Annotated in this window: 57 protein-coding genes (2 of these 57 running past the window's edge); 16 read left to right on the top strand and 41 right to left on the bottom strand. The window is 69.3% G+C overall.

Annotated features, from left to right (window positions below):
• The 8 genes in view from AC07RM_RS24140 to AC07RM_RS24105 are tightly spaced (at most 45 nt apart) and all read right to left on the bottom strand, a layout consistent with a single transcriptional unit that may run on beyond the window.
• On the bottom strand, positions 1–328 hold the beginning of the coding sequence (locus AC07RM_RS24140) for a histone deacetylase family protein (protein ID WP_495336177.1). It extends 716 nt beyond the left edge of the window; 328 of the gene's 1,044 nt are visible here — the first part of the coding sequence; the start codon lies at positions 326–328; its stop codon lies beyond the left edge, outside the window.
• A gap of 11 nt (positions 329–339) precedes the next feature.
• Positions 340–1,383: an ABC transporter substrate-binding protein gene (locus AC07RM_RS24135; RefSeq protein ID WP_495336176.1), complete on the bottom strand. Its 1,044-nt coding sequence runs from the start codon at positions 1,381–1,383 to the stop codon at positions 340–342.
• Positions 1,384–1,428: 45 nt separating this feature from the next.
• Positions 1,429–2,466, bottom strand: coding sequence for a histone deacetylase family protein (locus AC07RM_RS24130; protein WP_495336175.1), 1,038 nt, complete (start codon positions 2,464–2,466; stop codon positions 1,429–1,431).
• Positions 2,467–2,495: 29 nt separating this feature from the next.
• Positions 2,496–3,248: an SDR family NAD(P)-dependent oxidoreductase gene (locus AC07RM_RS24125; RefSeq protein WP_208508358.1), complete on the bottom strand. Its 753-nt coding sequence runs from the start codon at positions 3,246–3,248 to the stop codon at positions 2,496–2,498.
• Positions 3,245–4,180 (bottom strand): aminotransferase class IV, encoded by a 936-nt coding sequence (locus tag AC07RM_RS24120; RefSeq protein WP_493211189.1) that lies wholly within the window; start codon positions 4,178–4,180, stop codon positions 3,245–3,247. The genes AC07RM_RS24125 and AC07RM_RS24120 overlap by 4 nt, the downstream gene beginning before the upstream one ends.
• Positions 4,177–5,007, bottom strand: a complete 831-nt coding sequence (locus AC07RM_RS24115) for an ABC transporter permease (RefSeq protein ID WP_431513826.1) — start codon at positions 5,005–5,007, stop codon at positions 4,177–4,179. Before AC07RM_RS24115 ends, AC07RM_RS24120 begins: the two co-directional genes overlap by 4 nt.
• Before the next feature lie 19 nt (positions 5,008–5,026).
• Positions 5,027–6,310: an ABC transporter permease gene (locus tag AC07RM_RS24110; protein ID WP_495336174.1), complete on the bottom strand. Its 1,284-nt coding sequence runs from the start codon at positions 6,308–6,310 to the stop codon at positions 5,027–5,029.
• Between the two features lie 11 nt (positions 6,311–6,321).
• Positions 6,322–7,392: an ABC transporter substrate-binding protein gene (locus tag AC07RM_RS24105; RefSeq protein ID WP_495336173.1), complete on the bottom strand. Its 1,071-nt coding sequence runs from the start codon at positions 7,390–7,392 to the stop codon at positions 6,322–6,324.
• Between the two features lie 233 nt (positions 7,393–7,625).
• Between AC07RM_RS24105 and AC07RM_RS24100 the strand changes: the two genes are divergently transcribed.
• Both AC07RM_RS24100 and AC07RM_RS24095 read left to right on the top strand, forming a co-directional pair.
• Positions 7,626–8,501, top strand: a complete 876-nt coding sequence (locus tag AC07RM_RS24100) for a transketolase (protein ID WP_495336172.1) — start codon at positions 7,626–7,628, stop codon at positions 8,499–8,501.
• A 16-nt stretch (positions 8,502–8,517) separates the two neighbouring features.
• Positions 8,518–9,528: a transketolase family protein gene (locus AC07RM_RS24095; RefSeq protein WP_495336171.1), complete on the top strand. Its 1,011-nt coding sequence runs from the start codon at positions 8,518–8,520 to the stop codon at positions 9,526–9,528.
• A 1-nt stretch (position 9,529) separates the two neighbouring features.
• On the opposite strand, the gene AC07RM_RS24090 is transcribed toward AC07RM_RS24095, so the two are convergent.
• The 5 genes from AC07RM_RS24090 to AC07RM_RS24070 all read right to left on the bottom strand — a co-directional run bounded on the left by AC07RM_RS24090 (position 9,530) and on the right by AC07RM_RS24070 (position 11,832).
• Complete coding sequence (locus AC07RM_RS24090; RefSeq protein ID WP_495336170.1) at positions 9,530–10,201, bottom strand: ATPase; 672 nt, start codon at positions 10,199–10,201, stop codon at positions 9,530–9,532.
• Positions 10,201–10,548 (bottom strand): type II toxin-antitoxin system prevent-host-death family antitoxin, encoded by a 348-nt coding sequence (locus tag AC07RM_RS24085; protein WP_495336169.1) that lies wholly within the window; start codon positions 10,546–10,548, stop codon positions 10,201–10,203. The genes AC07RM_RS24090 and AC07RM_RS24085 overlap by 1 nt, the downstream gene beginning before the upstream one ends.
• Positions 10,549–10,638: 90 nt before the next feature.
• Positions 10,639–10,884: a hypothetical protein gene (locus tag AC07RM_RS24080; protein ID WP_208508349.1), complete on the bottom strand. Its 246-nt coding sequence runs from the start codon at positions 10,882–10,884 to the stop codon at positions 10,639–10,641.
• 6 nt (positions 10,885–10,890) lie between these two features.
• Positions 10,891–11,226, bottom strand: a complete 336-nt coding sequence (locus AC07RM_RS24075) for a hypothetical protein (RefSeq protein ID WP_495336168.1) — start codon at positions 11,224–11,226, stop codon at positions 10,891–10,893.
• A gap of 192 nt (positions 11,227–11,418) precedes the next feature.
• On the bottom strand, positions 11,419–11,832 hold the full coding sequence (locus AC07RM_RS24070; protein WP_431513819.1) for a nuclear transport factor 2 family protein: 414 nt from the start codon (positions 11,830–11,832) through the stop codon (positions 11,419–11,421).
• Positions 11,833–11,989: 157 nt separating this feature from the next.
• Here AC07RM_RS24070 and AC07RM_RS24065 point away from each other — a divergent pair, with 157 nt between their 5' ends.
• Complete coding sequence (locus AC07RM_RS24065) at positions 11,990–12,451, top strand: MarR family winged helix-turn-helix transcriptional regulator (protein ID WP_281077207.1); 462 nt, start codon at positions 11,990–11,992, stop codon at positions 12,449–12,451.
• A gap of 18 nt (positions 12,452–12,469) precedes the next feature.
• Here the strand turns inward: AC07RM_RS24065 and AC07RM_RS24060 are convergent, their stop codons facing one another.
• Complete coding sequence (locus AC07RM_RS24060) at positions 12,470–13,102, bottom strand: ATP-dependent DNA ligase (protein ID WP_495336167.1); 633 nt, start codon at positions 13,100–13,102, stop codon at positions 12,470–12,472.
• Positions 13,103–13,402: 300 nt separating this feature from the next.
• On the opposite strand from AC07RM_RS24060, the gene AC07RM_RS24055 reads away from it, so the two are divergent.
• Entirely contained in the window at positions 13,403–14,425 is a 1,023-nt protein-coding gene (locus AC07RM_RS24055; protein ID WP_495336166.1) for a tyrosine-type recombinase/integrase, read from the top strand.
• A 9-nt stretch (positions 14,426–14,434) separates the two neighbouring features.
• Here AC07RM_RS24055 and AC07RM_RS24050 read toward each other — a convergent pair whose 3' ends face one another.
• Complete coding sequence (locus AC07RM_RS24050) at positions 14,435–15,418, bottom strand: helix-turn-helix domain-containing protein (RefSeq protein ID WP_495336165.1); 984 nt, start codon at positions 15,416–15,418, stop codon at positions 14,435–14,437.
• Positions 15,419–15,608: 190 nt separating this feature from the next.
• On the opposite strand from AC07RM_RS24050, the gene AC07RM_RS24045 reads away from it, so the two are divergent.
• The 3 genes from AC07RM_RS24045 to AC07RM_RS24035 all read left to right on the top strand — a co-directional run bounded on the left by AC07RM_RS24045 (position 15,609) and on the right by AC07RM_RS24035 (position 18,820).
• Entirely contained in the window at positions 15,609–16,586 is a 978-nt protein-coding gene (locus AC07RM_RS24045; RefSeq protein ID WP_495336164.1) for a Bug family tripartite tricarboxylate transporter substrate binding protein, read from the top strand.
• Between the two features lie 46 nt (positions 16,587–16,632).
• On the top strand, positions 16,633–17,199 hold the full coding sequence (locus AC07RM_RS24040; RefSeq protein WP_495336163.1) for an NADPH-dependent FMN reductase: 567 nt from the start codon (positions 16,633–16,635) through the stop codon (positions 17,197–17,199).
• Positions 17,200–17,362: 163 nt separating this feature from the next.
• The gene (locus AC07RM_RS24035; RefSeq protein WP_495336162.1) at positions 17,363–18,820 is read left to right on the top strand and encodes a catalase; all 1,458 of its coding nucleotides are present in this window, start codon (positions 17,363–17,365) and stop codon (positions 18,818–18,820) included.
• A 115-nt stretch (positions 18,821–18,935) separates the two neighbouring features.
• On the opposite strand, the gene AC07RM_RS24030 is transcribed toward AC07RM_RS24035, so the two are convergent.
• From AC07RM_RS24030 to AC07RM_RS24015, 4 genes are all read right to left on the bottom strand, one after another.
• Entirely contained in the window at positions 18,936–20,027 is a 1,092-nt protein-coding gene (locus AC07RM_RS24030; RefSeq protein WP_495336161.1) for a hypothetical protein, read from the bottom strand.
• A gap of 109 nt (positions 20,028–20,136) precedes the next feature.
• A complete protein-coding gene (locus AC07RM_RS24025) occupies positions 20,137–20,868 on the bottom strand; it encodes an aspartate/glutamate racemase family protein (protein ID WP_495336160.1) in 732 nt (243 codons plus the stop codon).
• Positions 20,869–20,882: 14 nt separating this feature from the next.
• A complete protein-coding gene (locus AC07RM_RS24020; protein ID WP_495336159.1) occupies positions 20,883–21,788 on the bottom strand; it encodes an amino acid ABC transporter substrate-binding protein in 906 nt (301 codons plus the stop codon).
• 21 nt (positions 21,789–21,809) lie between these two features.
• The gene (locus AC07RM_RS24015) at positions 21,810–22,598 is read right to left on the bottom strand and encodes an aldolase (RefSeq protein ID WP_490876567.1); all 789 of its coding nucleotides are present in this window, start codon (positions 22,596–22,598) and stop codon (positions 21,810–21,812) included.
• 155 nt (positions 22,599–22,753) lie between these two features.
• On the opposite strand from AC07RM_RS24015, the gene AC07RM_RS24010 reads away from it, so the two are divergent.
• A complete protein-coding gene (locus tag AC07RM_RS24010) occupies positions 22,754–23,659 on the top strand; it encodes a LysR family transcriptional regulator (RefSeq protein ID WP_495336158.1) in 906 nt (301 codons plus the stop codon).
• Positions 23,660–23,671: 12 nt separating this feature from the next.
• Here AC07RM_RS24010 and AC07RM_RS24005 read toward each other — a convergent pair whose 3' ends face one another.
• The 9 genes from AC07RM_RS24005 to AC07RM_RS23965 form a co-directional block, all read right to left on the bottom strand.
• Positions 23,672–24,754, bottom strand: a complete 1,083-nt coding sequence (locus tag AC07RM_RS24005) for a M14 family metallopeptidase (protein WP_495336157.1) — start codon at positions 24,752–24,754, stop codon at positions 23,672–23,674.
• Positions 24,755–24,768: 14 nt separating this feature from the next.
• Positions 24,769–25,752 carry a tripartite tricarboxylate transporter substrate-binding protein gene (locus tag AC07RM_RS24000; protein WP_495336156.1) on the bottom strand — a complete coding sequence of 328 codons (984 nt, stop codon included), beginning with the start codon at positions 25,750–25,752 and terminating at the stop codon, positions 24,769–24,771.
• Between the two features lie 109 nt (positions 25,753–25,861).
• The gene (locus AC07RM_RS23995) at positions 25,862–26,881 is read right to left on the bottom strand and encodes a pyridoxal-phosphate dependent enzyme (protein WP_495336155.1); all 1,020 of its coding nucleotides are present in this window, start codon (positions 26,879–26,881) and stop codon (positions 25,862–25,864) included.
• Between the two features lie 4 nt (positions 26,882–26,885).
• On the bottom strand, positions 26,886–27,278 hold the full coding sequence (locus tag AC07RM_RS23990) for a RidA family protein (protein ID WP_495336154.1): 393 nt from the start codon (positions 27,276–27,278) through the stop codon (positions 26,886–26,888).
• 91 nt (positions 27,279–27,369) lie between these two features.
• Complete coding sequence (locus AC07RM_RS23985; RefSeq protein WP_495336153.1) at positions 27,370–27,984, bottom strand: SCO family protein; 615 nt, start codon at positions 27,982–27,984, stop codon at positions 27,370–27,372.
• Positions 27,981–29,528 carry a PepSY domain-containing protein gene (locus AC07RM_RS23980; RefSeq protein WP_495336152.1) on the bottom strand — a complete coding sequence of 516 codons (1,548 nt, stop codon included), beginning with the start codon at positions 29,526–29,528 and terminating at the stop codon, positions 27,981–27,983. The genes AC07RM_RS23985 and AC07RM_RS23980 overlap by 4 nt, the downstream gene beginning before the upstream one ends.
• A 13-nt stretch (positions 29,529–29,541) precedes the next feature.
• On the bottom strand, positions 29,542–31,728 hold the full coding sequence (locus tag AC07RM_RS23975; RefSeq protein ID WP_495336221.1) for a TonB-dependent receptor: 2,187 nt from the start codon (positions 31,726–31,728) through the stop codon (positions 29,542–29,544).
• A gap of 155 nt (positions 31,729–31,883) precedes the next feature.
• Positions 31,884–32,246 carry a DUF2946 family protein gene (locus AC07RM_RS23970; protein ID WP_495336151.1) on the bottom strand — a complete coding sequence of 121 codons (363 nt, stop codon included), beginning with the start codon at positions 32,244–32,246 and terminating at the stop codon, positions 31,884–31,886.
• Between the two features lie 60 nt (positions 32,247–32,306).
• A complete protein-coding gene (locus AC07RM_RS23965) occupies positions 32,307–32,972 on the bottom strand; it encodes a GntR family transcriptional regulator (protein WP_495336150.1) in 666 nt (221 codons plus the stop codon).
• Between the two features lie 93 nt (positions 32,973–33,065).
• Here AC07RM_RS23965 and AC07RM_RS23960 point away from each other — a divergent pair, with 93 nt between their 5' ends.
• Positions 33,066–35,429 carry a molybdopterin-containing oxidoreductase family protein gene (locus tag AC07RM_RS23960; RefSeq protein ID WP_495336149.1) on the top strand — a complete coding sequence of 788 codons (2,364 nt, stop codon included), beginning with the start codon at positions 33,066–33,068 and terminating at the stop codon, positions 35,427–35,429.
• 71 nt (positions 35,430–35,500) lie between these two features.
• Complete coding sequence (locus tag AC07RM_RS23955; protein ID WP_495336148.1) at positions 35,501–36,427, top strand: PDR/VanB family oxidoreductase; 927 nt, start codon at positions 35,501–35,503, stop codon at positions 36,425–36,427.
• Positions 36,428–36,472: 45 nt separating this feature from the next.
• On the opposite strand, the gene AC07RM_RS23950 is transcribed toward AC07RM_RS23955, so the two are convergent.
• The 9 genes from AC07RM_RS23950 to AC07RM_RS23910 form a co-directional block, all read right to left on the bottom strand.
• Positions 36,473–36,799 (bottom strand): hypothetical protein, encoded by a 327-nt coding sequence (locus AC07RM_RS23950; RefSeq protein ID WP_057590090.1) that lies wholly within the window; start codon positions 36,797–36,799, stop codon positions 36,473–36,475.
• Positions 36,796–37,488 carry an orotate phosphoribosyltransferase gene (locus AC07RM_RS23945; RefSeq protein WP_495336147.1) on the bottom strand — a complete coding sequence of 231 codons (693 nt, stop codon included), beginning with the start codon at positions 37,486–37,488 and terminating at the stop codon, positions 36,796–36,798. Before AC07RM_RS23945 ends, AC07RM_RS23950 begins: the two co-directional genes overlap by 4 nt.
• Positions 37,489–37,505: 17 nt before the next feature.
• Positions 37,506–38,411 carry a helix-turn-helix domain-containing protein gene (locus AC07RM_RS23940; protein ID WP_093345550.1) on the bottom strand — a complete coding sequence of 302 codons (906 nt, stop codon included), beginning with the start codon at positions 38,409–38,411 and terminating at the stop codon, positions 37,506–37,508.
• A gap of 89 nt (positions 38,412–38,500) precedes the next feature.
• Complete coding sequence (gene pyrC / locus AC07RM_RS23935; RefSeq protein ID WP_495336146.1) at positions 38,501–39,571, bottom strand: dihydroorotase; 1,071 nt, start codon at positions 39,569–39,571, stop codon at positions 38,501–38,503.
• Positions 39,572–39,579: 8 nt separating this feature from the next.
• Complete coding sequence (locus AC07RM_RS23930; RefSeq protein WP_495336145.1) at positions 39,580–40,836, bottom strand: hydantoinase/carbamoylase family amidase; 1,257 nt, start codon at positions 40,834–40,836, stop codon at positions 39,580–39,582.
• Between the two features lie 15 nt (positions 40,837–40,851).
• Entirely contained in the window at positions 40,852–41,802 is a 951-nt protein-coding gene (locus AC07RM_RS23925) for a dihydroorotate dehydrogenase (protein WP_495336144.1), read from the bottom strand.
• The gene (locus AC07RM_RS23920; protein WP_495336143.1) at positions 41,795–42,706 is read right to left on the bottom strand and encodes a dihydroorotate dehydrogenase electron transfer subunit; all 912 of its coding nucleotides are present in this window, start codon (positions 42,704–42,706) and stop codon (positions 41,795–41,797) included. Before AC07RM_RS23920 ends, AC07RM_RS23925 begins: the two co-directional genes overlap by 8 nt.
• Positions 42,703–43,944, bottom strand: a complete 1,242-nt coding sequence (locus AC07RM_RS23915; RefSeq protein ID WP_495336142.1) for an MFS transporter — start codon at positions 43,942–43,944, stop codon at positions 42,703–42,705. The genes AC07RM_RS23920 and AC07RM_RS23915 overlap by 4 nt, the downstream gene beginning before the upstream one ends.
• Positions 43,945–44,156: 212 nt before the next feature.
• Entirely contained in the window at positions 44,157–45,215 is a 1,059-nt protein-coding gene (locus AC07RM_RS23910) for a porin (RefSeq protein WP_495336141.1), read from the bottom strand.
• A gap of 395 nt (positions 45,216–45,610) precedes the next feature.
• Between AC07RM_RS23910 and AC07RM_RS23905 the strand changes: the two genes are divergently transcribed.
• From AC07RM_RS23905 to AC07RM_RS23895, 3 genes are read left to right on the top strand one after another with little or no spacing between them, the layout of a single operon-like run.
• The gene (locus AC07RM_RS23905; protein ID WP_495336140.1) at positions 45,611–46,084 is read left to right on the top strand and encodes a (2Fe-2S)-binding protein; all 474 of its coding nucleotides are present in this window, start codon (positions 45,611–45,613) and stop codon (positions 46,082–46,084) included.
• Between the two features lies 1 nt (position 46,085).
• Complete coding sequence (locus AC07RM_RS23900; protein WP_495336139.1) at positions 46,086–48,272, top strand: xanthine dehydrogenase family protein molybdopterin-binding subunit; 2,187 nt, start codon at positions 46,086–46,088, stop codon at positions 48,270–48,272.
• 32 nt (positions 48,273–48,304) lie between these two features.
• Entirely contained in the window at positions 48,305–48,709 is a 405-nt protein-coding gene (locus AC07RM_RS23895; RefSeq protein ID WP_495336138.1) for a c-type cytochrome, read from the top strand.
• On the opposite strand, the gene AC07RM_RS23890 is transcribed toward AC07RM_RS23895, so the two are convergent.
• A complete protein-coding gene (locus AC07RM_RS23890) occupies positions 48,710–49,612 on the bottom strand; it encodes a LysR family transcriptional regulator (RefSeq protein WP_495336137.1) in 903 nt (300 codons plus the stop codon).
• Between the two features lie 110 nt (positions 49,613–49,722).
• Between AC07RM_RS23890 and AC07RM_RS23885 the strand changes: the two genes are divergently transcribed.
• On the top strand, positions 49,723–50,463 hold the full coding sequence (locus tag AC07RM_RS23885) for an SDR family NAD(P)-dependent oxidoreductase (RefSeq protein ID WP_495336136.1): 741 nt from the start codon (positions 49,723–49,725) through the stop codon (positions 50,461–50,463).
• On the opposite strand, the gene AC07RM_RS23880 is transcribed toward AC07RM_RS23885, so the two are convergent.
• Positions 50,460–51,314 carry a LysR family transcriptional regulator gene (locus AC07RM_RS23880; protein WP_495336135.1) on the bottom strand — a complete coding sequence of 285 codons (855 nt, stop codon included), beginning with the start codon at positions 51,312–51,314 and terminating at the stop codon, positions 50,460–50,462. The genes AC07RM_RS23885 and AC07RM_RS23880 overlap by 4 nt on opposite strands.
• A 109-nt stretch (positions 51,315–51,423) precedes the next feature.
• On the opposite strand from AC07RM_RS23880, the gene AC07RM_RS23875 reads away from it, so the two are divergent.
• The gene (locus AC07RM_RS23875) at positions 51,424–52,428 is read left to right on the top strand and encodes a zinc-dependent alcohol dehydrogenase family protein (RefSeq protein WP_495336134.1); all 1,005 of its coding nucleotides are present in this window, start codon (positions 51,424–51,426) and stop codon (positions 52,426–52,428) included.
• A gap of 16 nt (positions 52,429–52,444) precedes the next feature.
• Here the strand turns inward: AC07RM_RS23875 and AC07RM_RS23870 are convergent, their stop codons facing one another.
• Positions 52,445–52,738 carry a hypothetical protein gene (locus AC07RM_RS23870; protein WP_495336133.1) on the bottom strand — a complete coding sequence of 98 codons (294 nt, stop codon included), beginning with the start codon at positions 52,736–52,738 and terminating at the stop codon, positions 52,445–52,447.
• A 188-nt stretch (positions 52,739–52,926) separates the two neighbouring features.
• Here AC07RM_RS23870 and AC07RM_RS23865 point away from each other — a divergent pair, with 188 nt between their 5' ends.
• On the top strand, positions 52,927–53,892 hold the full coding sequence (locus tag AC07RM_RS23865; RefSeq protein WP_495336132.1) for a GlxA family transcriptional regulator: 966 nt from the start codon (positions 52,927–52,929) through the stop codon (positions 53,890–53,892).
• 19 nt (positions 53,893–53,911) lie between these two features.
• Here the strand turns inward: AC07RM_RS23865 and AC07RM_RS23860 are convergent, their stop codons facing one another.
• On the bottom strand, positions 53,912–54,660 hold the 3' portion of the coding sequence (locus AC07RM_RS23860; protein WP_495336131.1) for an efflux transporter outer membrane subunit. The gene runs 718 nt beyond the window's last position; only the last 749 of its 1,467 coding nucleotides appear in the window; its start codon lies beyond the right edge, outside the window — the gene reads right to left on this strand; it ends in the stop codon at positions 53,912–53,914.

Below are 54,660 nucleotides of genomic sequence, written 5' to 3'. Positions count from 1 at the left end.
GATAACCCTCGCCGTGGCGCCGCATCGCGAACACGTTGGCATGCACCTCGGCCGAAGCACCCGACAGCGTCGACCACTCGGCATGCGCCGTGGCCAGGAAGTCGAGGTAGCGCGCCTCGTGCACGCGCGCCAGCGGCGCCAGTCCGTGCGAGACCGTGCTGTCCTGCACAGTGAAGCCCGCCTCGCCGAGCGCGGCGTGCATCGCGTCGACACGCTCGGGCACGTCGCGCGATGTGCGCCATCCACCGCGCGCGCCCAGCAGCCCCGGGCGGTGCAGCGCATGCAGCGGCGTGTGCAGGATTTGCAACCCGCTGGCGTTATCCGCCATCGCCGTGCCGTTCAGTTCGACACCCACTTCGCGAAGCGCTGCTGCAGCTCGTCGAGATGGTCGGCCCAGAAGGCGGTGTTCTGCAGCAGCGGCTGGTCGATGTTCTGCGGCGCGTTGGGCAGTTTGTCGAGCACGGCCTTCGAGAGCAGGGCCTGCGCCTTCGGATTGGCCGGGCCGTAGGGGATGGTCTCGGCGAACAGCTTCTGCTGCGCCGGCGCACTCATGTAGTCGATCAGCGCGAGCGCCTTGGCCTTGTTCGGGCTGCCCTTCACCACCACCCAGTCGGTCGGCCCGTAGACCTGGTTCTTCCACACCATCGCGAGCGAGCGGCCCTCCTTGTTCGCGGCGTCGATGCGGCCGTTGTAGGCCGAGGCCATCACCACCGCGCCCGAGGCCAGCCATTCGATCGGCTGCGCGCCGGCCTCCCACCATTGCACGTCCTTCTTGATCTGGTCGAGCTTGGCGAAGGCGCGGTCCTGGCCGGCCTTGGTCGCCAGCAGCTTGTAGACCTCGGTGGCCGGCACGCCGTCGGCCATCAGCGCGATCTCGAGCGTCTGCTTGGCCTGCTTGCGCAGCGCGCGCTTGCCGGGCCAGCGCCTGGTGTCCCAGAAATCGGCCCACGATTTGGGGCCATCGGGCAGCCGCTTGCTGTCGTAGCTGAGCACCTTGGCCCACAGCATGGCCGGCACGCCGCAGGGATTCATCAGCTCCCTGGGCAGGTCGCGCGTGGCGGGCGCCGCGCTGGCCCAGTCGATCTTCTCGAGCAGGCCCGAGTCGCAGCCGACCACCACGTCCTCCTCGTCCATCTGCACCAGGTCCCAGATCACGTTGCCGGACTCGACCATGGCCTTGACCTTGGTGAGGCCGACCACGTTGCTGTCCTCCACCAGCTTCTCGGACTTCGCGGCGGCATAGGGTTGCCAGTAGGCCTTGCGGAAGGACTCCTGCAGCGCGCCGCCGACGCTCACGACGGTCAGGTCGCGCGCAAAGGTCCACGGGGCGGCGAAGGCGAGGCCGGCCAGGACGAGGCCGCGCAGGGAAAGCGAAAGGTTCATGGGAACTCCGGGAGAAAGGAACGGGGAGGAAAGAGAGAAACGGGCTCAGGCGCGCAGGCCGCCCGTGAAGCCGTCGAGGAAGTGCACGAGGTTGGCGCCGATGTGGTCGCAGTCGTAGCCGCCCTCCTGCACCATCACGCTCGGCATGCCGAGCCGGCCCAGGCGCTCGCCGATGCGGCGGAAGCCCTCGGTCGTGACCTTGAGGCCCTTGAACGGGTCGTGCTCGTGCGCATCGAGGCCCAGCGAGATCACCAGCGCGTCGGGGCTGTAGGCCGCGAGGCGGCGGCAGGCATGCTCGAGCGCCACCAGGTAGGCGTCGTCGCCGGTCTCCGCCGGCAGCGGCAGGTTCAGGTTGTAGCCCAGGCCCGCGCCGGCGCCGCGCTCCTGCGCGTAGCCGCAGAAGTAAGGGTGGTAGTTCGTCGGGTCGCGGTGCAGCGAGACGAAATAGACGTCGGAGCGTTCGTAGAAGATGCCCTGCGTGCCGTTGCCGTGGTGCACGTCGATGTCGATCACGGCCACGCGGCGGCCATGGCGGCGCAGCAGCTGCGCGGCGATCGCGGCATTGTTGAGGTAGCAGACGCCGCCGCCGCGCTCGCGGTAGGCGTGGTGGCCGGGCGGCCGGCAGATCGCGTAGGCCGCCTTGGCGCCCTGCAGCACGCGCTGCGCGGCATCGGCCGCGAGGTTGGCCGAGGCGAAGGCCGCGGCGGCCGTGCCCGGGCCGATCGGCGAGGCCAGGTCCTGCATGTGGTAGCCGGCCTGGCCGACCACGCGCTCGGGGTAGCCGTGTTGCAGGCCCGGCACCGCGAACACGTTGGGCACGATCTCGGGCGCGGCGCCCGGGATCTCGGACCAGCGGCGATGGCCGTCCTGCAGAAAGCACAGGTAGTCGGGCGTGTGCACGTCGGCGACCGGGCCCAGGCCATGCTCGGCGGCGACCACGAGTTCGCAGCCGGCCTGCACGGCCGCGTCGCGCAGCTGCTCCGCGCGGTCGATGCGCTCCTGCGCGGGCGTGAAGCGGCCGGTGACGAAGAAGAACGAGGGCTCGTGCTCGCGGTGAATGGGGGTGTAGAGGACGGGAAGCATGGGTGTCTCGCTATCGAAGGGAGGAGCGTTCAGGCGCGCGGTGCGCCGGGCAGCGGCGGCGTGCGGTAGCCGGCGGTTTCGCCGCCATCGACCGTGAGCACCGCGCCGTTGATGAAGCTGGCCTGCGCCGAGAGCAGCCAGCAGACCGTGTCGGCCACCTCGCCGGCCTCGCCGAGCCGGCCGGCGGGAATGCGCCGCGTGAGCGCGGCCAGGCGGTCGGCGTCGGCGATCACGCGCGCCATCATCCGCGTGGCGATCTGGCCCGGGCACACCGCGTTGAAGCGCACGCGCTCGCCGAACTCCAGCGCCAGCGCCTGCGTGAGAGCGATCACGCCGCCCTTCGAGGCGCAGTAGGCCGCGAGCCCCTCCTCGCCGACCTTGCCGGCGATCGAGGCCACGTTGACGACGGCGCCGCGCTGTGACTTCTGCAGGGCCGGCAGCGCCTTCTGGCTGAACAGGAACACCGAGCGCAGGTTGACCGCCATCAGCCGGTCCCAGTCGTCGACGCCCAGCTCGAGGAAGGCGCTGCGCGAACCGGCACCCGCGTTGTTGACCAGCCCGTCGATGACCCCGCCGCCCAGCGCCTCGGCGCGCGCGACGACCTCGGCCACGGCCGCGGGGTCGGACGCATCCGCGGCCGCGAAGTGCGCGCCGGTGTGCTGCGCGAGCGCCTCGCCGGCCGCGGTGTCGCGGCCGGTGAACAGCACCTGTTCGCCGTTGCCCGCCAGTTGCGCGACGATGGCCGCGCCGATGCCGTGGGTGCCTCCGGTGACGACGATCATGCGAGCTCCTTGCCGCCGCGCGCGGCGGCCACGTTCTCGTAGGGCACGGGGGTGTTGCGCGGGTCGTCCGCCGCGCGCTGCCAGTACATGCGCTGCAGCTGCTGCGTCAGCGGACCGACCTCGCCGTTGCCCACGCTGGCCTCGTCGAGCCGGGTCACGGGCATCACGCCGCCGGCGGTGCTGGTGATGAAGATCTCGTCGGCCTCGCGCAGCCGCTGCACGGGGATGTCGGCCAGTTCGCAGCCGATGCCGAGCTGGCGCGCGAGCTCGATCACGGTGCGCCGCGTCATGCCCTCGAACACGTTGCGCCGTGGCGTGAACAGCGCGCCGTCCTTGGCGCCGAAGATGTTGAAGCCCGCGCCCTCGGTCACGTTGCCTTGCGCATCGGGCAGCGCGGCGACCAGCGCGCCGCGGTCGTAGGCTTCGAAGATGCCCATGGTCAGGTCGAGCCAGTGGAAGTTCTTCACGCGCGTGTCGATCGCCGCGCTCGCGATGCGCTGCACCTGGCTGATCACCATCGCGAGCCCCGTGCGTTGTTGCGCCGGCGTGCCGATCCACACGAAGGGCTGCGAGAAAGCATAGAAGCGGTTCTGGCATTCGCGCGGATCGCGCGAGCCCGGCGGCGGCACGCCGCGCGTGCAGGTCATCTGCACATAGGCGTCGCGCAGGCCGCTGAGCGCCACGCATTGCTCGAGGATGTGGCGCATCTCCTTCTTCGAGAGCGGCAGGCTCATGCGCAGCTCGCCCATCGACCACAGGAACCGGTCGATGTGGTCGTCGAGCCGGAAGAAGCGGCCCTGCCAGACGTGGGCCACGTCGTAGGTGGCGTCGGAGCGCACGAAGCCGCGGTCGACGAGGGGGATGCGGGCGTCGCGCAGCGCGACGTACTGGCCGTCGACGTGGGCGACGCCGGCGGAGAAGTCTGGGTTCATGAGGAGCTTCCGGGGTCCTGGGGGCGTTGAACAGGGGCCGCGCGCTGGCTCAGCCAGGCCGACAGCGTGAGCGCCACCGCCGCGACGACCATCAGGAAGGTCGACATGGCGATGATCGAGGGGTCGATGGTGTCGCGGATGCCGTCGAACATCTGGCGCGGCAGCGTGCGCTGGCCAGGACCGCCGATGAAGATGGCGACCACGACCTCGTCGAACGAGGTGATGAACGCGAACAGCGCGCCCGAGACGATGCCCGACATGACAATCGGCACCACCACGGTGAAGAAGGCGCGCACGGGCGAGGCGCCCAGGCTGTAGGCGGCGCGCAGCAGGCCCATGTCGAACTGCTGCAACGTGGCCGTGACCGTGATGACGACGAAGGGCGTCGACAGCACCGCGTGCGCAATGACCAGTCCCGGCAGCGAGGCCGTGAGCCCGATGCGCGAGAACAGGAAGTACATGCCCAGGCCGGTGATCACGGGCGGCACGATCATCGGCGCCATCAGGAAGCCCAGCAGCGTGCGCCGCGCCGGCAGGTTGCGCCGCGCGAAGGCGAAGGCCGCGAGCGTGCCGAGCACGGTGGCGATCAGGGTCGAGCACACGCCGACCACGAGGCTGTTGCGCAGCGAATCGAGCCAGGGGCCGGGCGAGAACACGCGCTGGTACCACTGCGTCGAGAAGCCCGGCAGCGGGTAGGACAGGAAGGAGCCGGCGCTCAGCGAGATCGGCGTCATCGCGAGCAGCGGCAGCAGCAGGAAGCACACCATCAGCGCGCCGTACAGGTAGTGCACGGCGCCGGCGGCGCGGGCGAATTGGCGGTGGGTCATGCGAAGGGGTTCCCGTCTTTCACTTGATGCCCGCAAGCTGCTTCACGCCGAGCGTGGAAGCCGCCACCAGGTACACCGCCATCACGCAGGCCAGCAGCATCAGGCCGAGCGCCGAGGCCATGCCCCAGTTGACGGTGTTGTTGGCGTAGAAGGCGACGAAGTAGCCGAGCATCTGCTCGCGCGCGCTGCCGACCAGCGAGGGCGTGATGTAGTAGCCGGCGGCCACGATGAAGGTCAGCAGGCCGCCGGCCGCCACGCCCGGCAGGCTCAGCGGCAGGTAGACGTGCAGGAAGCCGCGCACCGGGTGCGCGCCGAGCGAGGACGAGGCGCGCATCAGGTGCGGCGGGATGCCCTTGAGGCTGTTGTAGATCGGCAGCACGGCGAAGGGCAGCAGGATGTGCACCATCACGATGTAGAGGCCGGTGGCATTGAAGATCAGCGCGAGCGGCTGGTTCACGGCACCGATGGCCTGCAGCAGCGCATTGACCAGCCCGTTCTCCTGCAGCACCACGATCCAGGCCGTGGTGCGCGCGAGCAGCGAGGTCCAGAAGGGCAGCAGCACCGCCAGCATGATCGCGAAGGCGATCGGCTTCGGCGCCTTCACCAGCAGCGCCGCGAGCGGATAGCCGAGCAGCAGGCAGGCCAGCGTGACCGCGCCCGCGATCGACAGGGTGCGCCAGAGGATGTCGAGGTAGATGCGCTGGTCGGGCTCGGCGCGCACGATGCGGCCCTCGTCGTTCTCCGCCATGTCGAGCGCGGCCAGCAGGTAGCGCCCGGTGTAGGGCGTGGCGGCGCGGCGCAGCGCGCTCCAGTAGGCGGCCTCGCCCCAGCGCGGGTCGACCTCGAGCAGCCAGGTTCTGGCATCGTGTGCGGCGGGCGCGTCGGTGCCGGCGCGGCGCGCAGTCTTCATCACGAGCGTGCGATAGCCGCTGATCTCGTAGTTCATGCGGCGGCCGAGCTCGCCGATGGCGCGCGTGCCCTGGGCCTGCGCCATGTCGGCGGCCAGCGCGGCGAAGGCGGGGTCGCCGGGCAGCGAGCCGGCCGCGGACTTCCAGTCGGCGAGGACTTGCGCGGTGCGCGGCAGCGCCTCGCGCACCTCGGGGTTGTCGACGGCACGGTGGATCATCATCGCCAGCGGCAGCAGGAAGAAGACGGCGCCGTAGATCAGCAGCGGCGCCACCAGCAGCAGCGACACCAGCCGCTGGCGCCGGCCCGCGCGGTGGGTCGAGCGCCGGAGGGCCGCGCCGGCACCCGCCGGCACAGCGGGAACGGCGAGCGAGACGGCGGAGGAACCGGTGGACATCGTCGCGGGCCTCAACGTTGCGACACCCAGCGCGTGAAGCGCTGCAGCAGCTCTTCCTCGTGGTCGACCCAGAAGGCGGTGTCGAGCAGCAGCGCGTTGCGCAGGTTCTGCGGCGAGGTGGGCAGCAACGGGCGCAGCGCCCCGGGCATCGCGGCGGCGGCGCGGGTGTTGGTCACGCCGTAGGGAATGGCCTGCGCGAAGGCGACCTGGCGCTGCGCGTCGAACATCGAGTCGAGCAGCGCGTAGGCCTGCTGGCGGTGCGGGCTGCCCTTGACGACGGTCCAGTAGTCCATGCTGTAGAGCTGGCCGTCCCAGCTGAAGCGGAACTGCTTGCCCTGCTGGTTGGCCGAGGCGATGCGTCCGCTGTAGGCGGCGGTGGCGGCCAGCGTGCCGCTGTCGAGCCATTCGAGCGGCTGCGCGCCCGACTCCCACCAGACGATGGAAGGCCGCAGCTGGTCGAGCTTGGCGAAGGCGCGGTCCTGGCCGGCCCTGGTGGCGAGCACCTTGTAGACATCGGCGGCGGGCACGCCGTCCGCGAGCAGCGCGATCTCCAGCGTCATGCGCGGCTGCTTGCGCAGGCCGCGCTTGCCGGGCCAGCGCCGGGTGTCCCAGAACTCGGCCCAGGTGCGCGGCCCGTTGTCGCCGAACTTGCGGCCGTCGTAGGCCAGCACCTTCGACCAGACGAAGGCGCCCACGCCGCACCTGGCGAAGGCCGCGGGGTTGATGTCCTGCGCCTTCGCGAACTGCTTGCGGTCGATGGGCTCGAGCAGGCCCTGCTCGCAGGCCGAGGCCATCTCGTTCTCGTCCATCTGCACCAGGTCCCAGGTCACGTTGCCGGTCTCGACCATGGCCTTCTGCCGCGCGTAGCCGCCGGGGTAGCTGTCCTCCACCAGCGCGATGCCGCCCTGCTTCCTGAACGGCTCGAAGTAGGCGCTGCGAAACGCTTCCTGCAGGGCGCCGCCGAAGCCGACGACCGTGAGATCGGCCGCCATCGACGCGGTGGCGGCGGCGGCCAGCGCGAGGAGCGCGGCGAGTTTGGAAATGCCTGCGCGACAGCGGGAACGCGCGGATGCAACCGTCATGGACAACCTTCTGGACAGTGGGTGGGAAATCGGACTTTGCAGGTCTCGATCAGTGATGTAGGATATATCCTATATGTTGATTTCGAGCGAGACAAGTCTTTTTTCGCCCGACCCGTTGATGGAAAACCCGATGGAGGACGCAGCCCCGGCACGACGCTCCCGAACCCTTTAGCCCGCCCGCGGCGCATGCCCATGCACGCGGGCTTCTCTCACCCCCTAGCCACGCAATCGATATGCCATTCCCGTCCGAATCACCGCCCGCCCCGCCCGCCCTGTCCGCGGAAGAGCTCCACCGCCTGCGCGAGAAGGCCCGCTTCATCCGCCTCGAAACGATCCGGCTGATCGAGATCGCCAAGGTCGGCCACTACAGCTCGGTGTTCTCCGCCGCCGAGCTGTTCGCCTCGCTCTATTACGACGTGATGGACATCCGCGCCAACGAGCCCCGCTGGCCCGATCGCGACCGCTTCCTCATGGGCAAGGGCCATGCGGCGGTGGGCCTGTTCCCGATCCTCGCGGAGTACGGCTACATCGACCGCGCCACGCTCGACGGCTACACCCGCCTGGGCAATCCGCTGGGCGACCACCCCGACATGCGCAAGGTGCCGGGCATCGACTTCAGCTCGGGCTCGATCGGCCATGCGCTGTCGGCCGGTGCCGGCATGGCCTTCGGCGGCCGTATCGCGAAGCGCGGCTTCGACACCTTCGTGATGCTCGGCGACGGCGAGATGCAGGAGGGCCAGGTCTGGGAGGCGGCGATGTTCGCGGCCCACTACCGGCTCTCGAAGCTCATCGCCATTGTCGACCGCAACGGCTTCCAGCTCGACGGCCGCGTCGACGACGTGATCGGCATCGAGGGCCTGGCCGACAAGTGGCGCGCCTTCGGCTGGGAGACGCACGAGGTCGACGGCCACGACCTCTCGGCCCTCACGCAACTGCTGCGCCGCCTCAAGCAGGACGCGCGGCGCGAGCGGCCCGCCTGCGTGATCGCCCACACGGTGAAGGGCAAGGGCGTGTCGTACATGGAGACCGAGCCCGGCTGGCACCTGGGCTACCTGTCGCCCGACGACGCCGCGCGCGCGATCGAAGAAATCATGCAAACCGAAATCTGACCACGAGGCCCACCCGATGTCCCAACCCCTCTCCCCCGAAAGCTGGCAGTACCGCTCGCTCAACGCCACCACGCCCGGATTGGGCATGCTGTCGGACGCCCTGATCGAACTCGCCGAGGCCGGCCATCCGGTCGTGGCCGGCTCGGCCGACCTGCAGTATTCGAACGGCCTCAACAAGTTCGCGGCCGCCTTTCCCGAGCGCTACATCCAGTTCGGCATCTCCGAACAGAACATGGTGTCGGCCGCCGCCGGCCTCGCGACCACGGGCCAGATGCCGTTCGTGGCGACCTTCGCTTCCTTTCTGGGCCTGCTGTGCTGCGAGCAGATCCGCATGGACGTGGCCTACAGCGCGCTGCCGGTGCGGCTGATCGGCCACCACACGGGCATCTCGCTCGGCTTCTACGGTACCTCGCACCATGCGACCGAGGACATCGGCACCATGCGCTCGATCGCCGGGCTCACGATCATCTCGCCCGCGGACGGCCACCAGCTGAAGGCCGCGATCAAGGCCTCGGTCGACTGGCCCGAACCGATCTATTTCCGGATCGGGCGCGGCCGTGATCCGGAGATCTACGCGGGCGGCATCGACTTCCGCATCGGCAAGGCGATCGCGCACGGCCAGGGCACCGACCTCACGATCATTGCCTGCGGCATGCCGGTCTTCTCCGCGCTCGAGGCGGCCAAGGCGCTGCGCGCCGAGGGGCTGTCGGTCGGCGTGCTCGACATGGCCACGGTGAAGCCGCTGGACCGCGCGGCGGTGCTCGAGGCGGCCGGCCGATCGAAACTGCTGATGACGGTGGAGGAGCACAACGTGCTCGGCGGCCTGGGCGCCGCGGTGGCGGAGGTGCTGTCGGATGTCGGCGGGTCGGTGCGCCTCGTGCGCCACGGCATCCACGATGAGTACAGCCTGATCGCGCCGCCCACGCACCTGTACCGCCACTACATGCTGGATGCCGAGGGCGTGGCCCATGTCGCGCGGCGCGCGATCGCGGGCGAGACGGTTCGGCCCGGCGCGGTGCCTGCCTGAATCAGGCCGTGCTGTCCGGCGACCGAGCCTGCTCGATCGCCGCCTGCACGATGGCCCGCGCCCACGCGGGCGTGGCGGCCAGCGCCGCCGTGTCCTCGGATGCCGGGTGCGTGACCCGGCCACCGAAGACTTCGAGCACCAGCAGGGGATCGTCGATCTCCTCGCCCGGCGCGGCCTCGGCGCTGTTGTCGAACACCTGCAGCCGCGCGAGATGCGGCAGCAGCCGGATCAGGTTGGCGCGCGAGGCCGTCCAGCGCTCGCGGATCTTCGCTTCGGGGATGTCGTGGCCGCCGCGCAGCACGCGGGCGCGCACGCGGCGCAGATGCAGTTCGGGCGAGGCCAGGCCGCAGAAGATCATCGAGACGTCGTGGCTGTGCGCGGCGCGCGCCAGCAGGTCGGGGATGGTGCGGGCGCCCAGCGTGGTCTCGAAGGCGAAGTTGCGGCCGCTCTCGACGGCGGCCGCTAGCCGCGCACGGCCGTGTTCCCAGGCGCGGCCGTTCGCATCGGCGATGTCGATGCCGAGCGCGGCCACCAGCTCGCGCGCGAAGCGGTCGGGGTTGTACCAGTCGAGGCCGTGCTCGGCCAGCATCGCGCCGCCGACCGAGCTCTTGCCGGCGCCATTGACGCCGGCCAGCACGAAGATGAACGGCCGCCGTGCCGCGGCGGTGCCCATCAGAAGCTTTCGCCGGCCCTCGGACGCCGGCGCTGCTTGCCGCGCGCTTCGAACAGGCCGTCGAGCTTGTCAGCGCTGTCCTCTTGCTGCAGCACCGCCAGCCGCGCATCGAAGCGCGCGCCGAGCTCCTCGAGCACATGGGCTTCGCGCGAGCGCAGGGCCTGCAGGTCGGTGGTCAGCTGTTCGTAGGTGGCTGCGTCGAGCAGCACCATTTCGACATTGGCGTGGTTGGTGATCGCCACGCTGCCCGACTGGCGCACCTGGCGCACGACCTCGCCCCAGCGGTTCTTGACCTGCGAGGCGTTCTGACGCGGCAGTTGATCGAGCGGGGGCCAGATGGCAGCCATGGACTTCTCCGAGGGAGGAATCTGGCCATTCTAGCCCTATTGGCTATTTTTGACTGATGGGGCTGTTTTTCGCTCCGATTCGGCTGCCGATCAGTTCTGCGACGACGCCTCCTTGGTCTTGCCGAGACCGCGCAGGTTCATGGCCGCCAGGCACACCTGGAGCGCGATCAGCGCCCAGGCGCTGGAATACACGCCCCAGATGCCCCACAGCACATTGCTCGCGAGGAATACCCAGAACCCCGTGTTGCGCCTGCCCTTCGCATTCGATGCCACCAGCCAGGCGGCGCCGACCGAGGCGACGAAGGCGGGCCATTGCAGCCAGGAGATCCAGTCCATGGGTTATCAGCCGGCGTTCGGCGGCGGCTGGCCCGTAATGGCCGAGCGGCTCTCGATCCACGCCAGGCATTGCTCGCGCAACAGGTCGATCGATGCCAGCGCATTGCGTTGCGGTTCGAAGATCGGCAGCTCGCAATGCCGTTCGCCCTGGCGATGGATCTGCGCGGTGCCCGAGAAGGTGGCGCGCGCGGGCACCGGCGCGAGGCTGTAGTGGAATTCCCATCCCTGGTGCTGCTCGGAATGCGAGAGCGTGTCGCGCCCGATGCAGCTCGATGCGAGCGTCTTCGGCTGCTTCCGGAGAAAGAACGGATGGAGGGACGGTGGCAGAGGCATCGAGGACATGTCGCGTGACGCAGAAGCAGGCGTGGCTGGAATCGGGTCCCGGTGTCACCCGGGTCTGCCGACGAGCGTAGTCAGCGGCCTTCGCCGCGCCTGTCGGAAGAGATGCCGACACGCGCAAGACGGCTGCTCACCGACCGATCGATGCGACTCGCTAAAGCCGGGACTGGTTCCGCTGCGAATGCCTCTTCCTGTTCAGCGACCGGCCTCGGGCTCGCGCAGGTTCCACATCTCGAACACCTGCTCGCGCGCGATCCGTCCGTCGCGCATCTCGAAGTGGTGAACGAGGCGCAGCGCCACGCGCGAGCCGATGGCCACCGGCGCGTTGACCATGCCCGGTCCGACGAGACGCAGGTGGACGAGCATGTCGTCGACCACGCGGTGCTCGGTGGCGAAGCGGTCGAGCGGCGTGATCTCCACCTCCGCCATCGACGGCCACATCGCGAGGTAGTTGGCACGCACGGCATCGCGGCCGACGAAGCGCAGGCCGCGGCCCGGGACCTCGAGCACGATGTCGTCGGTGTAGAGGTCGAGGATGGAGTCGACATCGCGGGCCTCCCCCTGGATATGGCGGTCCACCACCGCCAGGTTGTGTTCGATCGTTTGCAAGCCAAAGCTCCTGATGCAGGTGACGCCTCTGCCGGGGCGCCGTTGAAAGACAGAATGTCTGCCAATTATTGACAAAGGCCCTGTCTTTTCCATCGGCCATTGGCCATAGGCGGGATCGCAGATGGACAGGTGGACTGTCGTTCGAGATACTCGCGCGATGCCACAGGAAAAGCCCTTCACCGACACCCACCAGACCCTGGGTGCCTTGCTGCGCATGCCCTACGAGCGCATGTCCGGATGGCTCTATGCGGAGCTCCGGGAAAGCGGCTTCGACGACATCCGGCCCGCCTTCAGCGCGGTGTTGCGCAACCTGGGGCCCGGCAGTTCGCGCGTGAGCGAGCTCGCGGCGCGCGCCGGCATGACCAAGCAGAGCATGAGCTACCTCGTCGAGCAGATGCAGGGCTGCGGCCTCGTCACGGTCACGCCCGACGCGCAGGACCGCCGGGCCAACACGGTGCAGCTCACCGCGCGCGGCGAGAAGGCGGTGCTGACCGGGATCGTGCTGTCGAAGAGCTACGAGGAGCGGCTGGCCGGACTGCTCGGCGAACGCAAGATCGCACAGCTGCGCTCGATCCTCGAGGAACTGGCCGCCAAGCTCGAGACGACCGACACCCGCTGAAGGCGCCGAGGCATCGGCTCAGGTCGCAATGCGCTCGTGCGGACCCTGTGCGTTCAGTGCCACCCAATCGGCCGAGCGGATGCCAGGCTTGTAGATGCTGGCTCCCCGCTTGGCCATCAGTCCCGCGAAGTCCGCCTGGGCCCTGCCCTGCTGCAGCAATGCGACGGCCTCCGAACGTTCGTAGTGGTGCACTGGTATCACGTTGAGCAAGGGCGTTCCGAGCAGACGCGCGAGTCTTTGCTTGCGTTGCGACAAGGGCTCGTTGGTGAAATCGGTGCCCTGCACCATCAGCAGGTCGAAGACGAAATAGAACACCGGCCTGGCGCCGCGATACCACCCGCGCCGCTTGGCACGTTCGCTGAGCCCCTCGCGGTCGCAGCGGCCTCTGTCGTCGAGCACACAGGCCACGCCATCGAGGATGCAGGGCCCTTCCTTCAACTGGGCCAGGCTCTCCACCACCTCGGGAAACCACCCCGTGGCATCCGAGCCGTCACGCGTCTGCAATTGCACCTTGCCCGATCGCGTGGGCGTGCGGGTCTGCGCCAGCAGGCGGCAACCGCTCAATCGCTGCTCGTAGATCCAGCCCGACTCGCTCAGATCGATGGTGCGCGAGTCGGCCAGCATGGGTGAGAGGGCATTCAGGCTCAGCATGCGCTGGAACTTGCAGCGTCCCCACGAGATGGCCTGTCGGAGGGCATCTCGGCGGCCTCGGGCGATTCTTGAAAACGGCTGCCCGACAAGTTGCCAACGGAAAACGGTAGTGCGATGGGTCGGGTTGCCACAGGTCGGCTAGTGGGAGTCGAAAAGATGTCTCTTTCAGGCCTCTATCAGCAGCAGGATCATGGTCCTGTAAATACACTAACGGCCTACTCTTGATACGACTCTGATTTAAGCCTCCGCCGAAACAAACACCGTTCCTCAACCACAAACCCAGGCCGTTAGCGTATTTTCATGGTCACGCCTTCCCTCTTCGATACCGACCCCATCGGCAGCCCGCATGAAACGGCTTTCCAGGAATGGCTCGCGGCCCGCAGCGCCGCCGGCACCCTGCGAGAGGCCTCGTCGATGGCCGTCTACCGCGACATGTGGAACGGCTTCACCTCGTGGTGCCTGAGCCAGTCGCCGAAGGTGACGCTGGAGTCCCTGTCACCCGCCGACCTCGACGCCTTCAAGGCCGCGCGCTACGGCATCAAGAGCAGCGACCTATCGCTCTCGCCGCGCCATGCGTTGCGGCTGGTGCGCTTGATCGACCACGTGCTGCGGCATCGCTGCGCCATGCACGACCTGCCCCCGAGCACGGCGGCCGCCGACTGGCTGCTGGCCCATCCCGAGATCCGCTATGCCGAAGCGGCCAGTGCCGACCCGCCGCCCGAGTTCCTGTCGGCGTCCGAGGCCAAGCACCTGATCCTCTTTCTCTCGAGTGCCCGCCCGCGCCCCGGTGCCTCGTCGGAAGGTCGCGGCCAGCCGCTGACCTGGCAGCAGTTGCGCAATCACGCGGCCGTCGGCTTGCAGCTCGGTGCCGGCCTCGCGCCAGGCGATGTGCGCGCGCTGGCCATCGATGCCCCCACCACCGCAGGGGGCCGCGTGGCCGATCGCCCCTGGAAGATCGCCGTGCCCGGCAACGGCAACCTGCCGCCGCGCGAAACGCCGATCGCGCCCTGGGCCGCCGAGCTGCTCAAGCACTGGCTGCAGGTCCGCGCCGAACTGGGCATCCCGGGCGAGCAGCTCTTTCCCTCGACGCGCACGGGCAAGCCCTGGGGCAAGGAATCGCACTACCGCTGCGCCCGCGAGCTGCTCACGCAGGCCGGGCTCGACAGCACCGAGGGTGGCTCGTTCCGGCTGCGCCATACCTTCGCGCTGCGCCAGCTTCGCCGCGGCACGTCGGTGGAGCAGGTCGCGCGCTGGCTCGGCCTCGAGGTCGAGGCGATGAACAAGTACACGCGGGTGCTGATCGCCCCGGCCGACGTGGTCTGAGCCGTCGCGTCAGTGCCCGCGGTGACCCGAGCGCGCGGCCTGCCGAGCCGCCTGCGGGCTCAGCCCGAAGTGGCGCTTGAAGGCGGTGCTGAAGTTCGCGGCATGGCCATAACCCACGTCGAGCGCGATCTCGGTCACGCTCTGGTGCCCCTGTTCCAGCAGAACCCGAGCGCGTGCCAGCCGCGCCTTGGCCACGTACTCGAACAGCGAACTGCCATATGCTTGCCGAAAGCCGCGCGCGAGGCGACTCTCGCTGAGCCCGAAACGGCGCGCCAGGCCACGCACATCGAAGACCTCGCCGAGGTGCGTGTCGATGTGCTCCTTGAGCGGCGCCAGCCGCTCGCGCGCCGCGGCCGTGGCGCCATCGACGGGCGCATCGCCAAAGCCGCGCGTCAGAAAGCCATGCAGCAACTCGAAAGCCTTGGCCTCGGCATAGATCCCTCTGAAGCGGTCGCCCGATCCGTCGTCGAGCAGCGCATCGGCGATCTCGTGCTGCGCGGTGCTCAGCGGAAAGCGCAGCAGCTCGAAGCGATCGGGCCGCGCCTGCATGAAAGCGCCGAAAGGCCCATCCAGCGGCAGCTCGAGCAGGCCCAGTTCCTCCGACAGGAAATCGCGCGAACAGCACAGCGTGACCGAGCGCTCGCGCACCTCGCTCGCGAAGAACTCCTCCTTGGCCGCGCCGGGCGGCTGCAGCAGGGTGCTCACGCTCATCGCGCTCACCGTCTGCGCGCCCGTGCTGCCGGGCTGGCCGACCCGGCTTTCGCCCTCGAGCCGGAAATGCAGCTTGATGAAGTCGCCGCTGCGGTAGACCTCGCGGCTTTCTTCCAGGTGCGTGACATGGCCCAGCGACAGATAAAAGCCGGGCCGGAAACACAGGAACTCGCGCCGGCCGCGCGCCGCGCCGGTCGGCGTCACCGTCAGTCCCTGGGTGCGGCCCCAGCGGCGGGTCGACGCGAGGCGATAGGCGGAAGGCAGGCTGAACGGCGTGTCCATCGCTTGGGTCCGTGGGCGGGTTCGAAGAGGCGCCGAGGATACTCCCGCGCCCGAGTTTTCCTGCAGGCGGAACAAAGCTTTCCGCCGGGGGCGCTTCATTGCGCTCGATGGAACACCTAGATTCGCTGGCACTGCGCGCACCCCGCGCTTCAACCAGCCGGCACCCAAGTCCGGCCCACCGGAGACCACCATGCCGACCGCGATCCGCCCCTTCTTCCAACGCGCCGCCTGGACGCTGGCCCTCGGCCTCGCCGCCGCCGCCAGCGCTCTAGCCCAGGACAAGTACCCAAGCAAGCCGATCCGCGTGGTGGTGCCGTTCCCCGCCGGCACCGCGCCCGACGTGATGGCGCGCTACTGGGGCGACCGCATCTCCAAGCAGCTGCAGCAACCCGTGGTGATCGACAACCGCGCCGGCGCCTCCACCATCGTCGGCACGCAGGCCGTCACCACCGCGCCCGCCGACGGCTACACCTTGCTCTATACCGCGAGCGGCACGCTCACCATCAACCCCTTCGTCTACAAGAAGCTGCCCTACCAGCCGCAGGACCTGGTGCCGGTGACGCGCATGCTGTCGATCCCGCTGGTGGTCTCGGTGCCGGTGCAGTCCCCCTACAAGACGCTCGCCGACCTCATCAAGGACGCAAAGGCCCGGCCCGGCGAGGTCAGCTATGCCTCGTACGGCGTGGGCACGGTGCCGCACATGTCGATGGCCTACTTCGCCAACAGCGCCGGCCTCGCGCTCAACCACGTGCCCTACCGCGACGGCGGCCTGACCGACGTGCTCGGCGGCCGCGTCAGCACCGCGTTTTCGCCGATCGCCGACGTGCTGCCCTACATCAAGGCCGGCAAGGTGCGGCCGCTGGCCGTGTCGAGCACGCACCGGCTCGAGTCGCTGCCGCAGGTGCCGACCGTGGCCGAGGCCTTCCCGGGTTTCGAGGGCGACTCGTGGCATGGGGTCTTCGCGGTCAAGGGCACGCCGCAGCCCATCGTCGACCTGCTCGCCAGCCTGTCGCGCCGCATCGCCGAGTCCGACGAGTACCGGCGCTACCTCGGCGAGTTCGGGCTGATTCCCGTCGGCGGTTCTCCGGCAGACTTCACCCAGCTGGTCGGCACCGAGTCGAAGCGCTGGGTCAAGGTCGTCAAGGACAACAACATCTCGCTCGAGTGAGCCCGCTCGCCACTTTCTCGTTCCCATTGCCCCCGAAGGATTCCGAATGACAACCCGCGACATCGTCGCCCTCTGCGGCAGCCTGCGCGCCGCCTCCGTGAACCGCCACGTGGTCCAGCTCGCGCGCGAGGTCCTGCCCGAGGGCGCCTCCCTCACCCTGCTCGAATGGCGCGAGGTGCCCGTGTTCGATGCCGACGACTACGCGCGCGGCCTGCCGGCACTGGTCGCCGCGCTGCGCGAGCGCATCCGCGCCGCCGATGGCGTGCTGATCGCCACGCCCGAGTACAACTTCAGCATTCCCGGCGGGCTCAAGAACCTCATCGACTGGCTCAGCCGCGGCGAGGACCAGCCCTTCAACGCCAAGCCGGTGGCGATCGTCAGCGCCGCGCCGGGCCCGCTGGGCGGCGCGCGCGTGCAGTACGACCTGCGCAAGGTCATGCTGTTCCTCAACGCCATGCCGCTGGTCAAGCCCGAGGTCTTCATCGGCCACGCGCCCACCAAGTTCGACGCCGAGAGCGGGCGCTGCACCGACGAGACCACGCGCAAGTTCGTGACTGACCAGATGGCGGCCTTCGTGCGCTGGATCGACGCGGTCGAACGGATGCGCGGCTAGGGCCGGCGATGGCGCGCGGAGGGGCGGGCCGATTGCCTACTCCATTCCGCGCCGCGCCGCATCATTCCATCGTATCCCCCGTCCCCCCACGGAGGTCGTTTGGAAAGGTCATCGGATGCTCGTAGAGTGGACCCGCTTTCAACCCACGACGAGAGGACGCCCCATGAGCAACCCATCCGATCCCCAGAACAAGACACCCCTGACCACCGCCTTCGGCGCGCCCGTGGTCGACAACCAGAACAGCCTCACGGCCGGCCCGCGCGGCCCGCTGCTGATGCAGGACGTCTGGCTGATCGAGAAGCTCGCCAACCTCAACCGCGAGATCATTCCCGAGCGCCGCATGCACGCCAAGGGCTCCGGCGCCTTCGGCACCTTCACCGTCACGCACGACATCACGAAGTACACCCGCGCCAAGCTCTTCGGCGCCGTCGGCAAGAAGACCGAGATGTTCGCGCGCTTCACCACCGTTGCCGGCGAACGCGGTGCGGCCGATGCCGAGCGCGACATCCGCGGCTTCGCGCTGAAGTTCTACACCGAGGAAGGCAACTGGGACCTGGTGGGCAACAACACGCCCGTGTTCTTCCTGCGCGACCCGCGCAAGTTCCCCGACCTCAACAAGGCGGTGAAGCGCGATCCCAAGACCAACATGCGCAGCGCCACCAACAACTGGGACTTCTGGACCTCGCTGCCCGAGGCGCTGCACCAGGTCACCATCGTGATGAGCGACCGCGGCATCCCCTCGAGCTACCGCCACATGCACGGCTTCGGCTCGCACACCTACAGCTTCGTCAACGCGGCCAACGAGCGCTTCTGGGTCAAGTTCCACTTCAAGACGCAGCAGGGCATCCAGAACCTCACCGACGCCGAGGCCGCCGCGCTCGTCGGCGGCGACCGCGAGAGCCACCAGCGCGACCTGTTCGATTCGATCGGCCGCGGCGACTTCCCCAAGTGGACCCTCTACGTGCAGGTCATGCCCGAGGCCGATGCGGAGAAGGTGCCCTACCACCCCTTCGACCTCACCAAGGTCTGGCCCAAGAAGGACTACCCGCTGATCGAGGTCGGCGTGATGGAGCTCAACCGCAACCCCGAGAACTTCTTCGCCGACGTCGAGCAAAGCGCCTTCGCGCCCAACAACCTGGTGCCCGGCATCAGCGTGTCGCCCGACAAGATGCTGCAGGCGCGCCTGTTCGCGTACTCCGACGCGCAGCGCTACCGCCTCGGCGTCAACCACCACCAGATCCCCGTGAACGCCGCGCGCTGCCCGGTGCACAGCAACCACCGCGACGGCACCATGCGCGTGGACGGCAACTACGGCGGCACCCTGCACTACGAGCCCAACAGCTTCGGCCAATGGCAGGAACAGCCCGACTACCGCGAGCCGCCGCTCAAGCTGCGCGGCGACGCCGACTTCTGGAATTTCCGCGAGGACGACGCCGACTACTACAAGCAGCCCGGCGACCTGTTCCGCCTGATGAAGCCCGAGCAGCAGCAGGTGCTGTTCGACAACACGGCACGCGCGATGGGCGATGCGCCGGAGTTCATCAAGCGGCGGCACATCGACAACTGCAGCAAGGCCGATCCGGCGTATGGGGCGGGGGTGGCGAAGGCGCTGGGGCTCTGAGCCAGCCCACGAGAGACGCGGTCAACGACAGGGGTTCGCCGCCCCTGTCGGCTTTATGCCGAGGGGTGTCGATCGGTGAGCAGAGAATTTCTGCGCCGATCAAAACCACCGCCGGTCAGTTGCACAAGAGGCCGCTGCAATCGTAGGCGGTCATGAACACCCGGAAACTCTTCCCGTTCTCAGCAAAATCGGTCACCCATCGAGCGCCTGCCGCACCCTGGCGATTCAATACCGCCAGATATTCGTCCCTGGCCTGCTGGGTGCCCAGGCCAACCAGCGTATTGAGCGCGATCTCGTAGTGGAATGTCGTCTTTTGTGATGCGTCCCGCACGAAAAGCGTCGCGTATTTGGCGCCCGCGGAAGTGAACGTCGAAGTATTGAGCACGAACTTGTAGCCTTTCTGGCCTTGATCGTTCAACTGGCCCACGAACTCGCTGAACACCAGAGAGCGCGTCGGCTGCGACTCGAAGGTGCATCGCGCCGATGTCGGCAACTCCCTCGATAGAACTGTCTTCCCATCGAAGCTCAAGTCCAGCTTGCAATAGCCTTGCTGCCCCAGTACGTTCAGTGGCGCCACTGCTTCGGGATCGACCTTGCCAGTCAGATCGTCGACTTCGACGTACTCGTACTTCTTCGGAGCATCCAGCGATTTGCTGAAAATCGCTTGAAGCCCCACCTTGGTGGGATCCACCCAGACCGCAGTCGGAATAAAGCCTTCGGCACCCTGCGCCTTGAGGCCTGCGGCGGACCTGGAATCGGTCGCCGATACCATGCGATGCTCGTACTTCGTGGCATCGCCCCTCTTTTCGTAGACCGCCTTCACGACCGTCTGCCCGCCCTCCTCGGCACCCGTGGTCGAGAAAAAGAGACGGCCCGCCATCGTCGGGCTGCTCAATTCGGCCAGGAACGCCTCGCGGTTCTCGTAGGTCGCGCTTCCGACCTTGTATGAATAGGGCGTCGTCCGCTTGGGAGAACCCGGATCGGGATCCGTACCGGGCGTGGGGCCTGAAGGCCCCGTGGGTTCCGATGTTCCCGACGGTACTTCGGGATTCGGCGTGGATGTCGGGTCCGAAGACGCGGGCGTGGTCGAAGGGGCCGCGCCCACCAAGGGAAAACCACCGCCACCACTACCTCCGCCCCCACCACACGCCGTCAGCAAGACCGCCAGTCCAACGACGATCGGCGAAAAACGCAACCCTCTTTCCATCGGAAACCTCTCCCTCTTGATTTGAGCGCGCGGATGCTACATCAGAGGATGGACGGTTCCCGATTTCCGGATTGCCACTCCTCCTTATGGAGGAGCACCATGGCCAAACTCAGCCCACTGCATAGGCCCGCCCCGCCAACGCCCTCGCCAACACCTCCGCCGGATCCACCAACCGCGCCCCCGCATGCCCCGGCACACCATGCAGCGCCAGCGGTATCTCCGTACAAGCCAGCAGCAGGCTGTCGCACCCATGCCGCTCGACCATCCGCCGCGCCACCTCGGCAAACAGCCGCGTCGCGAGCCCGAGGTCCCCGGCCTTCACGCCATCGCGGATGCCGCGCATGACCTGCTCTCTCTCCGGCTCCGTCGGCAGATGGCAGGCGATGCCGCGCTCCGCCAACGCCGCCTGATAGAAGCCCAGGCTGTAGGTGCCCTGGGTCGCGAGCAGGCACACCGCTTCGATGCGCTGGGCCGCGAGGTACTTCGCGGTCTCTTCGACGATGTGCAGCAGCTCCACGCCGGGATGCGAGCGCTGCAGCTTCGCGTGCCACGCATGTGCGGTGTTGCAAGCGATCGCGATACTCGCGACGCCGTGGCTGCGCAGGCCCTCGATGCCGCTCGTCATTCCTTCGAAGGGCGAAGGGCCGTCCTCGAGCAGCGCCAGGGTGCGATCGGGCACCGGCAGCTGCGCGAGCCAGTGTTCGGGAAAGGCCTGATCGGACACGGGACTGCCGCTGGCCCGCAGCCGTGCCTCGCAGGCGCCGACGAAGAGCCGCAGGAAATCCGCGCCGGCCGCGGGCCCCATGCCACCCAAGATGCCGACCTTGCGAGTGCCAGGCACACCGGACTCCTTGCTCAATAGTCCGCCGGATTCGACGAATCCGTCGGCCTCGCGATCACCTTGGCCAGCGCATCGCTCATCGGAAAGTGCAGGTTCACGCCGCGCGGCGGAATCGGCGACTGGAACCACTTGTCGTAGAGCGCCTTGATCTCGCCGCTGGTGAACAACCGCGCGATGGCCTTGTCGGCCACGGCCTTGAACTCGGGCTCGCCGCGCGGCAGCATGACCGCATAGGGGTCGCGGCTCAGGGTGTCGGTGCTCAGGCTGAAATCGGCCGGATTGAGCGAGAACGAGATCTGCCCGACCAGGTTGATGTCGTCCTCGAAGAAGGCATCGGCGCGGCCCGAGGTGAAGGTCAGCATGCTGTCCGAGAAATCCTTCGCCTGGATCAGGTTGAGGTTCAGGCCTTCCTTGCGGTCGATGCCGCGCAGGCGCATCACGGTGTTCGATCCCGTGGTCGCCACGACGGTCCTGCCCTTGAGGTCCTGCAGCGTGGCGAGCTTGTCGGCCTTGCGCGAAACGAACTTGGTGCCGACCACGAAGTAGGTGGTGCTGAAGCTCACCAACGCCTGCCGCTCGGGGTTGTTGACGGTCGTTCCGCACTCGAGGTCGATGATGCCGTTCTGGATCAGCGGGATGCGGTTCTGCGAGGTCACGGCCTGGCGCTTCACCACGAGGTCCGGGCTGCCGATGGCGGTCTTGATGTCATCGACGATTCTTTGGCAGATGTCCTGCGCATAGCCGATGGGCTGGCCGTTGCCGCCGAGGTAGGAGAACGGGATCGAGGACTCGCGGTAGGCCACGGTGATGGTGTTGCGCTCCTTGATGGCCTTGAGGCGGCCGGTCAGTTCGGCGGCGTTGGCGCCCAGGCAGGCGAATGCGATGGCAGCGACGGCGAGATGCGGAAGACGGGATTTCATGAGAGGTTCGAGGAGTGGCATTCAGAGCAGGTAATCGGGGTCGGTCTTGAGCAGGCGCCGCTTGATGCTCGCCAGGTGCTGGACCGCGCTTTCGTTGCCGCCGCTGCGCATCTGCGCATAGGTGGCCGCGGCCAGTTCCGGCGGCACGGGACTGAGCTTGCGGCCCGTGGACTCGGCCAGCACCTGCACCTCGCAGGCGCGCTCCAGGTAGTACAGGTCGTTCCACGCTTCCGCGATGGTCGCGCCGACCACCATCACGCCGTGGTTGCGCATGAACACCACGTCGGCATCGCCGATCGCCGCCGCGATGCGGTCGCCTTCCCTCGCATCGAGCGCAAGGCCGTTGAAGTCGTCGACCGCCGTGCGGCCGTAGAACTTCAGCGCGGTCTGGCCGGCCCATTGCAGCGGCTGACCTTCGACCAGCGCGAGGCTGGTCGCATACGGCATGTGCGTGTGGAACGCGACGCGGGCGCGCGGCAAGCTCCTGTGCACCCGCGCATGGATGAAATACGCGGTGATCTCGGGTGGCCGGTCGCCCTTGAGCACACGGCCGTCGAAGTCGCAGATGATCAGGTCGGAAGCGCGGATCTCGTCGAAGGCCAACCCGAAGGGATTGACGATGAAGCAATCGTCGAAGCCCGGCACCACCGCCGAGAAGTGATTGCAGATGCCCTCTTCCATGCCGAGCCTCGCAGCCATGCGAAAGCAGGCAGCGAGGTCGACGCAGGCCTGCCGCACCTCGGGCGTGTCGAACAGGCCTGGATCGATCTCGTGTCGCGCGGTGTGGTCCACCGCCAATGAATGCGCCATAGGTTCCCGATGCCAGTTGTTGCCATCGACTTCCGGCGTGCGCCATGATCGGCGCGCCCCGTCTGTCTTCCATGCATCGAAGTCTCCGATCCGGGGCCCGGGAGCGTCAAATCAGAATTTGACGCAACGCGATAAGGTCTTCTAATGGCCCCCCTATGAAACTCAAGCACATCGAGGTCTTCAACGCGATCATGCTGTCGGGCAGCGTGAGTGCCGCGGCGCGCATCCTCAACGTCACGCAGCCCGCGGTGACGCAGACGCTCAAGCATGCGGAGCAGCAGCTCGGCTATGCGCTGTTCGTGCGCGACAAGGGCGGCATGAAGCCGACGCCCGAGGCGCGGCAGCTGCATCTGCGGGCGCAGAAGATCTTCGAGCAGGTCGACGAACTGCGGCGCCTCGCGCAGTCGCTGCGGCCCGATCACCTGGCGCAGTTCCGCATCGCGATCGTGCCCTCGCTGTCCACCACCTGCCTGTCGCGCGCGCTCGCGTCGTTCAAGGCCCGCCATCCATGCAGCGCGGTCTCGATCAAGATCCTTCATTCCGACGAGATCGCGCGCTCGGTGGCGCTGCGCGAATGCGACCTGGGCATCGCCTATGGCGAGATCGACGCGCCACCGATCGATGCCGAGGTGGTGGGCACGGGCCACCTGGTGTGGGTCGAGCGCCGCGAAGCCGGCGCGAGGAAGCGCGCCGACACCGCGGACATGCCGATCGCCGAGATCGCGGCACGCGACTTCATCGGCATCGACAAGGACGACCTCGTCGGCAAGGCCCTGCTGGGCCTGCTGTCGGAGAGCGCGGTGTTCGCGGGCACGCGGCTCTCGGCGCAGACCTACCAGTCGGCACTGCTGCTCACGCTCGACGGCTTCGGCCCCTGCGTGATCGACTCCTTCACCGCAGGCTTCTCGCGCGGCGAATCGCTGTCGATCCGCGGCGTCTCGCCGCGCATCCCGGTGACGGTGTCGGCGCTGTCGGTCGCCGAAGGCCGCAGGCGTGCCGACTTCGACGACCTGCTGCAGGCCTTCCGCACTTCGCTGGCGCAGGTCGACGACGATGCGTAGGGCTGAGCGGCCTCAGGTCCCGCCCAACCAGCGCAACGCGTTCGCGATCACCTGCCGCGACTGGTCGACCAGGCTGCGCTGCCACGCGGGCTCGCCCGGATAGAAGAAGCGCAGCAGCTCGCGCCGCGTGTCAGACAGTTGCGTGCGGCCGATGCCCGTCGCCCATTCGCGCTGATCGCGCACCAGCAGGTCGAGCATGCGCTGCGGCCGCGCGGTGCCGAACTCGAGCACGGCCGCCGTCACGCGCGCCTGCGGCAGCGCGCGCTCGTAGCCCGGCGTGCTGTGGCCCGTGACCGGCGCGAAGTCCTCGGGCGCGCCGCTCTCGTGCACCGCCACCACCCATTCGCCGAACACCTCGCGCATGCGCGCCAGCGCCTCGCCCTGCTGCAGCGCGACCAGCGAGCCATAGCCGTAGGGGCCGAGCCCCGTGTGGTAGTCGACCAGGCAGACCTCGCGCGCCGAGGCGCCATGGCGGCGCAGCACGGCCTCGATGGTCAGGCGCGACCAGGTGGGTGCCTGGCCGCCGAAGCCCATGCCCTGCGCGAAGGCGTACTGCCCGGCCATCAGCGCGTTGTAGAGCGCCTCGCTGCCATGGCTGCGCGCGAAGTCCGCGAGCAGCGCATCGCCCGCGGCCACGGCCGAGGCATCGCCGGGATCGAGCGCGATCGCCGCATGCAGCGGCTCGTACTTGTGCGAGGGCGGCGCCTGCGCATGGTCGATGAAGTTGCGGCAGAGATCGACGTTGTCCTCGGTGTAGCGCCGCAGCCAGGAAGCACCCCAGGGATTGATCGCATGCACCAGCACCACCGCGGTGTCGGGCGGCAGGTCGTCGGCCGACTGCGTCAGCAGCCAGTCGATCTGGCAGCCCGAGCCCGCGAACAGCTCCACGCCATGCACGCCCGAGGTCAGCACCAGCACGCGCTGCGCGTCGGCCGGGCCGATGCGCACCACGTCGGTGGCGAGTGCCTCGCCCTGCGCGCCCGCGAGCGGATGGCCATGCACCTCGGGTGCAAGGCCACGCAGCGCGCAGGCGGCCAGGAACTTGCGGCGCGCCGTCGCGTAGTCGGCGCTGAACAGCGTGTCGGTCGGGATCATCGGCGCTCCATTCGTCAATCGATCTGGAAGCCGGATTCCCGGATGATCGGCTGCCACAGCGCGAGTTCGTTGCGCACCGCCTCGCGCAGCTGCTGCGGATTGCCGGCCGCGGGATCGAAGCCCACGTTGGCCAGGCCCGCGGTGGTGGATGGCAACGCCGCGATCTCGGCCACGGCCGCGCTCACACGATCGACCAGTGCCTGCGAGGTGCCGGGTGGCGCGAACAGCCCGACCCAGCTCGAGCTGCCGAGCGCGGTGAAGCCGAGTTCGCCGAAGGTCGGCACCTCGGGCACGCTGGCCGCGCGGCGCGGGCCGGTCACGGCCAGCATGCGGATCTTGCCGGCGCGGTGCGCGCCCAGGAAACCGCCGAGCGCATCGACGGCGGCCGGGATCTGGTTGCCCATCAGGTCGGCCAGCAGCGGCGCGCCGCCCTTGTAGGGCACGGGCAGCAGCTCGATGCCCTCCTTCTTGCCAACCACGTAGCCCACGAAGTGCGGCGAGCTGCCCGCGGCGGGCACCCCGAAGCTGCGCGCCTCCTGCTTCGCACGCGCCAGCGCGAGGTACTCCTGCAGCGTCTTCGCGGGCTGCGCCGCGCTGACTGCTAGCGCCACCTCGAAGGTCGCGAGCCGCGCCACCGGCGCGAAGTCCTTCACCGGGTCGTACTTCACCGAGCGCGAGGTCAGCGGCAGCGTCGAGAACATGTGGCTGTTGCCCAGCAGCAGCGCGCTGCCATCGGGCGGCAGTGCACGGAACTGCTCGGCCGCGATCTGGCCGCCCGCGCCGGGACGGTTGTCCACCACCACGGTGGCGCCCAGGCGCTTCTGCAGCTCCTCGGCATACAGGCGCGCCACCGCGTCGGCCGTGCCGCCCGCGGGATAGCCGACCACCAGACGGATGGTGCGGCCGGCCGTGGCGGACGACTGCGCCGCGGCCAGCGGCGGCAGGGCAGCGGCGATGACGCCGGCGGGCAGCAGGGGCAGGAAGGCGCGACGCTTCATCGGGACATCTCCGAAAGACAAGGGACGGACGGCAACGAGCGGCTGGCGGGCGCGACGCGCGCCCACCGGCCACGGAACATCGAAAGGAACGAAGAGGAGAAGCCGGCGCTCAGGCCTCGAGCAACTGCTCGCCGCGCGCGAGCTGGCGCGCGTAGGTCTCGGCATCGAGGTTCGCGCCGCAGACGATCAGCCCGGTGCGCTGCCCGCGCAGTTCCTCGCGCAGGGGCCCGAGCAGCGCGGCCAGCGCCGTTGCGCCCGCCGGTTCCACCGCCAGCTTGGCATCGCGGAACATCACGGCCATCGCGCGGCAGATCTCGTCGTCGCTCACGGTCACGATGCGCTCCATGTAGCGCCGGCACAGCCCGTAGGCCATCGGCGTGGTCATCGGCGGCGCCAGGCTGTCGGCGATGGTCGAGAGCTTCTCCATGCGCTGCGGCGAGCCGGCCTCGAAGCTGCGCCGCATCACGTCGGCGCCCTCGGGCTCGATGCCGATCACGCGGCAGCCGGGCATCAGCTTGCGAATGGCCGTGGCCACGCCGCTGCCGAGACCGCCGCCGCCCACGGCCACCAGCACCGTATCCAGGCCCGGCACCTGTTCGGCGAACTCGAGCCCCACGGTGGCGGTGCCCAGCGAGGTGCCCTCGCCCTCGAAGGGATGGATGAAGGTGCGGCCCTCGTCGCGCACCAGCGCCTCGGCCATCGCGAAGCCGGTGGCGCCGTCGGGCGCGATCAGCAGTTCGGCACCGTAGGCGCGCGCCATCGCCACGCGCGCCGGATTGGCCGAGGCCTGCACCACGATCTTCGCGGAAACGCCGGCCTCGCGCGCCGCGAAGGCCGCGGCCACCGCGTGGTTGCCGGCGCTCATCGCGGTGATGCCGCGCGCCTTCTGCTCGCTCGACAGTCGGCGCGCCACGTTGAGCGCGCCGCGCGCCTTGAAGGTGCCGGTGCGCTGGAACAGCTCGAGCTTCATGTGCACGTCGGCGCGGCCGAGCAGGCGCTCGACCGTGGGTCCGTGCAGCGGCGCGACCGGCGTGCGCAGCAGCGCCTGCGCATTGGCGCGCGCGGTCTCGCGGATGGCCTCGAGGTCGAGGTCGGGCAGTTCGGAAGCGGCTGGGGATGCGGTGGTCATGGCGTCAGGCTCCAGGTGCGCGGCGTGCATGCGCGATGGCTTCGATCTCGACCAGCGCGCCCGGCACCATCAGGTCGGCGCGCACCGTCGAACGCGCGGGCGCGGGGCCCGCGGCGGGATCGAAGCATTCGGCATAGCTGCGATTGAATTCGGCGAAGTCCTCCACGCGCGACAGCCACACGGTGGTCTTCGCGACATCGGCGAGCCCCAGGCCCTCGGCCGCGAGGATCTCGCCGATGCGACCGAGGCAGCGTCGCGTCTGCTCGCCGACCGTGTCGCCCTCGATGCGCCACTGGGCGTCGAAGGCCATCTGGCCGCTGACGAAGACGAGCTCGCCCTCGCGGCGCGAGGGGGAGAAGAACGGTGGGGCCACGGCGGGCGTCGGGTCGGTCTGCATGCGGGGCAGTCTATAGACGGCCGCGCGGCGCGTCCTTTGCGCGACGGGCGAAAACTTATGCGCGAGCGACGCCGCGCATGGGGACTTTCCCTCAGCCCGCCGCCAGCAGCGCGCGCACGTCCGCGGTGAATTCGCTCGCGCTCTGCGCATAGCGCATCACCACGCGCATGCGGCCCTTGCGGTCGATCAGGTAGGTGAAGGCCGAATGGTCCATGGTGTACGAAGTGCGCGTGGGGACCTTCTCGTAGAACACCTTGAACTCCTTCGCGGTCGCCTCGGTCTGCGCGAGGTCGCCGCGCAGGCCCAGGAAGCTCGGGTCGAAGGCGGCCGTGTAGGCGCGCATCACCTCGGGCGTGTCGCGCTCCGGATCGACGGTGACGAAGATCACCTGCAGGTCGTCGCCGGCCGCGCCCAACTGCTGCTTGACCTCCGCCGCGCGCGTCAGCGCGGTCGGGCAGATGTCGGGACACTGGGTGAAGCCGAAGAAGATCATCACCACCTTGCCCTTGAAGTCGGCCAGCGTGCGGCGCTTGCCGTCGGGATCGCTCAGCGCGAAGTCGCGGCCGTAGTTGGCGCCCGTGATGTCGGTGCCGGTGAAGCTTGGCTTCGGCTCGGATTCGCCGCAGGCGGCCAGCGCGGCCCACAGGGGCAGCGTGGCGGTGCCCAGCAGCAGGCGGCGGCGGGTCGTCGATAGTACGCGGGTCATGGATGTTCCTTCGAGGGAGTGAATGGGGGAATGCGCCGGGCCGCCGGCTTCGGTGTCAGCTTGCGGCCCAGCCGGCGCCAGCCGATCACCACGCCCGTGAGGCTCAGCGCCGCGCCGCCGAGGCTCAGCAGCACCATCGCCAGGTCCCACAGGGGACGGCGTTCGAGCAGCGGGCGCCAGTCCCAGCTGTGCAGCATCGCGAACAGCCAGCGGCTGGCGCGGCGATGGCTGTCGCTGCGGTTCAGCAGCGCACCGGTGCGCGGATCGACATGGGCCCAGGTGCCGGCCTCGTCCGCGAACACCACGCGCCAGATGGGCAGCGGCTTGTCGCCGCCGCCGGTCATGGTGTGCGGCTCGCGCGTGTAGTAGTGGCTGTCGTAGGCGGTCAGCACCTCGATGCGCGCGACCGGCGCGTTCGAGAGCTTCGCGACCGCGGCCTTCAACATGTCGACGTCCAGCGCCGTGGGCGCGGCGCTCGCGGCATCGAGCACGGTGGGCCGCAACGCGGTACCGCGCGCGAGCACGAGGTCGCGCCCCGCGGCGCGCGTCCAGCGCAGCTCGCGCACCGTGCCGCCCGCCGCCGCGATCAGCGCCTGGGGCGAGGCGGCGCCGGCCGGCGGCGCGAGCGGCCCGCCATTCATCGCCTCGGTGCGCAGCGCGGGCGCGCCGCTGTCGAACACGCGCCAGGGGTTCATCGACATCAGCCCGCTGAAGATCCAGGTCAGCGTGACGGCCGCGAACAACAGGCCCGTGATGTGATGCCAGCGCATCATGAAGCCGCGGTACGGCGAGCGCGAGCCGCTGCGGTAGCGGCTCGCGAAGCGCCAGCGCAGGATGCCGACGGCCGTGCCCATGAGCGTGACCGTGATGCCCAGGATCGAGAGCCAGTTGACGATGTCGGCCCAGTACGGATCGAGCGCGCCGCCGCGCAAGGGATACAGCCAGTGGATCCACGCGCCCGCGTAGTTCCACAGCCGCTCGGCGCGCGGCGCATCGCGCACCACCTCGCCGGTGCGGCCCGAGACATAGAGCCGCGTGTGCGCGGCATCGACCAGCGCCACCTGGTGCAGCGGGCGGTGCGCGTCGAGCGCGCGCGAATGAGTGAACGCGTCCTCGTCGAGCGTGCCCTCGTACACCAGGCCCACACCCGGCCCCGCGAAGGCCGCGGCGCTGGCCATCGCGAGTTCGCGGTCGACATGGCGCAACGGCGTACCGGTGGCCGCGTCGATCACGGTGCCGCCCTTGCCGCCATTGCCACCCGCCGGCTGCGCGAGGTACACGGCACGGCCGCCACTGGCCGCGGCCAGGCGCAGCTCCTTGAGCGGCCCCGCGATGCCCGCCGCATCGAGTGCCTCGCGCGGCCCGAGCAGCGCGGCATCGGCCGCGAGCGGCGGCAGGTGCAGCAGCCGCTCCGACTCGGTGAGCTTGGGATAGCCCACGTACATCATCACCACGCCCGAGACGAACCACATCGCGAAGAAGGCGCACACCACGATGCCGAGCCAGCGGTGCAGCAGGAACAGCCAGCGCTTGAAATGGGCCATGGGATCGCCCTCCTCAGAACGCGACGTGCAGGCTGAGGTCGCCGGCGCGCGGCGCGCCCAGGTAGGCGAAGGTGCTGCCGAGGTTGGCCGCGTAGATGCGGTCGGTGGCATTGCGCACGCGGCCCACCAGCGTGAGCGAGCGGTTGATCTTCCACGACAGGCCCAGGTCGACCAGCGTGTACGACGGCCAGCGCGCGCTGTTGGCCGCGTCGGCGTAGGTCTTGCCCACGTGGCGCAGGCCCACGCTGGCCTGCAGCGCGGGCGTGATCGCGTACGACACCCAGAGGTTGGCCACCACGGCCGGCGTGTTGGTCGGCGTGCGGCCCGCGAGCGACACGCCGTTCTGCACGAAGTTGTCGTACTTCGCATCGACGTAGCTCAGGTTGCCTTGCAGCGACCACTGCGGCGTGGGCTGCAGGCCCACCGCGATTTCCACGCCCTTCGACGACTGCTCGCCCACGAGCACGGTCAGCGCGCTGTTGTTCGGGTCCTGCGTGGCGATGTTCTTGCGCGAGAGGCGGTAGGCCGCCACGGTCGCCGTGCCCTTGCCCTGCCAGAAGTCGAGCTTGGCGCCGACCTCGGCCTGCCGGCCGGTCGTGAGTTCGCTGTTGTTCATCACGTCGGCGAACGAGGCGGTCGACAGCACGCCCGAGGGCGGATCGGCCGCGGTCGCGTACTGCGCATAGAGGTTCGCGCCGGGCGCGAAGTCCCACACCAGGCCGACGCGTCCCGTGGTCGGGTTGTAGTTGCGCTGGTAGCTGGCCGGCGCGCTGGCGCTGATGGCGCGCCGGTTGGTCAGCGCGAGCTCGATGCGATCGTGGCGCAGCGCGCTCACGAGGTGCAGCGAGGGCGCGAGCGCCGTGCGGTTCTCGATCGACAGCGCGGTGGTCGTCACCTTGTTGTCGCGGTCGGGGTTGAAGCCCGGCCGCATGCCCGGCACCGCGAAGAAGGGCTCGGTGGCGAAGAGGTACGGATTCACCGTGCTCACGGTGGCCGGCAGGCTGTTCGGAAAGCGCGTCTGCTTGTTGACGCTGAAGTCCAGCCCGAAGGACCAGTCGCTGCGCAGGCCCGCGAGCTGCCCCTTGTAGAGGCCCTCGATGCGGTCGCCCACCACCTGCTGGTCATGGCGCTGCAGCAGGGCCGCCGAGCGGATCACGGCCGTGTTGCTCGCATTGAAGCGGTAGCTCTCGACGTTGCGGTAGTCGCGCAGCGCGTCGTAGGCATAGAAGGTGTTCTTCAGCTGCAGCGCATCGGACACGCGCCAGTCCGCGATGGAGCGCAGCCATTGCACGCGCTGCGCATAGATGCCGTCGGCGCTGTTGTAGTTCTTGAAGCGCGTGGCCGGGTCCACGCGCAGGCTGCCCACCACGGGATTGAGCAGCGGCGTGCCCCAGTACGGGCGGTCCACCCACTCGTCCTGGTATTCGTAGGCCAGCGTGTGCGTGACGCCACCGCCGAAGTCCGACAGCAGCGAGGCCGCGAGCTGCGTGGCGCGCGTGCGCGTGCCGTCGGTCCAGCCGTCGGCGTCCTTGCGGTTGAGGTCGATGCGCGCGTAGTGGCTGCCCGCGCCGCCATCGCCCGCGATGCGGCGGTTGAGCCCGATCGAGGCCTCCTTGAGCTGCTGCGTGCCCAGGCGCAGCCGGGCCTCGGTGAAGTCGCCGCGCTCGGCGATCTTGCTGATGTAGTTGATCGAGCCGCCGACCGCGCCCGCGCCGAACAGGAAGCTCGAGGGCCCGCCGATGACCTCGACGCGGTCGTAGATCCAGCTGTCGACCGGCCGCGCGGCGATCGAGTACTGCACGTTGATGCCGTTGAACATCTGGCTCAGCGAGCCGGCACCGAAGCCGCGGTAGCTCACACCGATGTTGCCGGGCGCGTTGTGCGCCGTGATGCCGGGCACCGCGCGCAGGATCTCCTGCGTGTCCTGCGCGCCGCGCGCCTCGATGGTGGCGCGGTCGACCACGCTGACCGAGGCCGGCGTCTCGCGCGGCGTCAGGCCCAGGCGGCTGCCGGTCTCTGAAGGCGTGTCGAGGTTGAGGCGCCCGTTGGGCGCGGGCGCGGGTGGCGGATAGACCTCGATCGCTTGCAGCGTGGTCTGGACCTGGGCCTGCGCGAAGGGCGCGGCAAAGGCGCCGAGCGCGAAGCAGGACAGCGCACGCGCGCGCAGGCGCTCGGCACCACGGCCGTGGGGAGTGGCAATGAAAGGCACGGGATCTCTCTTCTCGCAGCGCGTGGCTGCGCTGACGGCGCAGCGGCCCGTGGCCGCGCATGCCGTCGACGAACGATGGGCGTCGCGCGCGGACCGGTGCGCCCGCGAGGCGGCGCCAGGGTCCGTCGTGCGACGGATTCAGCGGTTCAGGCGAAGAGGAAGGAAGGAGGCCCGCGCGCCGGCAGCGGCGCGGCGGTGGCCGCGGCGATGCGCGCGGCGGGGATCGAACGCAGGGCGTAGGACAGCGGTGCAGGCATCGGCACCTCGACCTGCGCGATCGCTGGCGGCAGGCCGCCGATCACGCACAACGGGCAGTCCATGCCCATGCTGCCCATCGGCACCGCGCCATCCTCGGTCTGCACGACCATCGTGACGTGGCCCGAGGCCGAGCACACGATGTCGATCTGCTGAGGCTTGACGATCGGCGATGCGACCGCGACGGACAGGGACAGCACGAACCACGCCAGCACGAGGCGATGCAGGGTCGGGAGTTTTCGAAGGACGTGCACGGGCGCCATTATCGCGACGAATCATGGATCGCGAAGCAACAGCCCGTGCTTCTTCTGTGGCTAGTCGATGGCAACGCTCGTCTTCTGCTGCTCGATGATCTCCACGATCAGCTTGCCGGTATGGATGACGTGCTCCGTCACCATCGCCTTCGCGCCCTGCGCATCGCCGGCCAGGCACAGGCGCAGCAGCTTCTTGTGCTCGGCCTCGGAGCGATCGACGTTCGTCTTCGACTTCCACGGCAGGTAGAGATAGCGCCCGAGGTTGAGCCGCGCGGACTCGACCGACTGCAACAGCAGCGGCCGGTCGGCCTTGGCATAGAGGCTCGCGTGGAATTCATGGTTGAGGCGGAACACCTCCTCGACCTGCCTGGCCTTGCCGAGCTCTTCCAGCAGCCCGGTGGCACGCGCGATGTCGGCACGCGAGAGATGCGGCACGGCCAGCTCGATGAGCCGCCCTTCGAGCAGCCAGCGCAGTTCGATCAGCTCGACCGCCTCGCGCGCGCTCAGGAAGGCCACCGAGGTGCCCTTGTTGAGCCGGGCCGTGGCCAGCCCCGCGGCGACGAGCCGAGAGAGCGCCTCGCGCACCGGCACATGGCTGACGCCGAAGCGCGCGGCGAGGTGGTCCTGCTTCAGCGGCGCGCCGGGTTCGAGCACGGCCGTCGCTATCTCGGAGCGGAGCGTCTCGTAGACCGATCCCGCGGCCACTTGCGAGCTGCTTTCCTTCATGTTGCGCCTTTTCTCAAAGTATATATACTTTCTTCACTTTATATATAATCATGCGCCAGGCCGGACTTCCACCTCCGCCTGGGCACTAGGACTATGGCCGAAAAAATCCCTGGCTTCTGCGCCCTCTGCCGCTCGCGCTGCGGTTCGATCAGCGTGGTGGAGAACGGCGTGCTGATCGCCCAGGAAGCCAACCCCTCCCACCCGACCGGCAAGGCCCTCTGCGTGAAGGGCCGCGCAGCGCCCGAGCTGGTGGCCAATCCGCAGCGGCTGCTGCATCCGCTGATACGCACGGCGCCGAAGGAGGCCGCCGATCCGCTCTGGCGCCAGGCCTCGTGGGACGAGGCACTGGACCTCGTCGCGCAACGCATCGGGCGCATCCGCGACGAGAGCGGTCCCGAGTCGGTGTCCTTCGCCATCACTTCGCCGAGCGGCTCGCCGCTGTCCGACGGCATCGTCTGGATCGAACGTCTGGTCAATGCCTTCGGCAGCCCGAACCTGTGCCGCGGCACCGAGATCTGCAACTGGCACAAGGACGTCGCCCACGGCTTCACCTTCGGGCGCGGCATCGGCGCGCCGGACTTCTCGAACACGCGGTGCATCGTGCTGTGGGGCCACAACCCGTCGGCGACCTGGCTCGACCATGCGACAGGGGTGACGGAGGCCTTCGCGCGCGGCGCGAAGATCGTCGTGGTCGATCCGCGCAAGGCGGGCTTCGCGATGCGCGCGCACCAATGGCTGCGCGTGCGGCCGGGTTCGGACGGCGCGCTGGCGCTGGCCATCGCCGGCGAGATGATCCGCAACGGCGAATACGACATCGACTTCATCCGTCGGCATTCGAACGGGCCGCTGCTCGTGCGCGAGGACACGGGCGCGTTCCTGCGCGAAGCCGACATCACCGGCCTCGCCTCGGAGCGGCTCGTGGCCTTCGACGAGGCGAGCGAATCCATCGTGCCCTACGACCCCGGCACGGCCACCTATGCCTCGCAGGACGGCACCCTCGCGCTCTTCGGCGCCAGGACGCTGCAGACGGCTATTGGCCCCGTTCGATGCCGGCCCGCCTTCGCGCTCTATGCCGAGCTGTGCGATGCCATGTCCCCCGAACGCGCGGAGGAACTCTGCTGGGTCCCCGCGCAGCAGGTGCGCGACACCGCACGGCTGCTGTTCGCGCACCGCCCCGTCAGCTACTACGCGTGGTCGGGCGTCGGCCAGCACACCAACGCGACGCAGACCGACCGCGCGATCGCGCTGCTCTACGCGCTCACGGGCAGCTTCGACGCGGCCGGCGGCAACGTGGACTTCGCGCATCCGCCGGCGCGCAAGGCATCGGGCAAGGAGCTGCTGTCGGCGGAACAGCTCGCGAAATGCGTGGGCATCGACGAGCTTCCGCTCGGCCCGGCCGCGCAGGGCTGCATCGGCAGCGACACGCTGTACCGCGCCATCCTCGAAGAGAAGCCCTACGCGATCCACGGCGTGATCGGCTTCGGCGCCAACCTGCTGCTCGCGCATGCGAACCCGCTGCGCGGTGCCGAGGCGCTGCGCCGGCTCGACTTCTTCGTGCATGCCGACCTGACGCTGACCCCGACCGCGCAATACGCCGACGTGGTGCTGCCGATCGGCACGCCCTGGGAGCGCGAGGCGCTGCGCGTCGGCTTCGAGGTGAACCAGGGCGCCGAGGAACTGGTACAGCTGCGACCGCGGATGGTGGCGCCGGTGGGCGAGAGCCGCTCCGACGCATGGGTCGTCTTCGAGCTCGCGAAGCGGCTCGGGCTGGCCGACCGGTTCTGGGACGGCGACATCGACGCGGGCCTGCGCTACATGCTCGAGCCGCTGGGCATCGGCCTGGAGGCACTGCGGCAACACCCCGAAGGCATCCGCTACCCGCTGAAGACGCGCTACCAGAAGCACCACGGCGCGGGCTTCCGCTTCGCGACCGACACCGGCAAGGTCGAGATCTATTCGGCGCTGCTGCACCGGCATGGCCAGTCGCCGCTGCCGGTGTACGTGCCGCCTTTGCCGAAGCTGCGGCTTCGCGAAGGAAGCTCGGACTTCCCGCTCGTGCTGACCTCGGCCAAGCTGCCCCAGTACTGCCACAGCCAGCACCGGCAGGTGGCGTCGCTGCGCAGCAAGGCTCCCGACCCGCTGGTGGCCATGAATCCTGCCACGGCAGCCGCGCGCGGCATCAAGCCCGGCATGTGGGTGCGCGTGCGCTCGCCGAGCGGCTCGGTGCGCTTCAAGGCCACGCTCGATCCCAGCCTCGATCCGCGCGTGGTCTGCGCGCAGTACGGCTGGTGGCAGGGCAACGAGCAGCTGGGGCTGCCCGCGCACGCACCGCTCTCCGAACAGGGTTCGAACTTCAACCTGCTGGTCGACGACGGCGATCTCGACCCGATCAGCGGCTCGGCGCCGCACCGTTCCTACATCTGCGAGGTCGTGGCCGAAGCCGGGCCCGCCGCCTGAACACCCGCGAACACGCCATCCACCCATTACCCACTCCGTCGATACCCATGCAAGTCAAAGTCCAACGCAAGGTGCCCGAGGCCACCGACATCTGTTCCTTCGAGCTGGTCGCCATCGGCGCCGAAGCGCTTCCGCCCTACGAGCCCGGCGCCCACATCGATGTCGATGTCGGCGGGGGCGAAACCAGGCAGTACTCGCTGTGCGCACCCCATGGCGAGGGGCGCTATGTCATCGGCGTGAAGCGCGATCCGCGCTCGCGCGGCGGCTCCCGGTTCATGCACGAGTCCGTGAACGAAGGCGACGTCCTCACCATCGGCGCGCCGAGAAACCACTTCCCGCTCGCGCAGGACGGCGAGCGCTTCATCCTCGTCGCGGGCGGCATCGGGATCACGCCGCTGCTCTGCATGGCCTCGCACCTGAGCGGCGCCGGAAGAGCGCTCGAGCTGCACTACTTCGCGCAGTCGGCGGAACACGTCGCCTTCCGCCGGCATCTCGAGGACGCGGCCCTGGCCCCTGCCGTCCAGTACCACCAGGGCCATGGCCCCGAAGCGCTGCCCGCACTGCTGGCAACGATCGTGGGCGATCCGGTGCCAGGCAAGTACCTCTACCTGTGCGGACCGCGCCCCTTCATGGAGCTCGTACGGCAGGCCGCGGCGAACTGGCCGGCCGACCAGGTCCGCTTCGAGTATTTCGGCGCGGGTTCGACGCCCGCCGCTGCATCGGCGCCGCAGGCCGCGTTCGAGGTCTGCGCCGCCGCCTCGGGCATCTCGGCACAGGTGGAAGCGGGCCAGAGCATCGTCGAGGTGCTGCGCGCCCACGGCGTGCACATCGAGACCTCGTGCGAGGAAGGCCATTGCGGCACCTGCATGACCACCGTGCTCGAGGGCCGGCCCGAGCATCGCGATTCCTTCCTCACCGAGCCCGAGAAGGCGTCGGGGACGCTGATGCTGCCGTGCGTATCACGCAGCTGTTCCGCGCGGCTCGTCCTCGATCTCTGAGCGAATGGGTCATGGCGCGAGCGCGCCATGACCAACGGAACGCGTTCAGAACGCCGTGACGTTCCACTCGTACTCGGTCGCGACCTCGCCGAGGATGCGCAAGCGCTGCGCGGGCTCGGCGGCCAACGCGGCCAGGATGCGGGTGTTCAAGGCCACCATCGTGGCCTTGGCGTTGTCGGCGAATTCCACCGTGATGCCCTGGTCCTCATACTTCTGGACGAAGGCCTGCGCCGCCACCCCGATGACGAAGTAGAGGCCCGCGTTGTCGAGGTCCGACTTCATGAGGTCGAAGGCGCCGCGGTACAGCAGCTTGAAGGCGTCGGAGCCCGACAGGTCGTTCTCGAAGCGGGTGCTGATTTCCTGGAAGTTCATGGTGTGTTGCCCTCGATGTGGTCAGTGATGAAACCCTTGCCGCCGTGCGCCGCGGACCACGCGACCGGATCGCGCAGGAAATCGTCGAACTCGGCGATCACCTCGCGGCCGAAACTGCCTCTTTGTGCCGCGACCGCGCGGATGTCGTGCCAGTTCGCCAGCGCGTGGACCTTCAGCCCCAGCGCGGCCAGCATGCGGCCGGCGCCGAACATGCCGTAGTCGAACAGCACGAGCACATCGCCGACCTCGGCACCCGCGGCGCGCAGCGCGCGCGCGAAATTGGCCTTCGATGCGCCGGCCGCCATCATGTCGTCGACCAGCAGCGCGCGCTCGCCGGCGCGCACCACGCCCTCGACCTGGCGGGCGCCCACGGCCCGCTTGCGGACGTACTGCATCGGCAGGTCCAGCGCGTCCGCGATCCAGGCCGCCAGCGCGATGCCGCTGGACTCGCCGCCCGCGATCGAGCCGACGCCGGCCAGGCAGCCATCGGCTTTCAGCAGCTCGATGGCATGGCCCACGAGCGCGCGGCGCGCCTCGGGAAAGGAAATGAGCCGCCGGCAATCCACGTAGACCGGCGTCGCCCATCCCGAGGGGAGCCGGAAGGGCTCGTCGGTGCGCAGCGTCACGCAGCCGGCATCGAGCAGCCGGGCGGCGACCTCGAGGCGGATCGGGTCTGGGGCAGTGGTCATGGCGGTCGTGCCTTCGGCTAGTGAATTCGGTCGAGCAATTTGCGCAGGTGCATCGCACCCGCCTTGCCCTTGTAGGCGGCCTTCCAGAGCCTGCCGATCATGGCTTCGTACATGCGCACCGCCTCGGGCGAGGCGGTCACGGTCGCGATGCCGTTGCGCACGTTCGGCAGTTCGCCGAGCCGGAACGGGCTCACGGCCAGCACGCTGCCGGCCCGGCCGGAGAACACCTGGAAGGTCGCGGTCGGCATGGCGTCGTCGATCAGTCCGATCTGCACGTCGATCGGCTCGCTCTCCATCAGGTCGGCGATGCGCTCGACCTCGCGGCGCGCCGCCAGCCGGCGCTCGGTGCGCACGCTCTCGGGCAGGTCGATGCGGCCGACCAGGCCGGTATCGACGAAGCGCTCGAGCTCGCGCAGCCCGATCAGGCTCACGATGTGCGGCCGCCGGCGCTGGAAGAAGGCGCGGCGCTCCTGCATGATCTGCAGCATCTTGTCGATGTCGGCCGAGGTCGGCCCCTTGCCCGCGCCCTTGGGCGAGGCCTCGATCAGCATCTGGCGCAGGGTCGGCAGGTAGTCCTCCGAGGTCAGCAGCAGCGAGATCGGCTCGAAGTGCGCGAGGATGCGGTCGGACGACTCCTCGAGCTGGCGCATGCGCTCGAACAGGCCGAGCGCGGTCGAGTAGTACTCCACCTCCACGCCGAGCAGCGACGCCAGCGTGGTGTCGAGCAGATGGGCCAGGCGCTCGAGCGTCTCGATCTTGACGATCTCGCCCTTCTCGAGCCGGTACACGACCGCGCGCGAGATGCCCAGCCGCTCGGCCACGTCCTCGGCCAGCAGCGAGGCGCCCACCCGGTAGGCACGCAGGCGGTTGCCCAGCGCCACGTAGTCGATCGATGACTTGAAGGTCGAATTCGCAGCTTCCATCTCGTTTTCCACTTTATGGATCGAAAAAGAAACTATAGGCGAGTTTCGACATCCGCGGTCACCGGCGAGGCGCGAGGCGGTGCGGGAACTCACGCCGCGACCGGCTCGGGCACGGGCGCATCCCGCAGGGCCCACGGCAGGCTGCTGCCGCCGAGGAAGGGATGGAGCGCCCCGCCGGCCGCGAGCGCCACGTCCTGCGGCACCTCCCAGGGCGAGCGCTCGAGCGTCACGCTCGCCTCGTTGGGCGCGAGGCCGTAGAAGCGCGGACCATTGAGGCTCGCGAAGGCCTCCAGCTTGTCGAGCGCGCCCTCCTCCTCGAACACCGTGCAATAACTCTGCAGCGCGACCGGCGCATTGAAGATGCCGGCACAGCCGCAACCCGCCTCCTTCAGCGTGCGAAGGTGCGGCGCGGAGTCGGTTCCGAGGAAGAAACGCGCGTCGCCCGAGGTCGCCACCCTGCGCAGTGCGAGGCGGTGGCGCTCACGCTTGAGCACCGGCAGGCAGTAGAAATGCGGCCGGATGCCGCCCGTGAAGATCGCGTTGCGGTTGAACATCAGGTGCTGGGGCGTGATCGTCGCCGCGAGGCGCCCGCTCGCATCGGCCCTGACGAAATCCGCCGCTTCCTCGGTCGTGATGTGCTCCAGCACCACCTTGAGCGCCGGGAAGTCGCGCAGCAGCGGACGCAGCGTCGATTCGATGAACACCGCCTCGCGGTCGAAGGCGTCGACGGCCGGATCGGTGCTCTCGCCGTGCAGCAACAGCGGCATGCCGATGGCCTGCATCGTCTCGAGCACCGGCGCCACCTTCGCGATCGACGTGACGCCATGCTCGGAATGCGTGGTCGCGCCGGCCGGATACAGCTTCGCCGCGGTCAGCACGCAGTCCTCGAAGCCGCGGCACAGGTCGTCGGCGGAGGTGCCATCGCAGAGGTAGACCGTCATCAGCGGCACGAAGTCCGCACCGGGCGGCAGCGCCGCCACGATCCGCTCGCGGTAGGCCCGCGCGAGCGCGGTGGTCGTCACGGGGATCTTGAGGTTCGGCATGACGATGGCTCGGCCGAACTGCTCGGCGCTGTAGGGCAGCACCGTCTGCAGCATGGCGCCGTCGCGCAGGTGCAGGTGCCAGTCGTCGGGGCGGCGCAGGGTGATGCGGGGGGTCATGAACAAGCTCACTTCAATCGGGCGAAGGCCGCATCCATCGCGGCGACGCCGAGCATGAAATCCTCGATGTCCATCGCTTCGTGCGGGTTGTGCGAACCGTTCTGGTTCCGCACGAACAACATGCCGCTCGGGATGCCGGCATTGGCGAACAGCGAGGCGTCGTGCCCCGCGCCGCTGGGAATGAGCTCGAAGGCCGCGTCCTGCGCGGCGCAGGCCTCGGACAGCACGCCGCAGAGCTTCTCGTCCATGGTCGCGGGATCGCTGAGCAGGCGCCGATCGAATTCGAAGCGCACGCCGCGCTCGCGCTCGATCGAGCCGCATTCGGCACGCATCAGCTGGTAGAAGGCCTCGAGCGTGTCCGTGCTCTTGCTGCGCGCCTCGAGGCTGAAGCTCACCTGCCCGGGAATGCGCGAGATCGAATGTTCGGCCGGGTCGGTGCTGACGATGCCCGTGGTCACGACCAGGTCGGTGCCGCGCTCCAGCAGCACGCGCCAGTGCTCGTCGATGCGCATGATCAGGTCGGCGACCGCGAACATGGCGTCGTGGCGCAGCCAGCGCGGCACCACGCCCGAATGCTGCGCGTCGCCATGGCAGACCACGCGGTTGTGCCGCACGTTGCCGCGGATGCCCGAGACCACGGCCAGCGGAAGCTGGCGCGCGACCATCACCGGCCCCTGCTCGATGTGCAGCTCGAGGTAGGCCTTGATGCGCGCCTTGTCGAGCAGCGTCTGCTGCGCGCGGATCGCCTCCACGTCGGCACCGCAGCGCCGCATGCAGGCCTCCATCGATTCGCCGGTGGTGCGCTGCTTGAGCGCGAGGTCGCTCTCGCTGACCTTGCCGAACAGCGCGCCCGAGCCCATGTAGGCCTTGCCGAACCAGGCGCTCTCCTCGCCGCGAAACGCGACCACCTCGAGCGGGCGTGCGTAGGGCGTGCCGCCGGCTTTCTGCGCCACGAGGCACAGAAGGCCCGCGACCACGCCCGCGTAGCCGTCGAAGTTGCCGCCCTGCGGCACCGAGTCGATGTGCGATCCGCACCAGGTGACCGCGCTCGCCGTCGCGGTCTGCGGCAGACCGAACACGAGGTTCGCGGCCCGGTCGGCCCGGACCTCGAGCCCTTCGCTCGCGGCGAAGGCACGCAGGTAGTCGGCGGTGTCCGATTCGCCGCGGCCGTAGCTCTGCCGCGTGACGCCGACCCCGTCGAAGGTCAGCTCGCGCACGTCGGAGAACAGCTTCTCGGCCATGGGGCGAAGTCCCGGCAGGCTCATCATCCTTGCCCTCCCCTAGCCCGACTGCTGCGCGAAGCGCAGCCAGCGGTCCGGGAGCTGGCGGTCGAGCTTGACCTGGCCAGTGAGGTCGCGGATGTTCTTCACGCCCATCTCGTCGCAGTACGCGACCAGGCCGTCGATGATCTTCTGCATCGCGCCAGGATCGATGAAGGAGGCCGTGCCCACCTGGACCGCGCTCGCGCCGGCCAGCATGAACTCGACCGCGTCGTGCGCACTCGCGATGCCGCCGCAGCCAATGACCGGGATGCGCACGCTGCGATAGCACTGGTGCACCATGCGCAGCGCGATCGGCTTGATGGCCGGCCCGGATAAGCCACCCATCACGTTGCCGAGCATGGGCTTGCGGGTGCGCACGTCGATCGACATGGCCAGCACCGTGTTGCCCATCACGAGCGCATCGGCGCCGGCCTCTTCCGCGGCCCGCGCGACCGTCGCCACGTGCGAGGCATTGGGCGTGAGCTTGGCCCACACGGGATGATGCGTGCGGCGGCGGATCGCGCTCACGACCTTGTAGGTGGTCTCGGGCGTCATCGCGAAGGCCATGCCGTCGGCTTCGAGGTTGGGACAGGAGATGTTGGCCTCGATCACCGCCACTTCGGGCAGCGACATCTCGGCCACCGCGTCGGCGAACTCGTCGACCGTGTCCGCCGAGATCGAGACCACGACGGGCGTGTCGAAGCGCGTGTAGGGCGGCAGCACCGTCTCGCGGTAGTAGTCCAGGCCCTTGCTCGGAATGCCGATGGCGTTGAGCATGCCGCCGCGGGTTTCCGCCACGCGCGGCGTCGGGTTGCCGGCACGGCTCTTGGGCGAGACGCTCTTGATGACCAACGCGCCCAGCCGGTTGAAGTCGATCGCTTCCGCGTACTCGATGGCAAAGCAGCCCGAGGCCGGCATGACCGGATTGCGCAGGCCGACGTCGCCGACCCTGACGTTGAGATCAGCCAAACTCCACCTCCCCGACCACGTCGCCGATGGGAAACACGGGACCTTCGCGGCAGACGCGCAGGAATTGCTTGTCGCCCTCGCGATCGAACAGCCTGACGCAGGACAGGCACACGCCCATGCCGCAGGCCATGCGCTGTTCCATCGCCACCTCGCCCCGGGTGCCCGGATGGTCGGCGAGGATGCGTTGCAGCAGCATCAGCACGCGATGCGAGCCGCAGGTGTAGACGGCGTCGTGGTGCCGTTCGCCGAGCAGACGGCGCACCAGCGTGTCCATGGCCTCCACCGAGGAGCTGCCGTCCGAGTCGTAGACGCAATGCACGTCGGCCTCGGCGCCGCGCAGGAACTCGTCGCGCATCAGGTCCTTGGGAGCACGTGCCGACATCACCGCCGTGATCGCGATGCCCATCCTGGCCGCCTGCTGCAGCAGCGGCGCCATCGTCGCCAGGCCGACGCCGCGCGCCACGACCATGATGCGTTCGTCGTCGGGCGGCAGCGTGAAGGTGTTGCCCAGCGGGCCGACGATGTCCATCGCGCCGCCGACGGGCAGCGAGGCCAGCGCGTGGGTTCCAGTGCCCGTGACGTTGTAGAGGAACTCGATCGTGCCCGCCTCCGGCCCCACGCCGTAGACGCTCATCGGGCGCAGCAGGAAGGGCTGGAGGTCGTTCGTCGTCGGGCACTTGAGCTGGTAGAACTGCCCGGGCCTGGTCGTGCCCGCCAGGTCGGCCGGCGCGCTGAGCTTCAGGTACTTGTAGCGGTCGTTGACCCAGCGGTGCTCGGCGACCTCGCAGCGGTACGAGGCCACGGATTGCGCGTTGCGCTGGAAGCAGGCGCCCTCGCCCTGCGGCACGGGCGGATGCACGGGCCTGAACGCGGGCGATTGATGGTCGATGGCGGCGAGCATCATTCGAGCTCCTTGCCCTTGAGTTCGGGAATGAGGAAGTAGGTGGCGACCATGTCGACCAGGTAGATCGCGGCGAGCAGCGCGATGGCGATCTGGAACGAATAGGCGGCGACCAGCGCGCCGACCACCACCGGGCCGAAGCCGCCGATGCCGCGGCCGAGGTTGAACAGCACGTTCTGCGCCGTGGCGCGTGCTTCCGTGGGATAGGCCTCGGAGATCAGCGCCCCGTAGCCACCCAGCATGCCGTTGACGAACATGCCGAGCACCGCGCCCACCCACAGCAGCGAGACCGGATCGGACAGCTGGGAGTACGCCAGCACCATCGCCACGGCACCGGCCTGGAACAGCAGGAAGCTCGGCTTGCGCCCGATGCGGTCGGCCAGCTGGCCGAAGACGAAGATGCCCAGCATCATCCCGAGGATGGTCACCGAGGTCCACATGGCCGACTTCGTGAGGTTGAACCCGAGCTTGTTGGCCAGGAAGCTCGGCATCCAGATCATGATCCCGTAGTAGCCGAAGTTCTGTACCGCGCACAGCACGACGATGCCCAGGCTGGTGCGGGTCGTCTGCGCATCCTTGACCAGCAGCTTGAAGGACCTCAGGCGCGAGCCCCGGACCTTGGGCTTGCGCACGAACACCTCGGGCTCGTGCAGCTTGTTGCGGATCACCCAGGCCACGAGCGCGGGGACGACGCCGACCAGGAACATGCCGCGCCAGCCGATGTGGGGCATCAGCAGCGGCGTGAGCAAGGCCGCGCCCAGCACGCCCAGTTGCCAGCCCAGCGCCACATAGGAAGACACGCGGGCCCGGTGCCTGGCGGGCCAGGCCTCGGCCGCCAGCGCCATGCCGATGCCGAACTCGCCGCCCAGGCCGATGCCCGCGATGGTCCGGTAGACCAGCAGGTCCCAGTAACCCTGCGCGAAGGCACAGAGCCCGGTGAAGACCGCGAACAGGACGATGGTCCAGGTCATCACGCGGATGCGCCCGAAGTGATCGCTGAGCGAGCCGAAGACGATGCCGCCGACGACGGCGCCGACCAGCGTCCAGCTCACCAGCGAGCCGGCCTGGCCCGGCGTGAGGTGCAGGTCGGCCGAGATGGCCGTGAGCATGAAGCCCAGGATCAGCAGGTCGAAGCCGTCCATCGCATAACCGATGGCGGAGCCGGCCAGCGCCTTCCAGGCGTAGCCCGAGACGGCGTCGTCGCGTGGCGCGGAGGCGGTCGAATCTAGGGTGGATGACACGTCAGGACTCCTGGTTCGACGCGGAAAGGCCGGCGCCGGCGGATGGATGGGCCATGGAAGCGGTCTCGACATGGAGTCCGTTTCGCTCATTTGCGATACTAGTATCGAAAAAGATATCAATCAAGAAAAAGTTCACTGGGGTTGTCTCTGTGGAGGGATGAAAGGAACGAGGGGAACCAAGGGATCGAGCCTGGCATCGGCTCGCGCGGCCGCTAGAAGCGGTGGCGGATGCCGACGCCGAGGCTGTTGCCGCCCGCCATGGCGGTCGCGCGATCGCGCATGAGGACGGCATAGACGTCGGTTCGCTTCGACAGGTAGTGATCGTAGGCCAGGCTCAGCGTCGTGCGGGTGCCGTCGTAGGACCCGGCGATCTTCGTCCTCGCGACGGCCGCCAGCACCTGCCCCGCGGTCGACCCGACCGGCACGCTGGCGCCGAGGGAGCTCGTGGCACCGCGATAGCCGGTCGCTTCGGCCTTCGACCGGCCGTAGCTCGCATAGGCCTTGAGCAGGCCGAAGTCGTAGGCCCCGCCCAGCATCCAGTCCTTGCGCGTGGTGGGCACCACCGCGCCGTCGACCGTGGCCGTGATGACGCCCGGGTTGACCGGGTTGGAGATCTGGTCGCGCTCGTAGAAGCCCGCCACCGTGAGCGGCCCGCTGACGTAGGTCGCGCTGATGCCGGTGTTGTTCTTCCCCTTGTAGCCGGTGTCGCTGGACTGCTCGCCGAACTGGTAGTGCAGGTTCACGCGCAGGCCGCCGAAGCTCGGCGTGCTGTAGATCAGTTGGTTGCTCCAGCCGGTATCGGAGGGCGAGGTGCGGTACAGCCAGCGCGCGGTGTTGACGTTGGCATGCAGCACCAGCGGCGAGAACGCGAAGGAGTTGCCGAAGGGGTTGACCAGCACGGTGGGGATGAAGTTCGGTGCCGCGGCGCGCCCGAGCTGAAGGCTGCCGTACGCACCGGCGATACCGACGTTGGCATCGCGGGCGAAGTAGGGGTCGCCGTCGAAGCGGCCCGATTTGCCGGTATCGGCGCGAAAGAAGGAGTTGAGCGCGAAGTAGGCCCGCAGCCCGCCGCCCAGGTCCTCGGTACCGGCGAAGCCGAAGAACGAGGTGGTCATGCCGCCGCTTCCAAGGACCTTGGTGCGGCCGAGGTCGCCCGCGTAACGCATCGATCCCGCGTATTCGTCGATCAATCCCTGCACCGACACACTGCTCTGCGCACAGGCGCCACAGGCCGTCGACAGCGCGACGGCGGCAACTACAAGACTCTTCATGGGTGGCTCACTTCTCAAGGCTCGAGGGAACGCCGAGCGCCCCTTCGCGGCACGCCCGAACGACGGACAGGTGGCTCTGGCACGGGTGCACCGCCATGAGGCGTATCGCCTCGAAAACTAGGCACATCCGATAAAAAAGCACCATTAAAGAAACCAGGATCAAAAACGAGACCGAATTCTGGCGCGGTTCCGCAAGTTCGATGCCAAGGGTTTTCGAGCGGTCGGGGCCGAGCGCTTTCGCGCTATTCGCGTGCGCTCGACGCGGGGTCGAACGGACCGGAGTCCGGCGGCCGATTGTTCAGTTTGGCTTCAAAGGCCTTAGCGACTTCGGGCCTGTGTGCCGGCGATGCGCGTCCCTAGACTTTGCGCACCCCAACATGCCCACGGACCGCACCATGCCCTTCACACTCCACATCAACGGCACCTCGCGCGAGGTCGATGTCGACGGCGACACGCCCCTGCTCTGGGTGCTGCGCGACGTGCTGGGCCTGTACGGCACCAAGTTCGGCTGCGGTGCCGGCCTGTGCGGCGCCTGCACCGTGCACCAGGACGGCGTCGCGATCCGCTCTTGCATCACGCCCGTCGAGTCGGTGGGCACGCAGCGCATCACCACCATCGAAGGCATCGGCGCGACGGCGGTCGGCCAGGCGGTGCAGAAGACCTGGCTGGAACTGGACGTCGTGCAGTGCGGCTACTGCCAGTCGGGCCAGATCATGTCGGCCACGGCACTGCTCGCGGCCACGCCGCGCCCCACGCCCGCGGACATCGTGGGCGGCATGTCGGGAAATATCTGCCGCTGCGGCACCTATGTGCGCATCCAGGCCGCGGTGCAGCGCGCCGCCACGCTGATCCCGATCAAGGCGGCCTGAGATGAAGCACGACCACATGCCCATGGCCGATGCCGCCTCCACCCACGGCCTGACGCGCCGCGCCTTCGTCGCCACGGCGCTGGCCGCCGGCGGCGGGCTGGCGCTCACGGTGAGCCTGCCGCCGCTCGAGGCAAAGGCCGCGGGCGCGCAGCCCGAGGCCTTCGCGCCCAACGCCGTGGTCCGCATCGGCACCGATGGCCTCGTCACGCTGGTGATGCCGCGCGTGGAGATGGGCCAGGGGATCTACACCGCCGTCGCGCTGCTGATCGCGGAGGAGCTCGAGATCGATCCGCGGCGCGTTCGCCTCGAGCATGCGCCCGCCGACGAGACGCGCTATTCGAATCCGCTGACCGGCGGGCAGATCACGGGCGGCTCGACCTCGGTGCGCAGCACCTGGGAGCCGATGCGCCGCGCCGGCGCCACGGCCCGGCTGCTGCTGGTCGAGGCGGCGGCGCGCCAGTGGAAGGTCGATGCGTCGACCTGCCGCGCCAGCGACGGCGCGGTCGAGCACGTGCCCACGCGCCGGAAGCTCGCCTATGGGCAGCTCGCCCAGGCGGCCGCGGGCCTGCCCGTGCCCGCCGAGGTGCCGCTCAAGGACCTGGCGACGCTGAAGCGCATCGGCCAGCCGCTGCTGCGCCTGGACGGACCCGACAAGGTCAACGGCCGCGCGCGCTACGGCCTCGATGCCAGCGTCGCGGGCATGCGCATTGCCGCGATCGCCAATTGCCCGGTGATCGGCGGGCGCCTGGCGTCGGTCGACGGCACCCGGGCCAGAGCGATCAAGGGCGTGCGGCAGGTCGTGCGCATCGACAACGCGGTCGCGGTGGTGGCCGACCACATGGGTGCGGCGCGCAAGGGCCTGGCCGCGCTCGAGATCCGCTGGGACGAAGGCGCCAACGCGGACTACTCGACCGAGAAGCTGATCGCCGCGTTGGCCAACGCCTCGTCGCGCTCCGGCGCCGTGGCGCGCAAGGAAGGCGATACGGTGGCGGCCGCGCGCGGCGCCGCGCGAACGGTGGACGCGGTCTATCAGCAGCCCTTGCTCGCGCACGCGCCGATGGAGCCGGTGAACTGCACCGTGCACGTGCGGCCCGATGCCTGCGAACTCTGGGTCGGCACGCAGGTGCCGGCGCGCGCGCAGGCCGCCGCGGCCGAACTCACGGGCCTGCCGATCGAACGCGTCGAGGTCCACAACCACCTGCTCGGCGGCGGCTTCGGCCGGCGGCTGGACATCGACTTCGTGATCCAGGCCGTGAAGATAGCGAAGCAGGTGAATGGCCCCGTCAAGGTGGTGTGGACGCGCGAGGAGGACACGCAGCACAGCACCTTCCGCCCGTACCACTACAACCGGCTCAGCGCCGCGCTCGATGCGCGCGGCAGGCCGGTGGCATGGCATCACCGCGTGACCGCCTCCTCGATCCTCGCGCGCTGGGCGCCGGCGCGGTTCCAGAACGAGCTCGACGGCGATGCCATCCGCGACGCCGCAGGACCCTATGGCTTCGCGAACGTGTTGGTCGAGTATGTGCGCGAGGAGCCGCCGGCGGGCATCACCACCGCCTTCTGGCGCGGCGTCGGCCACATGCAGAACGCCTTCCCGGTCGAATGCTTCGTCGACGAGCTCGCGCACCTGGCGGGCAGCGACGCCATCGCCTACCGGCGCGAGTTGCTCGAGAAGCATCCGCGCGCACGCCACGTGCTCGAACTGGTCGCGCAGAAGTCCGGCTGGGGTGGCGCCCTGCCCGCCGGCAAGGGCCGCGGCGTCGCGCTGACCTTCTGCTTCGGCAGCTACGCGGCCCAGGTGACGGAGGTGAGCGTCGATGCCGACGGCGCGGTGCGTGTCGACCGCGTGGTGATCGCGGTGGACTGCGGACGCCTCATCAGCCCCGACACCGTGGTCGCGCAGATGCAGGGCGGCACGGCCTTCGGGCTGTCGGCGGTGCTCTACGGAAACATCTCGATCAAGGACGGGCGCGTCGAGCAGGGCAACTTCGACACCTACCGCGTGCTGCGCATGGACGAGATGCCCGTCATCGAGACGCACCTGGTGCCGAGCACCGAACCGCCGGGCGGCATCGGCGAGGTCGGCACCGTGCTGACCGCGCCCTCGGTCCTCAACGCCGTGTTCGCGGCGACCGGCAAGCGCATCCGCCGGCTGCCGTTCGCAGCGGAAGAACTCCAGCGGGCATGACGCGCCGCGCCACCCACGATTGGAAATCCACGATGACAACGAACAAGTTCGGACCGAAGCTGATTGCCGCCTGCCTCGCGGCCCTGGGAGGGATCGGCGCGGCGCAGGCGCAGACCGTCGACCCCGGCGCCGGCGACCTGGCGCGCGGCAAGACCGCCTTCGCGCGCTGCGCGGCCTGCCACTCCGTCACCGGCAGGAACGGCATCGGCCCGCATCTCGACGGCGCCTTCGGCCGCGTCGCGGGCAAGGCCGAGGGCTTTCGCTATTCGCCGGGCATGGCGGCCTCGACCCGGCCCTGGGACGTGCAGGGCCTCGAGGCCTTCCTCGCGGCGCCGACCAAAGCCGTGCCCGGCACCACCATGCCGCTGAACGTGCCCGGCGCGCAGGACCGCGCCGACCTGATCGCCTACCTGCGCTCGCTCGCCACGCCGCGCTGATCAGCGCCGCCGCGGGCCCGTGCGCTGCTGCATGAAGTCGATGAAGGCGCGCAGCTTGCGCGGCACGTGCATGCGGCTGGCGTGGTAGAGGTGGAAGCCCGGGAAGCTGGGCCACCAGGGCTTGAGCAGGGGCACGAGCCGGCCGCTCGCGAGGTCGTCGTGCACCTGGGCCTCGAACACACAGGCGATGCCGGCACCGGCGCGCGCGGCGCTCAGCAGCACGTCGCCGTCGTTGGTGAGGATGGCGGCATCGACCTCCACCTCGAAGTCGCGGCCCTTGTTCGAATACTCCCAGCGGTAGACGCCGTTGCTCAGCCGGATGTTGATGCAGCGGTGCTGGCTCAGCTCCTCGGGCGTGCGCGGCGCCGCGCGGCCCTTCAGGTAGTTCGGCGCCGCGATGGTCGCGATGCGATGCGGACCGCCGAGCGGCACGGCGACGACTTCCTGGGCAAGGTTTTCGCCGAGCCGGATGCCCGCGTCGAAGCCGCTGCCGATGAGGTCGACCAGCGCGTTGTCGCAATGCAGCTCGAGCTTGATGTCCGGATAGGCCTGCGCGAACGCGGCCAGGTGCGGCAGCAGCAGCAGCTCGAACGCGACGCGCGAGAGGTTGATGCGCAGCAGGCCGGCCGGCTTCTCGCGCACCTCGTTGACACGTTCCACGGCGGCCGACAGCGCCGCCAGCGCGGGCGCCGCATCCTGCAGGAAGCTCTGTCCGATCTCGGTGACGCTGACGCGCCGCGTGGAGCGGTCGAGCAGCCGCACGCCGAGCCGCTTCTCGAGCGAGCGCAGCGTCTGCGACAGCGCCGAGGGCGACACGCCGAGCTCGGCCGCGGCGCGCGTGAAGCTGCCGTGATGCGCGACGCGGGCGAAGACCGCGATGAAGGGGATGAGGTCGGGAGCCATCGCTTCATTATGAAGCTTGGCTTCAAATCGCATCGACCCGATCCATATTTCAATTCAGCAATCGGCGGCCTATCGTTGGGTCCAACGCTTCACCATTCAAAGGATTCAGCATGACCCATCTCGCAGGCAAGGTCGCCATCGTCACCGGCTCCTCGAAGGGCATCGGCGCGGGCATCGCCGAGCGCCTCGCGCGCGACGGCGCCAGCGTCGTCGTCAACTACGCGCGCAGCGAGAAGGAAGCGGCGGCAGTGGTCGCCCGGATCACCGCCGCGGGCGGCCAGGCCGTGGCGGTGCAGGCCGACATCTCCGAACCGGCACAGATCCAGTCGCTGGTCGATGCCACGCTGGCGCGCTTCGGCAGGCTCGACATCCTCGTGAACAACGCCGGCACCTACAGGCTCGATTCGCTCGACACGATCACGCCCGAGAGCATCGCCGAGCACTTCGACCTGAACGTGCGCGGCCTGCTGCTGATGACGCAGGCCGCCGCGCGCGTGCTGCCCAGCGGCGGCACGGTGGTCAACATCAGCTCGGGCGTGGCCACCAGCCCCTCGCCGCAGGCGCACGTCTATTGCGCGACCAAGGGCGCCGTCGACGTGCTGACCCGCAGCCTCGGCATGGAGCTCGGTCCGCGCCACATCCGCGTGGTGGGCATCGCGCCCGGCTTCGTCCTCACCGAGGGCAACGCGGCCGGTGCCGAGGCCTATTCGGCCCACTTCGTGCCGAAGACGCCGCTGGGCCGCGCCGGCCAGCCCCGTGACATCGCCGGGGCGGTGTCCTTCGCTGTCTCCGAGGATGCGGGCTGGGTCACGGGCTGCACCATCGACGTCGCGGGCGGGATGGTTTTCTAGCTCGCGGACAGGCGCTCGACGGTCGCGTCGACCAGGGCCCGCAACCGCCCGAGCCGGCGCAGGTCGCGGTGGAACCCGACCCAGACGTCGCGCCCCGGCGGCAGTCCGCCGAGATCGACGACCTCGAGCGCCGCGCAAGCGTCGCCCAGCGGCGCGGGCAGCACGGCCAGGCCCACGCCCGCGGCGCACATCCGGGCCTGCGCCTCGCGGCTGTTGCTGCCGAAGGCCACGCGCGCCTTCGGCAGTTTCTTGCGCAGCCAGGCCGCGTCGGGGAAGTCCTGGAACGCGCTGTCGAGCGTGATCAGCGGCACGCCCTGGCCATCGCTTCGCACCGGATGCGCCGTGCCCTTCGCGCGGTAGACGCGGTAGGCGACATGCACGGCCTTGCGCTGCACCACGTCCGCTTCGTCGAAGGGCTGGATGCGGAACACCAGGTCCGCCTCGCGCCGCGCGAGGCTGAACAGGCGCGCATCGGTGATCAGCTCGATGTTGACCCGCGGGTGCTGTTGCACGAACTCCGCGAACACGGGCGTGAGGATGTGCACGCCGAACCAGTCCGACGACGACACGCGCAACTGGCCCTCGAGCTGCTGCGCCTGGCCCGCCAGCCGGCGCTCGAAGGCCAGCGCCTCCTCTTCCATCCGCTCCGAATGCGCGAGCACCGAGGCCCCTTCGTCGGTCAGCACGAAGCCGTCCTTGCCGCGCTGGAACAGCGCCTGCCCGACCTCGCGCTCGAGCACGCGCAGCCGGCGCCCCATGGTCGGCTGCGACTGGCCGGTGAGGCGCGCGGCGCCGCCCAGCGAGCCGGCCCTGGCCACCGCCAGGAAGATCTTCACGTCGCTCCAGTCCATGGTTTTCAACCCATCAAAAGTGAATGGATGTGATGCAGTTCTGTGAGTTTACGTTCAGTTTTGAAGATCGAACAATGGACGCCTCTTCAAGCAACACAAGGAGTTCTCCATGTCGAAAGACGATTCGATGCGCGCACTGGTGGTGCGCGAAGCCGGCGGCCGCTTCGAGGCCGTCCGGGTGCCCCGGCCCGTGCCGCGCGAAGGCGAGGTGCTGGTGCGCATCCATGCGAGCGGCGTCAATCCGCTCGACTCCAAGATCCGTGCCGGCGCCGCGGCCCATGCGCGCCATCCGCTGCCCGCGATCCTCGGCATGGACCTCGCCGGCGTGGTCGAACAGGTCGGGCCCGGCGTCACGGCCTTCCGCGTCGGCGACGGGGTGTACGGCCTCACCGGCGGCGTCGGCGGGCTGCAGGGCTCGCTGGCCGAGTTCGCCGCGGTCGATGCCGACCTGCTCGCGCCCAAGCCCGTCAATCTCTCGATGCGCGAGGCCGCGGCCCTGCCGCTGGTCGTGATCACGGCGTGGGAAGGCCTGGTCGACCGCGCGCGCACCCAGGCGGGACAGAAGGTGCTGGTGCATGGCGGTGCCGGCGGCGTCGGCCACGTCGCGGTGCAGATCGCCGTCGCGCTCGGCGCGCAGGTGTACGCCACCGGGCTGCCCGCTCAGGCCGAGACCATCCGCGGCTTCGATGCCACGCCGATCGACTACACGACCACGACGGTCGAGCAGTACGTGGCGGCCCACACCGGCGGCGCAGGCTTCGACGTGGTCTACGACACCGTGGGCGGCGCCACACTCGATGCCTCCTTCGGCGCGGCGCGCCAGTACGGCGGTCAAGTCGTCAGTTGCCTCGGCTGGGGCACCCACAAGCTGGCGCCGCTGTCCTTCCGCGCGGCCACCTACTCGGGCGTCTTCACCCTGCTGCCCATGCTCAGCGGCAAGGGCCGCGCCCACCACGGCCACATCCTGCGCGAGGCCGCGAAGCTGGTCGAGACCGGCCGGTTGCTGCCGCTGATGGATGCGCGCCGCTTCGACTTCGACGCGGCCATGCAGGCCCACGAAGAAGTCGAGGCGGGACGCGCGAAGGGAAAGATCGTGGTCGAGATCGGCGGGTAGCAGGATCCGGGGTGGCTCAGCGGCCCTGCAGCAGCAGGCCCAGCGGCGCGAGCGGGCCCACCGGCATGAACTCGTACTGCGCGAAGCCGCCCGTCACGAGCGGCAGCGCATCGATCGCGGCCTTGGCCTGCTCGACGGACTCGGCGCTCATGAGGAACACGACGCCGGGCTTGTCGCTGCGGTACCAGTACTGCTCGATCCGGCCGTCGAGATAGAGCTGCAGGGTGTCGGGCACCTCCTTCGACATGACCTGCTGGCGTTGCTCGGGCGAGAGCGACTTGACGATGGTTCCGATGGCGAGGACTTTCATGGGGACTCCTGATGCAAGTGCGTTGCGTTGTTGAGGAAGACCGAGATTAGGTGCCGGCGCGGAAAATCCGAACAGGCGCGAACGACAACTTCACGGTCATTTCCGCCAACCTGCCGGAAGGGTTTCCAGGCTCGTTCCGGTGCCGAGTCCCTATAGTCGCAAGCGACGTCTTTCCCGCCATTTCCGCCATGCACATCTTCCTGCTCGCCCTCGACGGCGTCTTCGACACCGGCCTCACCGTGATGCTCGACGCCCTCGGTCTCGCCAACAAGTTCGCGGCCCGCGAGATGGGCGGGTCGCCGTCCTTCGAGGTGACGATCGTGGGCATGCGCCGGCGCGTGCGCTCGGGCCAGGGCATCGCGCTTCCCGTGAAGCCGCCACCGCCGGGCCTGCGGCCGGACTGGGTGGTGGTGCCGGCGCTGAACACCTCGACGCCCGAGTCGCTGGTACCCGCGCTCGGGCGGCCTGACGTGCGCCAAGCCAAGGCGCAATTGCGCACCTGGCATGCGCAGGGGACGCGGATCGCGGCCTCGTGCATCGGGACCTTCCTGCTCGCCGATGCCGGCCTGCTCGACGGCGGCCAGGCGACCACGACCTGGTGGCTGGGCCCGCTGTTCCGCCAGCGCTATCCCAAGGTTTCCCTCGACGAATCGCGCATGCTGGTGCCCTCGGGCCGGGTGGTGACGGCCGGCGCGGCGATGGGCCATCTCGATCTCGCGCTGTGGCTGATCCAGCAGGCCAGCCCCGATCTCGCGGCCATGGTCTCGCGCTACCTGCTCGCGGACCTGCGCTCCTCGCAGGCGCCGTACATCGTGCCCCACCATCTCGCGCAGGCCGACCCCGCGATCCTGCGCTTCGAGCGCTGGGCGCGCGACAACCTCAAGCAGGGCTTCTCGCTCGACACGGCGGCGCGCGCGCTCGCGACCAGTCCGCGCACGCTGCAGCGGCGCTGCCAGGCCGTGCTCGGCAAGTCGCCGCTGGCCTACATCCAGGACCTGCGGATCGAGCGCGCGCGCTCGCTGGTGCACGGCAGCGACCTCGACCTCGAGGCCATCGCGGCCGAGGTCGGTTATGCCGATGGCTCGACGCTCGGCGCGCTGCTGCGCGAACGCCTGGGCCGCGGCGTGCGCGAACTGCGCGCCGACCTGCTCTGAGGTCGACGGAGCAGACGCGCTACCAGCCGCCGCCCAGCGCGCGGAAGGTGGCGACCGCGGCACGGCCGCTGTCGGACTGCACGCGCACCAGCCGGTCGCGCGCGGCGAGCAGTTGCCGGTCCTGCTCGAGCAATTCCAGCAGGCTCACCGCACCGCCCGCGTAGGCCTGCTGCGTGGCGCCGCGTGCACGCACATCGGCATCGACTTCCTGCAGCAGCGCGAGGCGCTCGGCATCGAGCTGCCCTTGCCGGATCAGCGCGTTCTCGACGTCCTCGGTGGCGTGCAGCAGCGATTGCCGGTAGCGCGCCAGCGCTTCGGCCTTCGCGCCCTCGGCCTTCGCCACCTCGGCGTCGACCCGGCCGAAATCGAACAGCCGCCAATGCAGGCCGACCGCGGCCAGCGGCTGGAAGTTGGCCGACGACGGCGTCGCCGTGCGCAGGCTCTCGAAGCCCAGCAGCGCCGACAGCGAGACGCTCGGGTAGTACTCGGCCGTTGCCACGCCGATGCGGGCGCTGGAGGCGGCGAGGCGCCGTTCCGCGGCGATCACGTCGGGGCGCCGGCGCAGCAGCTCGGCCGGCGTGAGCGCCGTCGCCAGCGCGGGCAGCACCACGCGCGCGGCGGGCGTCGCGAGTTCGGCCGCATGGGTGCCGGGCGTGGCGGCCATCAGCACGTCGAGGCGGTTGAGTTGCGTGTCGCGCTCGGCCTGCAGCGCGGGCAAGGTGCCCTCGACCTGCGCCACCCGCGCCTCGGCCTGGGCGCGCTCGCGCG

The organism is Variovorax sp. GW821-FHT09B05 (genome assembly GCF_059418265.1).
Note: the sequence above shows the minus strand (reverse complement) of the source record. Positions and strands in the feature narration are given on the sequence as shown.

Coding starts and splice junctions, on each gene's coding strand:
- AC07RM_RS24015 (WP_490876567.1), bottom strand. CDS start 22,598: ATGGCGCATTCATTGGCGGTGGACCACACCGCGCGACACGAGATCGAT.
- AC07RM_RS23905 (WP_495336140.1), top strand. CDS start 45,611: ATGCCCTTCACACTCCACATCAACGGCACCTCGCGCGAGGTCGATGTC.
- AC07RM_RS23885 (WP_495336136.1), top strand. CDS start 49,723: ATGACCCATCTCGCAGGCAAGGTCGCCATCGTCACCGGCTCCTCGAAG.
- AC07RM_RS23960 (WP_495336149.1), top strand. CDS start 33,066: ATGGCCGAAAAAATCCCTGGCTTCTGCGCCCTCTGCCGCTCGCGCTGC.
- AC07RM_RS24010 (WP_495336158.1), top strand. CDS start 22,754: ATGAAACTCAAGCACATCGAGGTCTTCAACGCGATCATGCTGTCGGGC.
- AC07RM_RS23875 (WP_495336134.1), top strand. CDS start 51,424: ATGTCGAAAGACGATTCGATGCGCGCACTGGTGGTGCGCGAAGCCGGC.
- AC07RM_RS23920 (WP_495336143.1), bottom strand. CDS start 42,706: ATGATGCTCGCCGCCATCGACCATCAATCGCCCGCGTTCAGGCCCGTG.
- AC07RM_RS23965 (WP_495336150.1), bottom strand. CDS start 32,972: ATGAAGGAAAGCAGCTCGCAAGTGGCCGCGGGATCGGTCTACGAGACG.
- AC07RM_RS24005 (WP_495336157.1), bottom strand. CDS start 24,754: ATGATCCCGACCGACACGCTGTTCAGCGCCGACTACGCGACGGCGCGC.
- pyrC (WP_495336146.1), bottom strand. CDS start 39,571: ATGACCCCCCGCATCACCCTGCGCCGCCCCGACGACTGGCACCTGCAC.
- AC07RM_RS23895 (WP_495336138.1), top strand. CDS start 48,305: ATGACAACGAACAAGTTCGGACCGAAGCTGATTGCCGCCTGCCTCGCG.
- AC07RM_RS24125 (WP_208508358.1), bottom strand. CDS start 3,248: ATGATCGTCGTCACCGGAGGCACCCACGGCATCGGCGCGGCCATCGTC.
- AC07RM_RS24110 (WP_495336174.1), bottom strand. CDS start 6,310: ATGTCCACCGGTTCCTCCGCCGTCTCGCTCGCCGTTCCCGCTGTGCCG.
- AC07RM_RS24045 (WP_495336164.1), top strand. CDS start 15,609: ATGCCGACCGCGATCCGCCCCTTCTTCCAACGCGCCGCCTGGACGCTG.
- AC07RM_RS23900 (WP_495336139.1), top strand. CDS start 46,086: ATGAAGCACGACCACATGCCCATGGCCGATGCCGCCTCCACCCACGGC.
- AC07RM_RS24060 (WP_495336167.1), bottom strand. CDS start 13,102: ATGCTGAGCCTGAATGCCCTCTCACCCATGCTGGCCGACTCGCGCACC.
- AC07RM_RS23995 (WP_495336155.1), bottom strand. CDS start 26,881: ATGACCACCGCATCCCCAGCCGCTTCCGAACTGCCCGACCTCGACCTC.
- AC07RM_RS23945 (WP_495336147.1), bottom strand. CDS start 37,488: ATGACCACTGCCCCAGACCCGATCCGCCTCGAGGTCGCCGCCCGGCTG.
- AC07RM_RS23870 (WP_495336133.1), bottom strand. CDS start 52,738: ATGAAAGTCCTCGCCATCGGAACCATCGTCAAGTCGCTCTCGCCCGAG.
- AC07RM_RS24115 (WP_431513826.1), bottom strand. CDS start 5,007: ATGACCCACCGCCAATTCGCCCGCGCCGCCGGCGCCGTGCACTACCTG.
- AC07RM_RS24120 (WP_493211189.1), bottom strand. CDS start 4,180: ATGAACCCAGACTTCTCCGCCGGCGTCGCCCACGTCGACGGCCAGTAC.
- AC07RM_RS24135 (WP_495336176.1), bottom strand. CDS start 1,383: ATGAACCTTTCGCTTTCCCTGCGCGGCCTCGTCCTGGCCGGCCTCGCC.
- AC07RM_RS23910 (WP_495336141.1), bottom strand. CDS start 45,215: ATGAAGAGTCTTGTAGTTGCCGCCGTCGCGCTGTCGACGGCCTGTGGC.
- AC07RM_RS24000 (WP_495336156.1), bottom strand. CDS start 25,752: ATGAAGCGTCGCGCCTTCCTGCCCCTGCTGCCCGCCGGCGTCATCGCC.
- AC07RM_RS24075 (WP_495336168.1), bottom strand. CDS start 11,226: ATGTCCTCGATGCCTCTGCCACCGTCCCTCCATCCGTTCTTTCTCCGG.
- AC07RM_RS23930 (WP_495336145.1), bottom strand. CDS start 40,836: ATGAGCCTGCCGGGACTTCGCCCCATGGCCGAGAAGCTGTTCTCCGAC.
- AC07RM_RS23890 (WP_495336137.1), bottom strand. CDS start 49,612: ATGGCTCCCGACCTCATCCCCTTCATCGCGGTCTTCGCCCGCGTCGCG.
- AC07RM_RS23990 (WP_495336154.1), bottom strand. CDS start 27,278: ATGCAGACCGACCCGACGCCCGCCGTGGCCCCACCGTTCTTCTCCCCC.
- AC07RM_RS24030 (WP_495336161.1), bottom strand. CDS start 20,027: ATGGAAAGAGGGTTGCGTTTTTCGCCGATCGTCGTTGGACTGGCGGTC.
- AC07RM_RS23985 (WP_495336153.1), bottom strand. CDS start 27,984: ATGACCCGCGTACTATCGACGACCCGCCGCCGCCTGCTGCTGGGCACC.
- AC07RM_RS24100 (WP_495336172.1), top strand. CDS start 7,626: ATGCCATTCCCGTCCGAATCACCGCCCGCCCCGCCCGCCCTGTCCGCG.
- AC07RM_RS24105 (WP_495336173.1), bottom strand. CDS start 7,392: ATGACGGTTGCATCCGCGCGTTCCCGCTGTCGCGCAGGCATTTCCAAA.
- AC07RM_RS24050 (WP_495336165.1), bottom strand. CDS start 15,418: ATGGACACGCCGTTCAGCCTGCCTTCCGCCTATCGCCTCGCGTCGACC.
- AC07RM_RS23880 (WP_495336135.1), bottom strand. CDS start 51,314: ATGGACTGGAGCGACGTGAAGATCTTCCTGGCGGTGGCCAGGGCCGGC.
- AC07RM_RS24090 (WP_495336170.1), bottom strand. CDS start 10,201: ATGGGCACCGCCGCGGCACGGCGGCCGTTCATCTTCGTGCTGGCCGGC.
- AC07RM_RS24095 (WP_495336171.1), top strand. CDS start 8,518: ATGTCCCAACCCCTCTCCCCCGAAAGCTGGCAGTACCGCTCGCTCAAC.
- AC07RM_RS24055 (WP_495336166.1), top strand. CDS start 13,403: ATGGTCACGCCTTCCCTCTTCGATACCGACCCCATCGGCAGCCCGCAT.
- AC07RM_RS23940 (WP_093345550.1), bottom strand. CDS start 38,411: ATGGAAGCTGCGAATTCGACCTTCAAGTCATCGATCGACTACGTGGCG.
- AC07RM_RS24035 (WP_495336162.1), top strand. CDS start 17,363: ATGAGCAACCCATCCGATCCCCAGAACAAGACACCCCTGACCACCGCC.
- AC07RM_RS24085 (WP_495336169.1), bottom strand. CDS start 10,548: ATGGCTGCCATCTGGCCCCCGCTCGATCAACTGCCGCGTCAGAACGCC.
- AC07RM_RS24065 (WP_281077207.1), top strand. CDS start 11,990: ATGCCACAGGAAAAGCCCTTCACCGACACCCACCAGACCCTGGGTGCC.
- AC07RM_RS24080 (WP_208508349.1), bottom strand. CDS start 10,884: ATGGACTGGATCTCCTGGCTGCAATGGCCCGCCTTCGTCGCCTCGGTC.
- AC07RM_RS24040 (WP_495336163.1), top strand. CDS start 16,633: ATGACAACCCGCGACATCGTCGCCCTCTGCGGCAGCCTGCGCGCCGCC.
- AC07RM_RS23950 (WP_057590090.1), bottom strand. CDS start 36,799: ATGAACTTCCAGGAAATCAGCACCCGCTTCGAGAACGACCTGTCGGGC.
- AC07RM_RS24020 (WP_495336159.1), bottom strand. CDS start 21,788: ATGAAATCCCGTCTTCCGCATCTCGCCGTCGCTGCCATCGCATTCGCC.
- AC07RM_RS24130 (WP_495336175.1), bottom strand. CDS start 2,466: ATGCTTCCCGTCCTCTACACCCCCATTCACCGCGAGCACGAGCCCTCG.
- AC07RM_RS23865 (WP_495336132.1), top strand. CDS start 52,927: ATGCACATCTTCCTGCTCGCCCTCGACGGCGTCTTCGACACCGGCCTC.
- AC07RM_RS23980 (WP_495336152.1), bottom strand. CDS start 29,528: ATGGCCCATTTCAAGCGCTGGCTGTTCCTGCTGCACCGCTGGCTCGGC.